Here is a 51937-nt window from a genome sequence, read left to right on the forward strand (position 1 = left end):
AAAGTGGATCATGGCCATACTCAAGCCATTCACTTTTTAAATAAGGATCTAAAGATACCGGTTGTGCCGATTGCCGTGAATACAGCAGCACCGCCGCTGCCTACAATGGACCGCTGTTTCCAAGTCGGAGAGGTTGTTCGTAAGGCAATTGAATCATGGGAAAGTGATAAAAAGGTAGCAATTGTCGCTTCAGGTGGGATCTCTCACTGGGTTCCCATTCCAAAGATCGATAGTGAAAAGCCTGAAGATCAAGAGCTAATTAAAGTCCTAACAAATGGCCGCCAAGAAATTGAGCAGCTTGACGAATATTTAGAAACAAGAAAAACACGTGTGACAAGTTTGAAATCTGGACCGGTTAATGAAAAATGGGATCGTGAATTTTTACGATTGATTATAGAAAAAGACTATCAGGCATTAAGACAATGGGGACCTGATTTTATCGAGAAAAATGGTGGCAATGGAGGTCAGGAAATTCATAACTGGCTTGTGCTGCTAGGAATTCTTAATGGATTTGAGCCAGAGGTTGCTTGTTATGAACCGATTCCAGAATGGGTGACAGGAATGGGCGTTGTGAAGTTTCATAGAGTATAAGATATGTTTCAACTAAACGAGGAGGATATTGTATGTCAATTTGGACAGGTTTAGCGGATATAGCATTTAAAAACTATTTTGTGGATGCAAATGGAATCAAAACAAGAGTACTAGAAGCAGGAACTGGGGAGCCGCTTATTTTGCTTCATGGAACTGGCGGCCACATTGAGGCATATGCTCGAAACATCAGAGGCTTGAGTGAGCATTTTCGCGTGATTTGCATTGATATGGTCGGTCATGGTTACACAGATAAGCCTGATCGCCCTTATGGAATTGATGTCTATAGCGACCATTTATTATGGGTGATTCAAGCATTAAATCTGAAGGAAGTCTATCTTTCTGGAGAATCTTTAGGAGGCTGGGTGGCAGCCTGGTTTGCAGCCCATCACCCTGGAATTGCTAAAGCACTCGTTTTAAATACTCCTGGGAATGTAAACAACAAGCCTGAAGTGATGGCGGCTCTAAAAGCATCTACAGTTAAGGCTGTTCTAGAAGCAAACTACGAAAATGTAAAAACAAGACTTGAATGGTTAATGTATGATAAAAGCCAAGTGACTGATGAACTAATTGAAGCGCGGTACAACATCTATACACAGCCATCTTATCAAGAAGCGGTTCATCACATTGTTTATCTTCAGGATATTGAAGCTAGAAAACAATATAGCTGGGACCCATCTTGGTGCGGAAAGATTGATGTTCCGACATTATTAGCCTGGACAGATCATGACCCAACCTCTACCGTTGAGGAAGCAAAACCTATCCAAGATATGATTCCAGGCAGTGAATTAACCGTCATTAAAGACGCAGGACACTGGCCGCAATGGGAAAAGGTTAATGAATTTAATGAAGTCATTATTGACTTTCTCAGTAAAGTTTCAGTGAAATAAGTAGGTTCATCCAACCTTGATCGTACAGGTGTAGAAACCTGTACGATCAAGGCTTTTTGCTTTTGGCTCTGCTGTTATAACTGAATGTTGATTTTACTGCGTTTGAAAAATAAACGGGAAAATTCCGTTTAAATTAGAAAATACTTATTTTTACCTTAATATAAAGGAGGTTTTTCCGTTTATATGATCCAAATCTTTGATTTTTGATTTATTTAGAGCAGTTAATCGGAATATCTCCGCGTATATCTGCTTCTTAAGCCCCCATTATATACATTAGGCGGAAATTCTTCGTCTATGAATTCTCATACCTACATAACACAGCCTTACTTTTAAAAGAAAGAAGTTTTTTCCTTGAGCACACAAAAGTGTTACGGTTAAAAACTCTCTTCTTATTTCGATAATCCTAAAATTAACTCTTTATAGATATCGAAGAATGCAAAGTAGTAATCTTTGTAGACATATTCATCTGTTTTGTGCGCCATTTTTGTTTCGCCTGGACCAAACATCATAAATGGAAATTCGTCATCTTTACCTCGTAATAGGTTTGATGCATCCGTCACGCCTGGCGAGCCCTTAACTGAAATCTCCAAACCTAACTGTTTTTTACCGAGTTCTTTAGCAAGATCAACCATCTTAGAATGTCCTGAAGTGAAAACACTTGGTAATGACATTGTCACTTCAACATCAATTTTAGAGCCTTCTTTATTATATTTATCAGCTGTTGACTTGAATAACTCAATCACTTCATCGTTATCAAATTCCGGAATCGTACGCACGTTTATTTCAGCTACTGCTTTTTCTGGAACTGAGTTTACCTGGTTCCCTGCATTAAAAATAGTTGTACTCATAACTAATTTATCTAGAACTTCATTTTTACGATCATCACCATTCAATTTTTTATCTAGTTCTAATAGATATTCCATCAATGGATTAATCGCGTTATAGCCTTGGTCAGGCATAGAGCTGTGTGCTGCTTCACCAATAGATGTTACACGAAAGTTAAGTGAGCCTTTGTGAGAGTATATAATGGTGTCATGAGAAGGTTCAGCTACCCATAGATAATCTACATCATCCATATAGCCTTCTTCGTATAATTTTTTTGAGCCTGCGCCACCGACTTCTTCACCAGTAGTTGCCATAAAACGGACAGTACCATTTTTAAATTCATTATTTTCTTTTAGTTCAATCATCACTAAAGCAAGGTTTACTAAACCTGCTTTCATGTCATTTGTTCCACGCCCGTATAATTTTCCGTCCCTTTCAGTCAATGTGAACGGATCTGAAGTCCAATCGCTTTCATCACCAGGAGAAACGACATCCATATGACCAGAAATGCCAATGATCGGACTCCCGCTTCCAATTTCAGCCACTAAATTTACACGAGTATCTGTAACTGGAACAATTTTCGATTCAATGCCGTATTGGGCAAATAACTCTTTCAAATAATTTGCCACTTCGATTTCGTTTTCATTAACAGATTTAATTCCTATTAGGTCAGATAAAATCTTTACCTTTTCTTCTTCTGTAAAATGCTTCATTCTAGAACCCTCCAACACTTCATCTGTCTATCCAATACAATTGTATTTTACCCAAAAGTCATAGAAGGTAATGGAGCATCAAAAAAAGGTTCAGTTTAACCATTAAGCAGGAGTAGGTAGGTTTCAAAAGATTAGAATTAGGATTTTCAGATATTTTCTATCAACTGGAGGTATGGGGGATAGGGAGGGAGAGTTTTAAAGGACTGATGCATCATTAATATTGATTGGATTGCTATAATAGATGGAAAGTACGTATAAGAGGAGAGTCCCTGTTAATACTCGGGTTATTAGACAAAGATATTTGATTTGGATCTGATTTAAATGATGTTGATTTTCCTATGAATGAAAAATAAACGGAAAAATTCCGATTAAAATAGGGAATACCCATATTTCCCTAAAAATAAAAGGAGTTTTTCCGTTTATATGATCAATTCTTCGGTTTTTATCTTATTTTAGAGAAGCTAATCGGAATATCTCCGCGTATATCTGCTTTTTTAGTCTCCACTTTATACATTAGACGGAAATTCTCCGCCTATAATTCTCATACTTACACGAAATTCAACTATGAAAAGTTGCGGTCGGTTATATCTGCTTTTTAACGTTTGATTTTCCCTGTTATTTCACTTGTGGTACTTGGTACCGCCGCTAAATCTTAAATTAGAACACCTTCGTAGTCCAATCCTCACAATTCCAAATATCAGTCGCAATTTCACGATAGAAATCAGGTTCGTGGGATACCATCAAGATACTTCCGCGATAGGCCTTTAACGCACGCTTTAATTCTTCTTTTGCGTCAACATCCAAGTGATTGGTAGGCTCGTCTAGAATTAATAAATTTGTTTCTGTGTTTAAAATTTTACACAAACGAACTTTGGCTTTTTCGCCACCAGAAAGGACTTCAATTTTACTTTCAATATGCTTCGTCGTTAATCCGCATTTTGCAAGAGCGGCACGGACTTCAGCCTGATTCATACTTGGGAACTCGCTCCAAATCTCCTCAATACAAGTATTGTAGTTGGACTGTTTCACTTCCTGCTCGAAGTAACCGATGTATTGATACTCACCACGTTCCACTTTACCCGAAATGGGATTAATCAACCCAAGAATACTTTTTAAAAGAGTAGACTTACCAATACCGTTTGCACCGACAAATGCAATTTTCTGTCCGCGTTCCATTTTTAAATTAAGCGGGCGAGAAAGGGGTTCGTTGTAACCAATAACAAGATCTTCCGTCTCGAAGATCCAGCGACTGGATGCACGAGCTTCTTTGAAATTAAACTCTGGCTTCGGTTTCTCTTTCCCCAATTCAATAACTTCCATTTTGTCGAGCTTCTTTTGACGAGACATCGCCATATTACGAGTCGCAACACTTGCCTTGTTACGAGCAACGAAATCCTTTAACTCAGCAATTTCTTGTTGTTGACGCTTATAAGCAGACTCTAGCTGCTGCTTCTTCATTTCATGTATTTTTAAGAAGTTATCATAATCACCAGCATAGCGATTTAACTCTTGGTTTTCCATGTGATAGATCAAGTTAACAACATTGTTCAAGAATGGAATATCATGCGAAATCAAGATAAATGCATTTTCATATTCCTGTAAATAGCGCTTCAACCATTCGATATGCTGTTCATCCAAATAGTTCGTAGGCTCGTCTAGTAATAGAATTTCAGGCTTTTCTAGCAAAAGCTTAGCTAGCAAAACCTTCGTACGCTGCCCACCACTAAGATCATCTACATCTCGATCGAGTCCAACATCGTCTAATCCTAGACCACGTGCAACTTCCTCAACCTTTGAATTAATTTGATAGAAATCATTACTATCTAACGTTTCTTGTAGCTCTCCAACCTCTGCAAGTAATGCATCAATATCTGCACCTTCATCGCCCATTTTTGCATAAAGTGCATTGATCTCTGCTTCCGCATCAAAAAGATATTGAAAAGCAGTACTCAAAGCGTCACGCATTGTAGTACCTTTTTGCAGTACAGCATGCTGATCTAAATAGCCAACACGAACCTTTCGTGACCACTCCACTTTCCCTTCGTCGGGCTGCAACTTTCCAGTAACAATATTCATGAAGGTAGACTTACCCTCACCATTTGCTCCAACGAGTCCAACGTGCTCTCCTTTTAAAAGTCGAAAAGACACATTATTAAAAATCGCACGGTCACCGAAACCGTGACTTAAATTTTGTACATTTAATACGCTCATTTTTTTAACTCCTTATCTAATGTCACATGAAGTTATCTTACTAGATTTTAGCTTCTTTTTCTATCTTGAAGTTATTTATGTGAAAAAATGTCATTCGATTTTTGGGCAGATATTGAAGTCTGCTGTTTCTTATTTAAATGAGGTGATGGAATTATAATTACATGGGGTTATTAAAATAGTTCAGAGTCTATTATACAACTGAACTAGGAGGTAAGATATGAGGTTTTCTCATGTGGAAATAGTTGTACAAAAAATGAAAGAATTGGCTGAGTGCTAAATTGTAATTTTTTATGTGCAGTCCATAGGCAATTTCGAAACCTAAATTTGTGTTTGAAAAAACCTCATTTACAATAGTTAAGGTGAACCATCTCGTAAATATTTATTATTAGAACGGTAATGGGTTTACTATATAATGAATGATCAAAATCTATGTTATTCAGTGTTATAATATCCCCAGTAATTACGGTAATGCTAAATCAATAAAAGAAAATCACTCCGGCTAAATTTCCAAACCAGATAATAGAATGATGAAAAAAGGAGTAGAAAATAGGATGAAATCACCTGGATTAAATTTTGGAGTATATCCATTAAGTGTGGCTGGAACACCTTTTGGGCTGGCTCAAGGCCCAGAGGATCATTATGAAAACATTCAAAGGGCAATACAGGATCTTAAAGGTGATTCAAAAAAGCTATTTTCAAGAAACTATCTTATTTATACAAAGAAATGGGAAGCAAAGATGCTTTCAAATGCAGAGCAGTATTTAGCTGCTGGTTTATTAGATGATGTGACCTTGGGGGTCGGTGATTGGACGGACGAACAGGAAACTGAAATCGATATTAGAAATTGGCTTGATTTTATTCGAAATGTGATAAACAAATATGGTTCTCGCTTGTCCTCTCTTCAAATAACAAATGAACCCAACCTTTCCTTCATGGAAGGATCAAAGCCGTATATCATGCAAGCCCTTGTGGAAGGTGTCATAACAGCAAAACAAGAAGCTAGGAAACTCAATCTACCGTTGAAGATAGGGTTCGGATCGGTGCCTGAAAGTCAGGCTTCGGTCCCTCATTTTTGGGAAAACCTTGCTAGGGAAGGGGGAGAATTATTTATCGACTCGGTGGATTTTGTTGGACATAATTTTTACGTAGATGTATTCGATGAACAGCCAATCGATTTAAAGGACATACCAGCTTCAGTAGAACGAACGCTACGCAGCCTAAGAGAAGTACATCTTCGTACGGCGGGGATTCCTGCTTCAGTTCCAATCCGAGTTACGGAAAATGGGTGGCCAACTGGGAAGAATCCTATTACAAATAGAGAGAGATCCTATGAACAGCAATCGAAGGTTCTTGAAGTCATCATCCAAACGATTTATCAATTGCGTGTGGAACTCAATATCTCTCATTATGAGCTCTTTGGACTCCGTGATGCAGATAGTACGAAGGAGGACTTATTCCATCAATATGGAGTTTTACGGGACGATTACTCCCAAAAACCGGCGTATTATACATTTAAAAAGCTAATAAAAGAGCTTGGAGAATAAAGAGAAGAGCTGATGATTAGGAAAATCATCAGCTCTTTTTTATATAAACTTGCTACTTTATAGAGATAATCACCAATAAGATCTTACTTACTTTGTACCACTAGAGCCAAATCCAGATGATCCACGGACGGTTTCAGATAACTCATTTACTTCTGTAACTTGAATGGTAGGAACGAGCTGAATGACCATTTGAGCGATACGCATAGATTTTTCAACAAGGAAGGGCTCTTTTCCGTGATTTATTAAAATAACGCCAATTTCTCCACGGTATCCTTCATCAATGGTTCCTGGACTATTCAACACTGTCAAACTATGCTTTAAAGCGAGTCCGCTTCTAGGACGAATTTGTGCTTCCGTTCCTTGTGGCAGCTCTATTTGTAATCCCGTTCTAATTAACTTTGCTTCACCTGATGGGATCATGATGTTGTCAATTGAATAAAGATCCATTCCGGCATCCCCTGTATTTGCTTGAAGGGGAAGCTTCGCATCAGGATGAATTCGTTTGATTTTTACTTCTAAGTTCATTTTGTGTTTCTCCTTATCGATTAAAATGAAAGGTTTCATCTGTAATAGGAGCTACCTTTGCCTTCGCATACGTAGAACCCTTTTGTGAAAAGAAATCATATGTGGAACCCTCATTGCGAATCCCATTCATCACAATGGGGTTCACTTCTTCCTCTGGAAACATCGCTTCGAAGCCGACATTCATTAGCGCTTTATTAGCATTATAGCGTATATACGCCTTTACCTCTGGTGATAATCCTGTTTCAGCATACACATCATCAGTATACTGTATTTCATTTTGGTACAGATCAAGCAATAGTTCATAGCCCCATACCTTCAGCTCATCCTGCTTTTCCTTTGGGAATTGCTTGAATATATTTTGAGCAAAAAATCCCACTGCTACACCGTGAATTGATTCATCACGCAAAATAAGTGAAATCACCTCTGCGCTATTACGAAGAAACCCTTGTCCTCCTAAATAGAGAGGATAGAAAAAGCCAGAGTAAAATAAGAAGGACTCAAGCATGACAGATGCAAACATCGCTTTCCAGAGGCTTTCTGAATTTCCTTCTTCAATATTGTTATAAATGTCGCCAATTTTATTTGCTTTATATTGAAGATATTCATTTTTTTTCACCCAAGCAAAAAGCTCATCAATTTCTGTGTTCGTACAAAGGGTGGTAAAAATATAAGAGTATGATTTCGCATGAATGGCTTCAAATGCTGCAAAAACAGTCAAAACAGCCTTTTCCTGTAAATCTGTGGTATAGGCAGCTATATGATTCATCCCAATATTGGTTTGAACTGTATCAAGTAACGTCAATCCAGCAAATACTTTTTTATATGTATCCTGATGCTCAAAACTTTGCCACTGTTTCACATCTTTACTGACTGCAATTTCTTCCGGAAACCAAATTTGCTTCCATTGCTGATCCCAAAATACTTGTGCCAGTTCACTCGTTGGCTTATTCCAATTGACCGCCTCATACGTTAAATTTGACATGCAACACACTCCTCTAATGTTTGTAATCGTTGACGTACATAGTAAACCGACTTAATTCCCTTCATCCAAGCATAGATATAGATTTTTGCTAGTCTTTCAGTTGTCCAATTGTCAGTGACATAAAGCGTCATCGAAATTCCTTGATCCACATGTTTTTGAGCAGCAGCATATAAATCTATTAAGTCATAAGGATTAACATCGTATGCCTCCACGTATAAATGAGTGTTCTCATTTGTTAAGTGCGGCATTGGATAAATGGTTCGGCTATCGGCATAATCACGCACCTCGACGCGCTCTGTACAAGGGGCTATTGAAGCTGTGCAGCTACGAATATAACTGATCGAGCCTGTCGGAGGAATGGCAAGGCGATAGGAATGGTATAAGCCGTATTGCATAACATCTTGCTTGAGTACTTTCCACATCTTTTGCGTGATAATAGGAATATTCCCTAATGTTTTTAATAAACGTGGTGATAGCTCGTTTTCTTCTTTATCCATATATTGATCAAAATAAATCCCTGAAGCGTAATCGCTATCCTCAAAGCGGTAGAATGTTTCGCCGCGTTCTTTTGCAATCTCCATCGATGATTTCAGAGAATAATAGTTCATCGCTTCCATAAAGCAATCGATAAAATCAATAGAATCCTTTGAACCATACATGATTCCCTGTGTGACAAGATGTCCGTGTAAATTCATTGCACCCAACCCGACAGAATGCATGACTTGATTTGCTTTAGCAACAGGCGGCACATTTTTAATATCTGTCATTAGGGAAACATTGGTTAACAGGCGCATAGCGGTATCAATTAATCTACCAAAATCATTTACCTGACTTGCTGCATGAATATCAATCGAGCCTAAATTGCACGATACATCCAACCCGTAATGGTTTGGTTCATCTTGGTCTGTAATTACACTCGATTGCTGTACCTGAAAAATTTCTGTGCATAGATTAGACATTTTTACACGACCAATATTTTTGAGCGGATGGGCCTCGTTCACATTATCATCAAAGATCTCAAATGGATAGCCTGATTCAAATTGGGCCTTTTTCACTTCTGTATATAGCTTTCGTGCGTTTAACCGTTTAATTTTACGGATATTTGGATTATCTAGTAACTCGTAATACATCTCTGTAATCGAAATCTCAGATAGACGTTTGCCGTATTCTTTAAAAATATCATACGGACTAAACAACACAATATCTTTATCCCGTTTCATTAGCTCAAAGAAAATACTCGGAATGATTACTCCAGTTGATAGTGTTGCAAGGCGGATTTTATCATCAGCATTTGGTTTTTTGGATGAGATAAAGTTTTCTATATCCCCATGAAAAATATTTAAGTAGGCCACACCAGAACCGTTTCGTTGTCCTAGCTGATTCGAGTAGCTGAATGAGTTTTCTAAAAGCTTTGCGACGGGGATGACTCCACTTGCACGGTTCATTATCCCCTTAATCGGATCTCCCAAAGGACGTAAATCTGTTAAATTAACCCCAACACCACCACCAAGACGTGATAATTCCAAACAATATCCAATATTTTCAGCAATACTATTCATCGAGTCATCCATCGATAATTTAAAACAGCTCACTAGCTCGCCACGGGCTTTCTTCCCGCTGTTTAATGCGGTTGGAGTGGCAGGTTGATAAGCCACCATCATTGCTTCCACTGCTCGTTCTGCTAGCTCGGTATCGCCTTGTGCTAAATACAGAGCAATGATCACAATACGGTCTTCATACTTTTCCAAAATTTCTTTCCCGTCACGGCTTTTCATGGCGTAGCTATCGTAAAACTTACTAGCACTCATAAAAGAGGGGAAACGAAAGTGATAATCATACGCTTTTTTATAGAGTCTTTTAATAAATTCCATATCGTACATGTCAATAAACTCTTTTTCATAATAGCCTTCATCCACTAAGTAACGAATTTTTTCTTCAATATCAATAAAGTAACGTAGACGTACATTGACATATTCTAAAAAGTAACGGCGCGTTGCATCAAGGTCTTTTTCCAATTCCAATTGTCCTGTTGTACTATAACGATTCAGGACATCATTATTTAGCTTTAAATACGTGTTCATCCCATCACCCTCATTTCATAAAACCTCTGAATGGCTTCATAATCAGCTTTGTGTCCTCGTAAATCTAGTTTGCGCACTAAGGGAATATGATAAGTAGCTGCAATTTTCTCACCAGCACCGCCAAATACCGTATGACCGAAGTTACTATTGCCACTAACAACTACACCTTTACAACACTTTGCATTATGTTTTAGAAAATGCGTAACTTTTGCAGGAATATCACCTAATCCATCCGTGTATGTAATTAATAGGTAAGGCTTATTCAGCAGTAATTCATCAGAAATCTCAATTCGCTCTGCTGTTAATTTGGATGCAATATAGCGTACGTTGCCCGTTCTACTGGCATAAACAATCATTGTGAAATCATCTCAATTTGAGAAATAACTTCCTTTACATCACCAATGAACCTTCCTTCCAGTTCAAGGACAGGAACGCTTAGAAAACCTGCGTCCATGATTCTTTGCTTTGCCTGTTCATCCTGATCGATATTGATAATGTCGACTTCAAGCCTCGCACGTTGTAATTCAGATTTTACCCAGAGACATTTAGGACAGATTGTTTTTGTATAAAGTTTCATAGGATCCCTCTTTTCGTAATATAAAAAGGCTATCTCTAAGAAGAGATAGCCTGAAATGGAAACGTTCGAAATGGAAATAGTTACGTCTCCACTTCTCAATCCCCGAAGAAATGATAAATCTGTTTTATATAGGCAGGTCTCCTGACTTAGCTTCATCCTCCGATTCCCTTCCCATGCGATTGCATAGTGGCATTGAATCATCGTCGGCATTACAGTTGCGGGGACAGCGTCGGAATTGCACCGAACTTCCCTATTAAACTACATTTAGTAGTACCTATATAAAATATATACCATATATTGTTTTTGGTAGTATTAAGTCTAGCATTCTTAAAAATAAAAGTAAATCTATTTGTAGAAATAAATTTTTCTAATTTGTATGAATTAGGAATCTATAAATAACGTTCGAAAAGTAAAGGGTGTCATCCCTACATTTTTTCTAAAACATTCAATAAAATGAGAGGGTGTAGAAAAACCGCAAGTAAAAGCAATATTTTCAATTGATTCTGTAGTATCCATTAAACTTTGTTTAGCAAATTTCAAACGTAAATTAATAATATATTGATGTGGACTGACAGATAATTCTTGCTTGAAAAGACGAGAAAAGTGATATCTACTCAAACCAACATGATTAGCAATGTCCTCTAGCGGGAGATTGCTTTTATAATTTTTTTCAATAAAATATTTTGCTTCTTTTATAGCTGGATTAATCACTCTGTCTTGTTTAGTTAATGAAGATAATATTGAAAGTAAGTAAGATGCTAGTTTATGATCGTTAGGAATTTCTTGCTCCAGTTCATTTAATACAGAAGAAAACAAATGCGATGATGCTCTAGATTGTTTAAAATGAGGCCCAACTTTTTTTACAAGTAAATTATAGTACACTTCAGCTAGATCACCACTAAAATGAATAAATTCAAATTGAACTTCAGAAGTTGTCCAGTATTGATTAGGAACCCCTGAATATAAAAATATTTTATCGCCTTCAGAAGCAACAAAATGCTCTCCTTCATAATTGAAGTTCATTTCTCCCTTTACAATATTAATGACAGAATAAATTCCTGTATAAGGATCTGTATTCTTACGAAGTAGTTCATACGGAGTACGACATGTTAAATTAGCACTCCAAAGAACATGGAGCAGGTGTTCTTTGGCAAATTCAGAAGGCATGTGTAGATAAACACCTCTTTTACTAATAATACCTTTATCGAAGTATCCTAATTTTTCCTTTAAAATTTGGTCCATTATTCTTAACCCTTTCTAAAGCAAGTTTTCGATATTTCTTAGCATAATTACATAATGTAATCGTTTTATTATTGTTTTATTATATTCACATAAGAAACGAACTCGTCAAGAGTACTGTATTCAAAAAATACAAAATTTTATGTCATTCATATTCTGCAGAGGCAACAGCTTTAATAAAAGGAAAATATTATGATTGTGAATTGAAAAACTAATGAAATTAAGGATATAAAAATAGGCAATATTTTTTTATAATATTAGAATTTAATACGAGTCCAAGTTTCTGAATTTTTAGAAATAGCAATTATTTTATATAGAGAGTTTTCTGCTCTAAATACCAAAATCATAAATAAAGGAGGAAACAAATGTTAAATAAAGATAGTGTTTATCTGGGAATTGCACCTATTGGCTGGACGAACGATGATATGCCGCATCTTGGTGAAGAAAATACCTTTGAGCAGTGCATTAGTGAAGCTGCCTTAGCAGGGTTTGAAGGAACAGAGATAGGCAATAAATATCCAACTGACCCAGTCGAATTAAAAGAAAAAATGGCACTGCGCGGATTAAGAGTTGCTAATCAATGGTTTTCAACAACACTTTGTACGGAAAGCTATGAAGAAAATGAAAAGGCCTTTATTAAACAACTGGATTTTCTAGAAAAAGCGGGTGCTAATCGAATTAATGTTTGCGAAATAAGCAGAAATATTATTGCCGAAGCGGTGCCAATGTTTGGTGAAATGAAACCAGTTGCAACAGATGAGGAATGGGATAAGTTATGTGATGGCTTGAATCGCTTAGGGAAAATCGCGACACAACGTGGTTTTAAACTTTGCTTCCACCACCATATGGCAACGGTTGTTCAAACAGTCGATGAAGTGAAACGTCTACTAGACAATACCAATCCAGAATTTATTTACCTATGTTATGACAGTGGTCATTTTACATTATCTGGTGAAGATCCGGTTGCAGCATGTCATTTATTTGTAGATCGTATTGGTCATGTTCACTTGAAAGATATTCGTAAACAAGAAATGGACGAAGCAATTGCCAAAGATTTGACCTTTAGACAAACCGTGTTAGCAAATTGCTTTACTGTACCAGGAGATGGATTTGTTGACTTTGTGGGGATTTTTGACTGTTTATCTGAAAATGACTATCAAGGATGGTTATTGGTGGAAGCAGAGCAAGATCCTGCGATATCTAATCCATTTGAATATGCAGTCAAAGCAAGAAAATATATCAAAGAGACAATCAATATTTAAATTGGGGGAAAAACAAAATGAACTTTGAACAAGCTGCATGTATTGAATCAATGTACACAGAGCTGCCATTCATGGAACGTTTCGGCGCAGCCAAAAAAGATGGATTCGAATATGTAGAATTCTGGAGTTGGGTAGATAAGGATTTAGATGCTATTGCTGAGATCTGTCAAGAAACAGGCATGAAAGTTCGCGCATTTAATGGTGATGCGGATTATTCTCTCGTCGATCCAACGCATAAAAAAGATTACTTAGAATTTTTAACTCGTTCAATTGAAGCAGCGAAAAAGGTCGGTGCACCATCATTGACGATTCATTCAAATGCACTAGGTGATTTAGGGGTTGTTGTTAATCACTACACAGAGCTTTCAGATACAATAAAAATTTGTTCGATGTATGACATGTTGCTAGAATGCGCGAAATTAGCAGAAGCAAATGACATTCTATTAAACTTAGAACCATTAAATATCTACGTTGACCATGTTGGGAACTACTTAGCAACGACACAAGCGGCATCAGAGATGATTGGGCTAATCAATTCCCCAAAATTGAAAGTGTTGTACGATGTGTACCACATGCAAATTAATGAAGGAAATTTAAGTGACAATATAAGAAAATACTGGGATCACATTGGACATATTCATGTAGCAGATACACCGGGACGCCACGAACCGGGAACGGGGGAAATCAACTATCATCATATCTTTAACTTATTAGCGGAATTGAATTACACAGGTTGTATCGGATATGAATTATTTCCAAAAAATTCAACAGAAGAAGCTGTTAAAGCGATTATGAGCTATAAGAAGAATCTATTAAAAATATAATCTATTAAAATTAAAAATCTATAAAAGAAGGATATTGGGGGAGAATAATCATGACTAAAGTAAAAATTGGATTAATTGGTGCTGGAAGAATGGGAAGTTTCCATGGAACAACTGCTGCAAAAAGATTGGATAACGCTGAATTGGTAGCGATTGCGGACCCATTTAAACCAAATGCTGAGCGCCTAGCAAATGAATTAGGTGTAAGTAAAGTTTATGAAAATCCAAAAGATTTATTAGCAGATGAAGAAGTAGAGGCAGTGATCATCGCAACACCTGCTCGAACCCATAGTTCTTGGGTAATTGCTGCAGCAGAAGCAGGCAAAGGTATTTTCTGTGAAAAACCAATGGCAGTGACTGCACAAGAAGCTGAAGATGCGATTGCCGCTGTTGCCAAAGCAGGCGTACAATTACAAATTGGTTTCAATCGTCGTTTTGTTGATGACTTTACACAAGCTGGTAAAGAAATTCGCGAAAACCGTATTGGTGAACCACAGCTATTACGTTCACTAACCCGTGACCCAGGTCTAAATAACGCAGAGAAAATTCCAGAATGGACCATTTTCTTAGAAACATTAATCCATGATTTTGATACATTAAACTTCTTGAATCCCAATGCAGACCCAGTTTCTGTCTATGCTTCTGCGGATGCCTTGATTCGACCTGACTTAAAAGACAATGGATTATTAGATACAGCCGTTGTAACCATTAAATACAGCAATGGAGCTATCGCAACTGCAGAAGCTAACTTCCAGGCAGTTTATGGTTACGATGTACGTGGTGAGGTATTCGGTACAGAAGGTATGTTGTCACTAGGAAATATTCGTATGAACAGTATGGTTCGTTATACAAAAGATGGCATCAGCCATGATACAAGCCGTCAAGATACAGATTTATTGTTTAATGCGTATGTTACAGAAATGAATCAATTCGCAAATTGTGTGAGATATGATACAACACCTACTCCATCTGGAAATGATGCGAAAAAAGCATTAGCAATTGCACTGGCTTGTATCGAATCAGTCAAAACAGGAGCAGTTGCGCCGGTAATCTTATAAAAAATACTTTAAAATCTGATTTTTTAAGGAGGATTTGTCATTGCAGAAACTAGAAAAAGTCAGTAAACAACCACGTAATTTACCTACTGCGTTTATATATTTTATTGGTGCATTAGGTGGTATGTTGTTTGGATATGATACCGGAGTAATATCGGGTGCGCTACTGTTCATCAGAAAAGATTTAGGTTTGACCCCTACACTTGAAGGATTAGTTGTTAGTGGTGTTATGATTGGTGCTATTGTCGGATCGCTTGTAAGCGGTCCCTTGGCTGACCGATTTGGCAGGAAAAAAGTTATTATTCTACTAAGCATACTGTTTATTCTAGGTACTTTAGGAACATCATGGCCACCAAATGTTACTGTGATGATTTTATTTCGTATTGTTTTAGGAGTTGCAGTTGGTGGAGCATCAGGGATGGTACCGATTTACTTAGCAGAAATTGCACCAACTGAAAAACGAGGAGCGATTACGGCAATTAATAGCGTAATGAATGCAATTGGTATGTTACTTGCCTATGTCATTAACTATGCTTTCTCTTTTTCAGGTGATTGGAACGCCATGTTAGGTCTAGCATTAATTCCATCAGCTATTCTGTTAATAGGAATGTTTTTTCTACCAGAAAGCCCCAAATGGTTAGCTGAACACCGTGGTATTCCTCAAGCGAAAAAAGTATTGATGATGACACACGATAATGAGGCAGAGGTAGATAAAGAATTATTTGTTTTGAATTCCATGTTAAAGAAAAACGAAAAAGGAAAACTTTCGGATGTTTTCAATCCATGGATTCGTCCCATTGTAATTGTTGGAATTATGTTGGCAATCCTACAACAAATTACTGGGGCAAATACAATTTTCTATTTTATGCCAACCGTACTATCCGATAGTGGCTTAGGAGATAATATCGCATTGGTAAGTCATATTGGTATAGGTATTATTAATTTAATTATGACAATCGCCGGTGTATTTCTAATCGATAAATGGGGAAGAAAAAAATTGTTAGCCTTAGGTAGTTTGGGAATGGGAGCCTCTTTATTAATCCTAAGTCTCGTTGAATATATTCATAGTGGCTCTACTTTATCAGGGGTAATTATGATTGCGACAATGTGTCTGTTCATGTTTGCTTATTCGACTACTTGGGGAATGGTAATGTGGGTATTGCTAGCGGAAATTTTTCCATTACGAATTAAAGGAACAGCGATGGCAATCTGTACATTCTTTTTATGGACTTCCAACAGTATCCTAGCATTCTTTTTCCCAATTGCTACGGAACATTACGGACCAGCAGTTACATTTGGTTTCTTTGCGATTATTTGTTTCTTGAGTTTTGGGTTTGTTAAGAAATATGTACCTGAAACAAAAGGAAAAACATTGGAAGAAATTGAATTAGATTTTCGTTTTGACAAAACCTTTAAAGAAAATGAAGATGATGTAGAAATTAAAAAGTTAAACGTGAAAAATTAAATCAATGGTGAATGGTAGAAAGGAAAGTAAAGCAACTCAATATGAAACAGTGTATAATTCTGCAATAAGAGAAGCAATTACAGAGGTTCCTTATCAACACTTGAAGATGTTGAACAAGCAGCACAGGTAGCATTTAAAACTAGGGAAAAGTTGCTGTTCATGGACGAGCACGTATCTTATTCAAATACCAACAATTATTATTTGACCATAAAGATGAACTGGTAAAACTCGTGACAATTGAAAACGGAAATTCATTCAGTGAGTCTTTAGGGGAAGTACAACGTGAAATTGAAAACGTGTTCAAGTATTGACAGGTGTGAAATACCAAACAATTGTTTTAAACGATACAGATTTAAATGAAAGCAATTACTAATGTTATTGGTGCTGCATTTGGTTCAGCAGGTGAACGTTGTATGGCAGCATCGGTTATCACTAGATGGAAATCTTCATTCTACGGTACATTACATGCGAACGGAAAAGCCGTAACCGCTCGTTACAATACTACAGAGTATAAGTAATAAAAGAGATTTCCCATAAGTGAATTACAAATCTTAGGATAAACTTCTTGCACCTGGCGTAACGCTGGTGCAAGAAGTAACCAGGGAAAATACTCACGTAGCAATCGTAGATGGACAGGTTGTGTAACTATTGGAGGAACCATGACTGTACCTGTACTAAGTTTGGAAAGGTTTGAAAAGGTGTTATTCCCTATTACAATTTCCATAATGCGAAGGGATTCTGGATTTTCAATAAAAAATTTATCTGTTTCTTCAAAATAGAGGCAGGAAATTTTCAGTTGTTCCTGATTATGTGGTTGATATGGAAAGCCACATGTGGTCCCCTTTCCCTATTTGTTCTACAGTCAAAGGTCTCCAAAGTACACTGTGCGGGGGATCTAAACTATAATCGAAGGATATAGTCTACTGAATATGAAATAACTCCACATATTTTCTTTCATACGTTTTGTAAATGGTTGATAAGAGCTATGAATACGGGCTTACTTAAAACCTTCCATATCTGGAATCTTTCTACTAGTGCAGTTTTAAGCGAATGGATGTTATAGTTATTCTCGTAGTGATGAACGAAACAAACATGAAATGGTGAGTAGTCGCGGCTCATGTGTACATGAGTTGAGGAAAGTCCAGGCTCGCCCGGTGCTGAGATGCCCGGAGTGTTCGTGCCATCTGTAAAGGTGGGCAGAGATTAATCTCTGACGGCGGAGAAATCAGCTAAGTCCTTATGGATATGCTGAGATTATCCTGAAAGTGCCACAGTAACGGAGTTCTTCTGGAAACGGAAGAAATGGAACGGGGTAAACCCCACGAGCGAGCAACCCAAACTTAGGTAGGGGCACCATCCCGCGGGAAGTGAACCAAAGGATGGATCGGTCAAATCGATCGATAGTTATATGACTACACCTGTCTGTGCAAGATTGGCATCGTTTGAGCACACAGGAACAGAACCTGGCTTACAGCCATTTCATGGGCCGAATCATCTACATCGTTTTGCATATAACATAAGGTATGGTTTTCATATACATACCGTGCTAGACGGGGAGTTAGCGGTGCCCTGTACCCGCAATCCGCTATAGCGGGGTTGAATGCCTATATGAGGTTTGAACATGTAAGGTCTGCCTTACAAAAGTGAGCGTTGACAATTGGGTCCTGCGCAATGGATACCTATGAAATTGGTCAGGTCCGGAAGGAAGCAGCCATAAGTAGTCTTCTCCATGTGCCGTAGGGTAGCCTAGTTCGAGTTACCTTTTGTAAGTAACGCTTGGTTGTTCCTGTCGAGAATAGGATGCACGGTTTACATATAAAAGGTCGGTACTTCTAATTGTTTTTATTAAGCAATTAGAAGTACCGACCTTTTTACTTATTATTAATATATTCAGTTTATGTAAAATAGAAACGAATAAGATATATATTGATCCAGAAAGCAACGAAATGGTGATTTACTTGGGGAATGGTAATGTGGGTATTGCTAGCGGAAATTTTTCCATTACGAATTAAAGGAACAGCGATGGCAATCTGTACATTCTTTTTATGGACTTCCAACAGTATCCTAGCATAAAACTTTAATGAAAATGAAGAAGATGTAGAAATTAATTCAATGGTGAGTAAATGAAAACGATTACTAAAATTATTGAAGAATGCATTTACGATGAATTAGCTTCCGCTGTCTAATAAAAATTATTATAACTACGAAGACCAGTTATCCTAACAGATGATTGGTCTATTTTTGTTTTCAAAGGAGGAATACCAGTATGTTTGATTTTAGACCTGTGCCTCAAATTTCCTCTTATTACCCAATTCTCTTTGCACTTTTTATTTGGTAATATTAAAATGTATAATGATTAAAATTGACTATTGCTTTATAACAAGAGCTTAAGCACGATATAAGTATAAATCTAAGCAGGGAAATCCTTGCTTTTTATTTTTGGGAACAAGAGCTTGCCGGGATATCCCATTATGAGAGGATTTGAATTTAAATATGATAGATAATTTTTGGCGTGATTTACCACGACCATTTTTTGTACTTGCACCAATGGAAGATGTGACGGATGTTGTTTTTCGTCACGTAGTAAGTAAAGCCGGTCGACCAGATGTATTTTTTACAGAGTTTACAAACTCGGATAGCTATTGTCATCCAGATGGCATAAAAAGTGTGCGTGGCCGCTTAACTTTCACAGAAGATGAGCAGCCAATGGTGGCGCATATTTGGGGGGATAATCCCGAATATTTCCGTCAAATGAGTATTGGCATGGCAGAGCTAGGATTTAAAGGCATCGATATTAATATGGGATGCCCTGTGCCGAATGTGGCATCAAGAGGGAAAGGTAGTGGCCTTATTCTGCGTCCGGATGTTGCGGCAGATCTTATTCAAGCAGCAAAGACGGGTGGACTACCTGTCAGCGTGAAAACAAGACTTGGCTATAAGAAGATAGAGGAATGGGAGGAATGGCTAACGCATATTTTAAAGCAGGATATTGCGAACCTTTCTATCCATTTGCGTACAAGAGAGGAAATGAGCCAAGTAGATGCGCATTGGGAGCTAATTCCAGAAATTAAAAAATTACGTGACCGTATCGCACCCAATACGCTGCTAACTATCAATGGAGATATTCCTGACCGTCAAACGGGGCTGCAGCTTGCTGAAAAATATGGGATTGATGGCATTATGATTGGACGAGGTATTTTTAAAAATCCATTTGCTTTTGAAAAAGAACCAAAAGAGCATACCAGTAAAGAATACCTTGATCTCTTAAGACTGCAGCTTGATTTACAAGATCAATATGCGGAAATACTGCCACGCTCAATCACAGGGCTTCATCGCTTTTTCAAGATTTATGTCAAAGGATTCCCTGGAGCTGCTGAATTAAGAAACCGATTGATGAACACGAAATCAACAGATGAAGTGCGTGCCATGCTCAATGACTTTGAGTGATGACAGGGAGAGTTACCAAAATAGTACATGAGTTTAATGCAGGTGGGGCAGTTGGTTCTTTAAAGCGATCTGGAACAATTGCTGTTCCCTCTGCATCCATAAAAAAAGTCGAGTGCCTAAGAAAAATTTATGCGACTCGTTAGCTAAAGAGTGGATAAATTTTCATAACAGCCCATACCGTAATGACGATCCAAATTAAGATAATGATTGAACCACCCACCCAATTCCTCGGTTTACCCTTTTGCATAAGCTCTTCTGCTTTCACTTCACAGTCAGATAATACACCCTTTGGTATCATCTTTAAGGCAAACATGATCCCTAACGGAAGAAGAATGACGTCATCTAAATAGCCTAGAATGGGTATGAAATCTGGTATTAGGTCAACCGGACTAAACGCATAGGCCACAATACAAGCAGTAAATACCTTTGCATACCATGGAACTCGCTCATCTTTACAAGCATAATAAAGGATAAATATCTGTCGTTTTAGACTCTTCGCCCACGCCTTCATTTTATTGAACATTTTTGCTCCTACTAATACTTAAGATTTTCCTATTATTATAACAAAGTTGCATGAGACACTCATACTAACGAGATCTCTTTTGATGTGCAAATGTGAAAAACCAGGTTACATAACATACTTTGAGTGGACAAATGAAACAGGTAAGTGAATTCATAGGCGGAGAATTTCCGGCTAATGTACGAGGGGCGGCCTTAAGAAGCAGATATAAACGGAGATATTCCGATACACTCCTCTAAATAAGACGAAATCCAAGGATTTGGATATAATAAACGGAAAAGTTCCCTCTATTTTGAGAGAAATATAGGTATTTCCCAAGATAAGCGAAATTTTTCCGTTTATTTTTCAATCACAGGAAATCAGAATGATTTAGCCATTTAATAATCAGATAGATACTGTTTTGCACCTTTTACGAGCACCCGTTTCACATATTGGGTGTCTTTTTTCATTTGATTCAGACTAAATATATGCATGTTTCACGTACCGTAAGTAGTTCAAGCCCTTCTATAAGGAAATTATCGATAAAAAAAGGTTATTCATTATTTTTTTGCTTTAACATTTGTTTTTCGCTCAACAATTTTTCCTTGTTAGGCTTGGTATCATCTAACAAAAAATTCGCCCAATCAAGTTCAAGTGTGTCAGTAGTTTCTTGCCAGTATTGCAAACGTTCATAATAGTAATTTATTTTTTCACTTACTGGTTCTGAAAAGTTATCATTTCCGTACTTTCTGACAATCGCTGTCAATTCATAGAAAGGCAATCCCAAAGCATGTGTTTCCACATGAACAGTAGCTCCTGCATGACCAATGGCATGACATAAATCTCCGTATTCACTGTCATCAATTTCCTTTGCCACGGTATGTGAACCTAAAATGGCCTGTTTTGCTTTTGGCATTTTGACTTTGCCTCTTGCCCAATCTTCACAAAGCTCTAAACAGGTTCTAGGTCTCCGTTCCTTAGGGTACTTTTCTTCAAATTGTTTTAAAGGCAATTTTGCACAATCTAAAGCCCACATCACAAGAGTTCGGTGAGTTTGCACTTGAATTAACTTGATCAATTCTTGCAAACAAAGACTGTCACGAGAAAATAGGATTTTATTTTTTTTCTTTATTTTGAGTTTGACATCCGAAAACATTTAACTCTCGCCTCATTTCATTTCCTGCCCGTTGAAGAACTGCATTTTCATCATCTGTATTTTACCACATAATGCCAAAAAACCATGGTTTTCCTTAAAACGGTTCAAAATTTAACGAAACAAAGTCTTCTTAGGCTGCTTTGAGAGCACCATTCCATTTAAGGTAATTTTAAGCTTTGTACTATAAATTTTGAGTATAGAAAATCACAAGAGCTTCCATAGGATAAGTCCAGCATAAATATGTTTTTCTAACTCTTTTAAGAAAGGGTCGGTTCAGTAATGAGAAAGTTTTTATCTAAACCTTACAGATGGGCTACTATTTACTCCATTATACTGACAGTCACCATTGCCTATACACTGCTAGATACCTTTGTTCTGCCAAAATCATTAGCAGATGCTCCTATTGTTTCAGCTTCAAAAGCAACACAGGAGGATTCTTCGGGTTCATCCTCCACAGAAACCTCAACAGAATCGCAGTCTCAGTCTGAGGCAGCTGTTACTGACAGCTCCTATGAGGATGAGAATATTAAAATTACGCTTGAAACGGTCCGCAAGTATGATTCAAACATCTATATTGCAGATATTCAGGTTTCCGAGCCATCCTACCTGAAAACAGCACTCGCCAATCATACGTATGGTCGAAATATAACCGCCACAACCTCTGACATGGCAGAGGAGAACAACGCAATTTTTGCCATAAACGGAGATTATTACGGATTTAGAGATGGCGGCTATGTGCTTCGTAACGGTGTTGCATACAGAGAGACAGCCAGGAGCGGAGAAAATGATGCATTAGTTATAGACAAGGATGGCAATCTATCCGTTGTTGCAGAAGGGGAGGTAAGCTTGGATTCATTAAGCGACCAGGGTGCGTGGCAGGTATTATCCTTCGGCCCGGGCCTTGTGGAAGATGGGGAAGTGGTTGTAAACAGCTCCAGTGAAGTAGGAAAGGCGATGTCAAGCAATCCTAGAACGGCCATCGGCCAGATTTCCGACCTTCATTATGTTGTCGTTGTATCCGATGGGCGTACGAGCGAGAGTGCGGGACTTTCTCTTCTGCAGCTTGCACAGGTACTCAAGGATAAAGGCTGCGCGGTAGCTTATAATCTGGACGGCGGTGGATCCTCAACCATGTATTTTAACGGTAAAGTGATCAATCAGCCTACCAGTGGAAGAGGAAATAGGGGAGAAAGAAAGGTGAGCGACATTGTCTATATTGGCTATTAATACGAGAAAAAATGAAAGCCAGCTAAGAAAAACAATTTTGACTTACTTGATTGTGTCAGCAGCGGCTGTCGTTTTTGATCAGGTGTATGGAGTTTTTAGCCATGGAGTAGATTCAGTGGCTATGACCTGGATGTTTTTATATCCGCTGCTTGGAGGTACGCTGTTTTATTTTATCGTTAGTAAGCTTTTTCCACATATCATTCATTTTGCTGGCTGCCGGGTATTTTCAAATATCCATAACTCAGGAATTGCGACACTGACCCTTGCCAGCCTGCTAAAGGGTGTATTTGAAATCGCCGGTACAAACTCGCCGCATTTAATCTATTACCATGTGGTTGGTTGGGGATTCCTTGCAGCAGGCTTGATTATTTTGATCGTTATGGCAGCTAATCAGAAGCACCTTACAAATGATTTAGCTTGAGAATATGTTCTTCATTTTAAATGAAAAGAAGGTGAATTTATGATCATTTTAATTCCGGCTTATGAACCGAATACTAGATTACTAAACTTGATCCATGATTTGAAAGATACATGCGACTGTGAGATTGTAGTTGTCAATGATGGAAGTGGACAGGACTATCAACATATTTTTGATACTGTTTCTACTCTTGGGTGTACGGTTTTAATCCATGAGAAAAATAGAGGAAAGGGAGCAGCTTTAAAAACGGGATTTCACTATATTCAGGAGACAAAGGAGAATACAGGGGTTGTTACGGCAGATTGTGATGGACAGCATCTACCGAAAGATATCCTCAATATTGCTGAGGCCGTCAAAAATCACAAAAATGCACTAGTGCTCGGTACCAGGAGATTTTCAGGAAAGGTTCCCTATCGCAGTAAGTTGGGAAACAGTGTAACAAGGACGGTATTCTCTTTTGTTAGTGGTGCTAAGGTGTATGATACACAAACAGGTCTTCGTGGATTTTCAATCGAGATGCTTCCTTGGCTTTGTGAGATTCCGGGTGAGAGATTTGAATATGAAATGAATATGCTATTAGAGGCAGTTCCAGCGGGCTATAGCTTTTATGAGATGGATATAGATACCGTGTATTTAGAACAAAACAAGTCATCCCATTTTCATTTTTTGAAGGATTCTTTTCTTGTATACTTACCTATCATAAAATTCAGTCTGTCTTCTCTTACATCTGCAGTGCTTGATTTTTTGCTTCTAGTGATCATTCAGCTCTTTACCTCCAATTTATTCCTCGCCGTAGTAGTGGCAAGGGTTTGCAGTGCGTCATTTAATTACACGGTAAATAGACATTATGTATTTTCAAAGCTTAAGGATCAATCGGTTATCAGTTCCCTGGCCAGATATATAATCCTTGCCATCGTTGTCATGTTTGCGAACTACGGCGTCATCGATTTTTATTATAGTATCATTGGGCTTTCCTTGGTGTTAGCTAAGATTTTTACTGAAACAACCATTTTTCTGTTTAGTTATTGGTTTCAGAGAAGGTTTGTTTTTGTTAGGTGACTATTTTCATAGAAATATGCTTGAGCAATGGCAAGCAGGTATCCATAATCAACATGTGGGATGTCCCTATACTTATTATTGAATTAAAATAGGATAGGGACGTATTTTCGTTTTGAAATTTATTCGAACTCAATAACTGCCTCGAATCAAACCTTTTACCTTTTCATTATAAAAATTTCGGAGTTTTTCTTGTTCTACCTTCGAAAAGGATGTAACGTCTAATGCTTGCAAATTGCTATCGATTTGCTGCACATCTTTGAAACCAGGAATCACACAGGAAACTTCCTTTTGATCTAGAATCCATCGCAGGGCAGCACTAGCCATTGATGGTCTTCCATCTGCTATCCATTTTAGTTGATCTGCTAGTTCAACTCCATTTTCAAATCCTAAACCGGCAAATGTCTCTCCTACATTAAAAGCCTCACCATTTTCATTAAAGCGGCGGTGATCATTATCCTCAAAAACGTGTTTTTTTGAATATTTTCCTGTAAGTAATCCGCTTGCTAGTGGAACCCTTGCTAAAATACCTACGCCTTTTTCATAAGCCCTAGGAAAAAGCGTTTCTAATGGTTTTTGCCGGAAAATATTAAAAATAACTTGTAATGTTTTCACATTAGGTTGTTCTAAGCAGATAAGACCTTCTTCTACAGATTCAACACTCACACCGTAGTTTCTTATCTTTCCTTCCCCCTGCAGACGATCCAAAACATGAAAGACTTCGCCATCTCTTAAAATCTCAGTTGCGGGACAATGAATTTGATATAAATCAATGGTATCCCGTTCTAAACGTTTCAGGCTGGCTTCACAATAAGAACGGACCGTTTCATAAGAATAATTACTTGGAGCATTGATGTCACCTTTGCGGCAAAATTTTGTGGCAATAAAAATCTTGTCTTTCATTCCCTTTGTTGCCTTTGCTAGCAATTCTTCACTATGTCCATTTCCATAAACATCTGCTGTATCAAAGAAATTAACGCCTTGATCCATTGCATAGTGAATAGATTGTAGGGCACTTTCGTCATTGATTGTCCCCCAATCTCCACCGATAGCCCATGTTCCAAAACTAACTTCACTTACCTTTAAACCGGTGTTACCTAATGTGCGATATTTCATATGCATTCCGTCTCCTTTTTCCTTACACCTTAACAATATCTAGAAAATTCTCAATTACGATGGAGGATGCTCCTAATGCTGGTGCATTTTTCCCCAATGAGGATACGATTAATTCATATTGATAATTAAGCTGAGGATATACTCTTGAAGATACGGTATTTTTAATTGAATTTAAAACAATTGGTTGAGTCTCAATGATATGATTTCTTAAAATAACCGCTTCTGTGTTAAATGTATTAAGAATGCTGGTCAAACCAATTCCTAAATTGAAGCCAAAATTTTGTAAGGAACTTAATGTGTCAACATCATTTTGCTGCACTAGATTCGTAATTTCTTGATAAGAAACTCTATGTTTTAAGGATTTAAACAATGCCTTTTCAGATGCATACAATTCCCAGCATCCACGGTTGCCACAGCTGCATTTTGGACCATTGAAGTCAATTGTCATATGACCCATTTCCCCAGAAAAACCATTAATCCCTTTGTATAACTCATTATTAATAATGATCCCAACGCCAATTCCCGTACTAATGCTGACATAGATTAGATTATTGAAGTTCGATGCACTGCCAAACTTTTTTTCACCGTAAGCCCCAGCGTTTGCCTCATTTTCAATAAAAATAGGTACATTAAATTCTTGTTGTAAAAGCGATTGTAATTCGAACTGGCTCCAGTAGGAATTGGGTGTAAAGACGATATGGTTATTATCTACAAGTCCAGGCACACAAACGCCGATACCAGTAAGGCCATATGGAGAATCAGGTAGTTGATTTAAAAAACCTTTAATAATTGAAAAGAGAATCTCCAGTGCCTTTTCGGGAGCAAGCTCATTTAAATCATGGTAACAGTCTTGAAGGATATTACCTTCTAAATCGGTTAAAATCCCATTAATATAATCTACTCCAAGATCCAAACCAATTGAATATCCAGCATTCTTGTTAAAAACGAGCATTACGGGTTTTCTTCCGCCTCTGGATTGTCCTTGGCCTATTTCAAAAATTAACTGTTTTTCTATTAACGTGTTAACCTGTGCAGAAACAGTAGATTTGTTTAATCCGGTTATTTCGGATAACTTGGCCCTTGAAATAGGTGAATGGCTCAAGATTTGATTCAATAGCAATTCTTGATTTATTTTTTTTACTAATGCTTGATCAGCAATATTCAAATTATTCACCTCGGTTTGTTTGTCCATTAAATTAAGTGTTAGCTACTGAAGAAACACATAATAATGCAATTAAATGATTGTACATAGGATTAGTATACAACAAAAATGCTTTTAATTGACAATAAATATTCAAAAATAGGTCTTGATAAATTCAAAGATATTTTATATTATGTAGTCAAGTTAGTTAGTTGCTCCAACCAACTAACTAATAAATAATTTTTTCATAAAAAAAGTAAAGCTCTTTTTGTTCAATCTTACTTCGTAATTTCCACAAAATATTAGGAGGAATTTGTTATGGTACAAACTCAAATTAGCGGTGTTAAATTTTTTGAAAACGCAACCAAGGTAAATTTTGAAGGAAAGAAGTCGATGAACCCTTTTGCATTTAAATATTATAATCCTGAAGAAATCATTGCAGGAAAAACAATGAAAGAGCATTTACGATTTTCAATTGCTTATTGGCACACTTTTACAGCTGATGGTACGGACCCATTCGGCGTCGGGACTATGCAAAGACCATGGGAACGATTCACTGGAATGGATTTAGCAAAAGCAAGAGTAGAAGCAGCGTTTGAACTATTTGAAATTCTTGGAGTTCCATATTTTGCCTTCCATGACCGCGACATTGCACCTGAAGGTAGTTCATTAAAAGAAACTAATCAAAACTTAGATAGTATTGTTGAAATGATTAAAGATCATATGAAAACGAGCAATGTGAAATTATTATGGAATACAGCGAATATGTTTACAAATCCACGCTTTGTACATGGTGCAGCTACTTCCTCTAATGCTGATGTGTTCGCATATGCAGCAGCACAGGTGAAAAAAGGATTAGAAACAGCCAAAGAGCTTGGAGCAGAGAACTATGTATTCTGGGGTGGTCGTGAAGGCTACGAAACATTGCTAAATACAGATTTAAAACTAGAACTTGATAATTTAGCGAGATTTATGCACATGGCAGTAGATTATGCGAAAGAAATTGGATTTACAGGTCAATTTTTAATTGAGCCAAAGCCAAAAGAACCAACAACACATCAATATGATACAGATGCAGCAACAACGATTTCTTTCTTAAGACAATATGGATTAGATAAAGATTTCAAATTAAATCTTGAAGCGAACCATGCAACATTGGCAGGACATACATTTGAACATGAGCTAAGCGTGGCAAGAGTTAATGGAATGCTAGGTTCTGTGGATGCAAACCAAGGTAATCCGCTTCTTGGCTGGGATACAGATGAATTCCCAACAGATTTGTATTCTACAACATTGGCTATGTACGAAATTCTTCAAAATGGAGGCTTAGGCAGTGGCGGATTAAACTTCGATGCCAAGGTAAGAAGAACCTCTTTTGAACCAGAAGATTTAATCTATGCACATATCGCTGGTATGGATGCATTCGCAAGAGGATTAAAGGTTGCGTATAAATTAAAAGAAGATCGTGTATTTGAAAATGTAATTGCAGAACGTTATCGCTCTTATAAAGAAGGAATTGGACTTGAAATTGTAGAAGGAAGAGCCAATTTCCACACATTAGAGCAGTATGCACTTAATAATTCTACAATTAAGAATGAATCTGGTAGAACAGAGCAATTAAAAGCAACATTAAATCAATATCTTTTAGAGGTAGAATAATCCTTCCTGATGGGCCCACTATTTAGATAATCATTGAAATTGTTTACAGTGGGTCCTTCATTTTTAACAAATACTAAAAAATGAAGGAGGATAAAGACAGGCTATTATGATATGTAAGCGCTATTATGCAGAGTCGTATCATAATAATCGTGGAACTGTCTTTCAATAAAACTATGGAACAACAGAAGAATTCTTTTTATCTTTTTGGAATTACACTTGTTGCTGCTATTGGAGGTCTGTTGTTTGGATATGATACTGCTGTCATTTCCGGAGCGGAGGAATCTATTAAAGAATATTTAGTTGATCCCTTAGGCTTGGGGGCTTTTGCACATGGGGCTACCATTTCGAGTGCTTTAATTGGCTGTATCATTGGTGGTTTCATTTCAGGATTTTTTGCTTCAAGATTTGGCCGGAAGAATTCCCTTCTAATTGCTGCATTACTCTTCTTAATTTCAGCTTTTGGAGCTGCCTATCCTGAGTTTTTGTTTTTTACAAAGGGAGAACCGACCATTGGGTTACTAATTGCCTTTAATCTTTATCGGATTATCGGTGGGATTGGTGTTGGTTTAGCTTCAGCTGTTTCTCCGATATATATTGGTGAAGTGGCACCAGCGCATATTAGAGGAAGACTCGTTTCGTTTAACCAATTTATGATTATTCTTGGAATGCTTGTTGCTTACTTTGTTAACTTTGCTATATCCAGTGGTGAAACGCAAGAATGGGTAAATGACATTGGCTGGAGATACATGTTTTTATCCTTAAGTGCACCCGCCCTAGTGTTTGGAATATTATTAATGATGGTACCTGAAACTCCACGTTATTTATCTCTAAAAAATCAGGATGATAAGGCATTAACGATTCTTACAAAAATTAACGGTACTAAAGTAGCGAAGGTGATCTTAGAAGAAATAAAACAAACAGTTGATGCTACTTCTGAGAAACTATTTACTTATGGAAAAACTGTAATCGTTATCGGGATTTTACTATCGGTATTCCAGCAATTTGTTGGAATCAACGTGGCCTTGTATTATGCTCCAAGAATTTTTGAGAGTATGGGGGCAGGAAAAGACGCCTCAATGCTACAAACGACTGTGATGGGATTAGTCAATGTTGTCTTTACGGTTGTAGCCATTATGACGGTAGACAAATGGGGACGAAAGCCTTTATTAATGATAGGTTCAATTGGTATGGCAATTGGTATGTTTGGAGTTGCCAGCATGGCTTATACCGGTGCGATTGGATTTGGAACATTAATTTTTATCGTTATCTATACGGCTTCCTTTATGATGTCATGGGGTCCAATATGCTGGGTGCTTATTTCGGAAATCTTTCCAATTAAAATTCGTGGGCGTGCGGTGGCAATTGCTGTAGCAGCTCAATGGGCGGCAAATTATTTTATTTCTTCTACTTATCCAGCAATGATGGAGTATAGCGGGACTTTAACCTATGGGTTTTACGGTTTAATGAGTGTACTTTCTGCTATCTTTGTTTGGAAATTTGTTCCGGAAACAAAGGGTAAGACGCTTGAAGAAATGGAAGATACATGGAGTAAACCGGCCTAGACTTCATCAAAAATGAAAAGGTAAGGGCAGCGTTTGATAAAAAAAGATTAGTGAGGGGAAACAATATGAAATATGTGGTTGGTGTTGATCTTGGGACAAGTTCTGTGAAAGTACTGCTCGTTGATCAATATGGAGAGGTCCATTATGCAGTTTCTAAAGACTATCCACTTATTCAGCAGAAACCGGGCTATAGTGAACAGAATCCCGAAGATTGGGTAGAACAAACCATTCAAGCGTTAAAACAATTAGTGAACGATGCAAATTTAAACAAACATGACATAGCGGGTATTAGTTTTTCCGGACAAATGCATGGTCTAGTCCTTCTTGATGAACAGAATCAGGTGATTCGGAACGCTATTTTATGGAACGATACAAGAACCACACCACAATGTAAGAAAATTGATCAACAATTAGGCGGCAAGCTACTTGAAATTACAAAGAATCCAGCACTGGAAGGCTTTACGCTTCCAAAAATTCTTTGGGTAAAAGAGAATGAACCGGAAATCTTTGAAAAGACAAGCGTATTTTTACTGCCAAAGGATTATCTCCGTTATCGTTTAACAGGAAAAATCAATATGGATTACTCGGATGCAGCTGGCACTCTCATTCTAGATGTTGTCAATAAATCATGGAGTAACGAAATTCTCCGCACCTTTGAAATCCCTTCTACTATTTGTCCGCCTTTAGTGGAAACAGAAGATTTTGTCGGGACATTGTTACCGGAGATTGCGGAGATTACGGGACTGTCATCAGATGTCAAAGTGTTTGCTGGTGGAGCAGATAATGCTTGTGGTGCAATTGGAGCTGGGATTTTATCAGAAGGCACAGCCCTTTGCAGTATTGGAACATCCGGTGTGTTCCTCTCTTATGAGAATGATAAAAATAAAAATTTCGGCGGAAAAGTACACCTATTTAATCATGGACAAAAGAATTCCTACTATACTATGGGTGTTACACTTGCTGCTGGATATAGCTTAACCTGGTTTAAAGAGACATTTGCTAAGGGGCAATCTTTTACAGCTTTATTAGAGGACGCAGCTTTATCTTCTATTGGAGCAAATGGACTAATCTTTACACCTTTCCTAGTTGGAGAACGTACGCCTTATGCTGATGCAAAAATAAGAGGAACCTTTACGGGGATTGATGGGTCTCATAGGATGGCTGATTTTACCCGCGCTGTTATCGAAGGGATTGTTTTTTCGATTAATGAAAGCGTGGAAATCTTTAGAAACCATGGCAAGAACATTGATAAAGTGATTTCAATTGGCGGGGGTGCCAAGAGTGAGCTGTGGTTGCAAATTCAAGCGGATGTGTTTAATGCAAAAGTGGTAAAATTGCAAAATGAACAAGGACCTGGAATGGGTGCAGCGATGATTGCTGCTGCTGGTCTAGGATGGTTTGAGTCACTTAAGGAATGTGCTCAAGTATTTATTAAAGAGGACAAAGTGTATGAACCAAAGCCTGAAAATGTAAAAAGATATAAGGAATTTTACCAGGTGTATAAAGATGTCTATCCACATACGGTTGCGATTAATCACCAGTTATTCGACCTGAGAAAAGGGATTGAGCTTGAGTGATGAGAGTAAGTGAATCAATCTTTGGTTATTTAGATAACAGGCCGGTGAAATCTTATACGGTCGAGACTGCAGGTGGGATGAAATTTACCTGCATAGAATACGGATGCATTATTACAGAAATAAATATTCCAGATCGTAACGGTATAAGGGAGAATGTGGTTCTTGGTTTTGATTCATTAGAAGAGTATATGAAATATTCACCTTATTTTGGATGCACGATTGGCAGAAACGCAGGGCGAATCAAAAATGCGTCCTTTCAACTAGATGACGTAGTGTATAAGCTGTCCCAAAACGATGGGCCGAACAATCTTCATAGTGGGCAGAATGGTTTTCATCATGTCATTTGGGAATCCTCCATAGAAATCAATGATCAAGAGGTCAAAATTAAGTTTCAATATATGAGTCAAGATGGGGAAGAAGGCTTTCCTGGAAATCTTCATACAGTAGTTACGTATACCTTTAATAATGCAAATGAGTTTGTCATTGAGTATAATGCTACTACTGATAAAAAAACGATCGTCAATTTAACCAACCATTCTTATTTTAATTTAAGTGGAAATTATAAAAGAAGCATACTAGATCATGAATTAGTTTTAAAAAGTAATCAGTTTTTAGAGCTTGATTCAGACCTTAATCCGACTGGACAGGTAGTATCTGTACAAGGAACTGCTTTTGATTTTCGCTTTGGTCAGAACATCGCACAGGGAATTGAAACAGGTCATCCACAAACGAAACTAGTAGGTTCAGGATATGACCATCCATTTCTTCTTAATCAGAATCATGATAAGGAAATTGTAGTGATGGATAAGGAGAGTGGACGGAAATTAGAAGTAGAAACAGACGAACCAAGTGTGGTTGTCTACACAGGAAATATGTTACCAAATGATTTTCAAATAAGAGGGAAACAGTCTGAAAAATATCTAGGACTTTGTCTTGAGACACAAAAGCCGCCTAATATGATGAACAATCCACAGTATTCTTCTTCATATATTTTAGAGCCAAACCATATTTATCATTCAAGAACCAAATACAGTTTCAAACTGATGGAGTAAAAAGTAGGGTTTCAAAGAAGAGGCAATCAAAATAGTTAAGTAAAAGCAGGAATCAAATTTGATTTCTGCTTTATTTATGTTTACTTGAAACATTCAAAATGTCTTTTCTCATTTTATAAATTTTATATGATAATAATAGTGGAGTTAAATACTTTCTCACATGTCTGTCCTGAAGAAATGGGATAGATTATCTACAAAGAAGCTGCAGAAATACAGGGATGTTAAAATGTTGACATATTCACACTCAAGGGCGGGGCATTAATATATGATATAATTTTGGTAGAGGTATATTTACTAAATATTACGATTTTACAATAAGACTACCAGGGCAGATTAACGGTATGACGCTTAATTCGGAAATTAAGAGTAGCTTTCATTTGATCGACACGATATGGCAAAACAGAATCAAGACTCCGGAAGAAATGAAAATCGGAACCGAAGGAAGATGATGATGATGCTTGAAATTCGATCGGCATATTGCAAATTATACTTGCATGACGGTATTATCCTATGGAAATAACGTTCTTGGATTTCATTTACGAATTAAGCATATATCCGGCATTAATCATCACTACCGTACTAACATTGGGAGTTATCATTGTCAATGGGTGGACGGACGCTCCCAATGCAATCGCAACCTGTGTTTCCACCCGTGCAATGCGACTGGGTTCAGCTATTTTCATGGCGGCAGTGTTCAATCTGTTTGGTGTAATTGCAATGACAATGGTCAATCAAAAGGTGGCAGAGACCATTTACAGTATGGTCGATTTCCACGGTAATGTAAATGATGCATTGGTCGCTTTATGTGCGGCATTGACAGCGATTGTGCTCTGGGCAACCGCAGCATGGGTATTTGGTATTCCAACAAGTGAGAGCCATGCATTAATTGCGGGGCTTTCGGGAGCAGCAATTGCCTTGCAGGGAGGATTTTCTGGAATTAATGGCGCCGAATGGATCAAGGTTCTCTATGGTTTAGTGCTTTCTACTGCACTTGGATTTGTACTAGGATTTGTGGTAGTAAAGCTAGTTGAACTTTTATTTAGAGATATAGATCGTCACAAAACGAGCGGTTTTTTTAGAAAAGCTCAAATTTTGTCCGCTGCAGGCATGGCTTTTATGCATGGTGCACAGGATGGTCAGAAATTCATTAGTGTATTTTTGCTTGGTATGTTTCTTGCGAAGGGTCAGACGCAAACAGCCGAAGTGATCATTCCAATATGGCTAATGGTATTTTGTGCTTCAGTTATGGGGCTTGGCACATCCATTGGTGGCTATCGCATTATCAAGTCTGTGGGCATGGATATAGTTAAGCTGGAAAAATATCAGGGATTTTCTGCAGATTTGGCAGGAGTTATGTGCTTATTTCTTTCAACGATCAGTGGAATACCGGTTTCGACAACACATACCAAAACAACTGCGATTATGGGCGTCGGTGCTGCAAGACATATCAGGAATGTCAATTTGGGCATCGTCCGAGAAATGGTACTAACCTGGGTGCTAACATTCCCCTGCTGTGGGTTGGTCGGGTACTTGATTGCCAAGCTGTTCATATTGATTTTTTAAATAGGGTTTGTACTTCTATGTATATTCTGATTTTATAGACTGCTTCAACATATTAAATATCCTCTTCTCATTCTGGATTTATTATATGATAATAATATTAAAGTTAACTATTCACCCACTTTACATAAGAGTCAAAACTATAAAACAAGGGATGAATCTGTAATGATACTTGAATTGTTAAGAAGAGACGGAAGTATTGTGGTAAACAAAAAATTGGCCCGTGCAATTGGAATGGATGCAGCTGTAATGTATGCTGAATTGGTGAGTAAACATCAATATTTTGCTAAAAAAGGTCAGTTAACGGAAGATGGCTATTTCTTCAATACCATGGAGAATTTGAAGGAAGACACCACATTATCAAAATATCAGCAGGCAACTGCGATTAAGCAATTAGTGAAACTGAATTTAATCCAGCATGAAAATAGAGGACTGCCGCAAAAGCGTTACTTTAAAATAAATGAGGATGAAATCGTCATTCTGACACTACTTGGAGCCAATCATTTAACTTTTAAAAGTAAAAAAAATGAACAAATTGAAGTAAAAGAACTCTCCAGTAATAATACTAAGGTTAACAATTCTAATAAAAGTAATAATAATCATATATACATCATTTCTAACGAAAATGACGTCTTTGCTTACTATGCTATGAAATTTAAAGGTAAATTAAATACCAATCATCCAACAATGAATAAAGAAAAAATGATCGAGCTTATTTCCCATTACGATCACTTAAGTGCTGAATTGGATATAGAGGAAGATAGGTGGTTTGAATTAGTGGATTATCACTTTGATCATTTATCGAAAAAGAACAACGGTAACATCTTGTCCTTTTTAGCACTTAATAATGGAAATGGCTGTGTTCATCGGTATTTAGATGATTTATGAGTTTTATTTTTCTACTATAATATAATTTTAAGTATGAGCATTGTTATTAAGCACAGATTGCGGTCATGAAGCAATGACAGGTAACGAAGCATTAGTGAGGGAAGAAAAACAACGATTTTTTTCTTCCCTCACTTTTGTTGTTCTCTACTAAAAAAGAAGATCGTTTATGCAAAAGGTTTTACTTTGCGCTCTGTTACCCATGTATGATTTGCTACTCTATCACCGCCAGTGGATGAAGCATAGGAATTTGCAATAGCTGTCAATATTAGAATCCGTACCAATTTAAACCTTCGTCATCTAAATCAATCCAGACATTTTTTGTTTCGGTATACATATCCATTGCTTGGACTCCAAGCTCTCTGCCAAATCCGCTTTGCTTTCTGCCGCCAAACGGAGCTGCACTGTCAAGCTTACTAAATGTATTGACGTAAACAGTGCCGGCTTTTAATCCTCGAGCCATTCGATGTGCACGTTTTAAATCATTTGTCCAAATTCCTGAAGCCAGTCCATACACCGTGTCGTTTGCTAATCTTAAAGCATCCTCTTCATCTTTAAAACGGATAATGGATAGGACAGGGCCAAAGATTTCTTCCCGGGCAATAGTCATTTCATTTGTTACATTTTCAAAAACAGTAGGGGTGAAGAAATAGCCGTTCCCTGCTTCGTTGTTTCTTTGGCCGCCTAGCACAAGATTTGCTCCTTCCTCAAGGCCAGTTGCTACATAATGCTGGATTCTTTCCAGTTGCTGCAATGACACTTGCGGTCCCATTTGGGTAGATGGATCTAAAGGGTTACCGACACGAATGGATTGCGCTTTATTAATGAGGGAATCGATGAATTTGTCGTAAATGCCTTCTTGGACAAAAAGTCTTGTACCTGATGCACAAACTTGTCCTTGGCCAAAGAAGATCCCAAACATAGATCCGTTTACAGCATTTTCAATATGGGCATCATCAAACACGATATTCGGTGACTTACCGCCTAATTCAAGACTAATAGGTTTTAAGTTTTTGCTTGCAGCCTGCATGATTAACCGACCAGTTGTCGTGGAACCTGTAAACGCAATTTTATCAACATCAGGATGCGAGGCAAGAGCATCACCAGCCGTCTTACCAAATCCAGGCACGACATTGATGACCCCATCTGGAATGCCAACTTCTTGAAAAAGTTTCACCATCTCAAGAATACTAACAGGTGTTTGTTCAGCTGGCTTGATGACAATGGTGTTTCCTGCCGCCAGAGCTGGCGCAAGTTTCCACATAGTAAGCATCAAAGGGAAATTCCAAGGTACAATGGCTCCAACAACGCCAACAGGTTCTTTTAATGTATAGTTAAATCGGTTGTGTGGTGAGGCAAGAGTGCTTCCTTGAACCTTATTGGCAAGACCCGCATAAAATTCCAAAACATCAATCATAGCGGGTATCGCGATATACTTCGTTTCGTTAATTGGCAACCCGTTATCTTTTGATTCCGTTTCAGCTAGGAAATCTGCTTTTTCCCAAAGTACTTGAGCAGCCTTATACAATAATCTGCCTCGATCACTTGGTGCCATATCTGACCAAGGACCTGATTCGAATGCATTACGGGCTGCCTTCACAGCTAAATCTACATCCTCACGATCCGCTTCGGCGACAATGGCATTGACTTCTTTCGTTGCTGGATTAATTGATTCAAATGTTTTTCCAGAAAGGGCATCAACCCATTTTCCGTTTATAAATAATTGATACTGTTTCATTCTAAATTCCCCCTCGTGCTTTTTAATAAAAATGCTAGTGCTTTATGTGTGATAGAAGGAAGGGGCTTGTCTTAAAAAGAAAGCCAGCCCCATATCCTTATTTTTGTTCTTCGGTATTTTTTTTCGGCAAATCAAGCGTTGGTGTCCGGTCAAAGAAATTCCATGGTTTTAACATGGCATGGACCCATTCTGTCGGCATCATTGGCCATTCCTCAGCTCGAGCAACATGTGTGGCACCCGTTGTCATCCAGACAACATTATCAGTATTGTCAATGGAACTATTATCAGCTGTAAATTGCTTTAATCCAGTATCTGTTTTGCTTCGATTTGGATATTTTCCTTCCGGATATCGCTCGTTTGGATCATAATTTGTCACCCAGATTTGTTTATCCATGAAGTTGACACGGTTTAAGAGCCAATCATCTTCACTGAATAGGGCACCCTTGGCAATTGGATGAGTTCCACCAGCAAATGGGATAATTTGATAAGAAACAGGATTACCTACTTTATTTTCTTTATTGTAGTTGCTCAACAAGCGAATCGTAGAAGGATCAAATTTTTGGATTGCTTCCTGTTCGGTTGTTATGGTTTTTTGCTCTGTCACCATAACACTTTTTCGAGGTCCACCCTCTGTATTGCTTTCGACTTTTGGATTAATTTCTGTCAACGTATTGTTTTCTCCGTCGACGTCTAAATCAAGTCGGAAATTATAAATATGCTGATGAGTCGTTCCAACGATGTTGTTATCGATTAATGTACCGTATTTGGTGTCATCCTTTGCTGTTTCATCATGCATGGTTTTCGATAAAACTCCTTTAACAGCTTCAATACCAGATGCGCCCACATCAATTTTGATCGTACCGTTTTGTGATAAAACCCAATCAAAAATATAATCATAGTTTCCAATTGTACTAATCCAACGTACAACTAATTCTCTGCGCTCGCGACTTTGGTTTTCCTCGGTAAAAGTGGCAAGATCAGCATGCTTATATTCAGGGCCTGCATATTGTTCGAAGATAGCAATAGCATTTTTAATGGTATAAGGATTTCCAGAGTTATCTGCAATGGTGGCGTCAAGAAGTACAGCATTCTCCGGTACATCGGTTCCTAATTCAAGCGGTGAGGTCAATTGGCCCATTCCATAATCTCCGGCATCTAGATAGGATTTGAAGTACCAGCCTACATCGGGATCACCATATGGAACAATCATTCCACCTAATGATCCTTCATACATAATTTTTCTTGGCTTATCCTTGTCTTTGAAAGTGACCGTTGATAACACTGGTCCAACACGTGTATCAAGGCGTAAATGGAAATCCCAATTGTTCCAGCTGATGTTATTTCCCTTTATTTCATAATTTTTTCCTTTCGGTTCTGTTATGTTCAATAGTTTGACATCGACCTTTTCAGAATAGTCTCTTCCGTCGTATGCATTTAACTGCATTGGAACCGGAATGACCCCTTCATCTTCGACCTTAATGACTTCCTTCTTTTCAAGATCAACGGTAGCGACTAGATTTTCAATTGGGTGGGCCCAGAAATTTCCGTCACCAGTATTTAGGTAGGATACTACCTTTAGGAGGCGTTTATCATGTTCAAGGCCGTCTTCGCCTTCAAAATAGCCAACGGTTAATGGTGTGCTGACAACTTTTTTAGGGTCATCTATATTTCGTTTTTTTAGTGCTTCAGCAAACTCGGCACTTGTTTCAATAGCATTTTGAACTGCGGCAAAATCATCTATGATGACCATACCATGGACACCTTCAATCTCATTCCAGGAATTAAGCTTCTTTGATGACAAGTCCACTTCACCTTCAATGACTTGCTTCCCGTCTAATGCGATGAACTCTGCTTTTCTGGCGAAGGTTTCTTTTTTCTTGCCTTCCATCTTCCAGGCCCATACTTTTTGTTTTTCTGGCAGTTTTAGAGTAATTTCTGTAAAACGGAGACTATCCTTGTATTTCCCTTCCTTTTTCAATACATTTACGGTTGTTTCAATTTCTTTAGATGTTAACGGATCAAGTGGATGTTCCCCTTTTTTTATTTGAAAAGTTTGCTTCGGTTCTGGGAAAACTTCATTGACAAAATCATGTGACACGTAGAGTTTGTCCTTTTTCTCAGTAACAGCCGTATCTAGTGTCACTTCTTCTTCATTCACTTTTGCTATGTTGGAATTAGGTTTAATCTTGATGACCGTATTGTCTTTTTCGATGGTGACTGTGTCTGTGAATAGACTCCAAAAATTAGATTTTATTTTGGCGTCAGTTGATTCCAAAGCCGTTTCTAACTGTACTAATTCTGGCTCTCCGCCGTGAGCTGATGCCTTATGGCTCCCCGTTAACGGAAAAAGATTACAGGTAAGAAACATAGCTGCAGTAATGATAGAATATCTTTTAAATCCTTTCTGCATTGTCCAACACAACTCCCTTCCTTGTTATAATTTAAAAATTTAATAAATGTATCATATAAAATTAATTTTAAGAATTATTGTAAAAATCAGAACATTAAAGATGGATTAAGGAAAATAATAAAGACCCATATCTTTGAAGAGATATAGGCCTTTTTATGTGGTTGATATAGTTTTTAATCCCATATTTGTTCGTTTCCTAGGGGACATCTATGAGAATTAATTTTGATAATTAGTGGCATTTTTGATCTGGTTGTCTATCTATAAGGTTACATGATTAAGAGACAGAAAATAGGCATTAAAGATAGGGAATATGAAAAAGATCACACACGTAAGTCATATTCCTTTTAATAATTGTTTTGGTGTAATATTCCCGATTTTTTTCCATTCATTGATGAGATGTGCTTGATCATAATAACCAGTCTGTCTAATAACATCCATTAAAGAGTGATTGTTTAATAGCATAAATAAAGAATACTGATATCTAGTAATTCGGCTGAATAATTTAGGTGAAAGACCAACATGCTGGTCAAACTGTTTATGTAAATACCTTGGAGAATAACCGATTTCTTCCGCTAGATTATTGATATTAATATTTCCTTTTGTAGAATAGATTCTATTGATTGCATATCGAACTACTCTTTGAGTAGAGCTATCGGATAGAAGCTTACTCCCGATTAATTCTTTGTACAATTTTATACGCTCATAAAAGTTTTTTTCTCTAATAATTAGTTCAATAATATTAGGATCTAAATTAAGTAAATCTACTAAACAAATGTCTTTACTAGTAATTTCTTTCATGGAAAAATAAAAATTCTTTGCATCATGATTAGGAATAAACCGTATTCCGAAATATTCTTGCCCTGATTGTAATTGAAAAGGTCTTTTTTCTAGAAAGCTTCCATAGACGGTGGCTTGAGGTTTTGTGTCATTGCAGCTGAACATGATGTCGATGCAGCCATCTGGTTCAATCATAACTGGTTTGTTTGAATCGTTCTTTAATTGCAGCTGATAATATAAGACAACGGTATGATTCAGAATATCAACTTCCTTTTTTTCAAAATAATAGGCTGAGTATTCTTCTAATCCAGGCTGGATGGGGATGAACTGGTTTTCTAATTTAGTCATCATTGTCTTGGATGCTCCTTTTGCTGTTATATGTTTGTATGATTCATTTTTCCGTATTAGTTAGTAAGTTTTTGACACTAGTTTATATGAGTAATATTAATTAGTCAATATATTCTGAAAATTAAATATTTTGTTCTTTCGTGAAAAAAGTGTAATACATATAATCAAGAGATTTCAGAAGGTAACAAAAAATTTCAATAGATTTTTTGTTTAAATACAGTAAAAAATATTATTACGATATAGTATATTTTATAATTAGGGCTTTAATTAAAAAAGGAATTGTAAATAAAAGTATTTTAGATTAAATAATAATTAATAGGTTATGCTTGTTTATTCTGACAACGACCAATATATTCATAGGTATTATCAATTCGAGAAGTCCTTATTAATAAAAAATATAACAAATAATTTTTGGTTATAAATTTATTTGTTATATTTATATTCCGGATATTTCAAAAATAAGAATATTAATGTGAGAGGAGAGAAAAAATGATTATTCATAATGAGGAGAATTATTCACGAAAGGAAATGGAAACGCATCGTTTAAAACCATAATATAAAATTAATCTTTATATACATACTTCAACATCAATAAGATTAGAGTTTGAGCATAACAAGCCACCAGTTAATAGTTTATTAGCATTCTCTTTATATTATATTGGTCATGAAAAATACATATCTTTTCAATGATATCTGCATATTTGTTTGAGATTATCCTCTTAACAGGAATTTGAAAGGATGATCTTAAGTGAATATAAAGAAGGTTTTATTGATGGGTGGGGCTATTGCTATTATTCTTTTTTTCGGATGGTTTTATATAGGACAGCTAGGTTCAACCGAATCAGCAGCCAAGGAAAAAACAACTGTTAATCAGATAAAAGATTCAGAGCAAGTAAATGCAAAAGCTGATGAAGGGACAGAGTCGACTTTAACTAGAATCGATTCGCAGGGTGCTGTCGGGATTGAAGTTACTCCATTGCCTGAAAAGAGTTCATCAGATGAGTTGGTATTTGAAATTGTTATGAATACACACTCGGTAGATTTACTTCAATATCAACTAAACGAGTTAGCGGAGTTGTCATTTGGAGCAACGAACACTACTGCAGGAGAATTTGAATGGGAATTATCAAGCAAAGATTCTCATCATTTGGTTGGGTATTTAAAATGGATGGGTCCAGTAATGGAGGATAACGTGACTCTAGAAATTAAAAATATTGATAATATCCCTTCAAGGGTATTTGAATGGGAGAAATTAAAGTAAAACATTGCAATTGGCAAGAGGCAGCTAATTAACTAGCTGCCTCTTTCTTATAAACTTACTACTCAGGTTTATTATTAGCGTTTGGGTTAACTGTAAAGTTTGGTTGGAAACCGTCATATTTGATTATATCAACCATACCTGCTGTGGCATGGTGAAGATCATGACAGTGGAACAACCAATTGCCCGGATTATTCGCTTCAAAAGCCACGATGTATTCATCACCAGGCTCTAAATTAATGGTATCCTTGACAACGGGGGAGCCCTGAAGCGGCTGACCATTTTTACTCAATACTTGGAATGAGTGACCATGTAAATGCATGGGGTGATTTACTCCTGTTGGCGAATGATTAACCAATTTTACCTTTACCAAATCACCTTCATTAATAGTAAGACCGTCAATGCTTGGGAATGACTTTCCATTGATGGACCAAACATTATCCATATTGTTCCCGTTAAGATCCATTGTGTATTCCACGTCATACTCTTGATCAAGAGAGAATCCTGTATTTTGCGAACTGCCATAGTTCGTATAATTGAAGCGTGGTAAAGTTTCATCCTGATTGGATTGATCTTCTGAATCCTTACTTCCTTCATATTGAATTATTGTCTTCATACCCTCTTTGCCTTCCATATCGCTGTGGCACTCAAGATACCATTTTCCGGGATTATCTGCTGTAAACTCAATGTCATAACGCTCACCAGGTGCAATGGAAATCAATTGATCCATGATTTCCTGAGGTTCACTCAAATCCTGTCCATCTATCGCTACCACTTTAAAATTATGACCATGCAGATGTATGTTGTGAGAAAGGTAGCCAATATTAGCTAAGCGTATCCTTACAGTTTCACCTTCTTTTACTTTTAACGGTTCAATTGCATCTCCACTTTTACCGTTTATTGTAAAAATGTCATAGTTACTCATGTCATGGCTCATGCTGTTGCTATTTTCTTGAGTTTCCGAGCCATTGTTAGAATCTGTTGCAGTCATATTACTATGATCCATACCAGCCATATTACTATGATCCATGCCCTCCATATTGCTCATCGTTTCTTCTGGATTACTCATCCATTCATCTAACATAAGAGTATAATCACGATCATATGTTTTCTCTTTTGGCTCAACAATGAAAGAACCGTAAAGCCCTTTATCCATTTGGTTTACAGCGTTTTGATGGGTATGGTACATATAAGTTCCCGGTACAGATGCAGTAAATTCATATGTAAAGCTTTCTCCTGGTTGAACGGCATTTTGTGTTACACCGGGAATTCCGTCCATTGCATTCGGTACTGTAATGCCATGCCAGTGAATGGATGTGGCTTCAGGTAATTCATTTTTAAAATGGATTGTAACCTTTTCACCCTCGGTCACACGGATTTGTGAGCCGGGTACAGAACCGTTAAATGTATATGCATCTACTGTAACTTCGCTGTTTAATTGATGTCTAGCTTCCTTTGCTACAAGTGTAAATTCATTGCCTGTCAATATTTCAGTACTAGTTGTTTGAATTCCGTCTACGTTTGTTGCTTTTTCAGTAGCTTCGGTTTTTTCTTGCTTAGATTCCTCTTTTTTAATTTCCTTACTTTCATTTGAGGAACAGGCGGTCAATAAAAGAATCATAAATAAGAATAATGCTGTGAGCTTGAGATTCATTAAAATACCCCCAAATATTATTTTCAAAAATCATTATAGTTGGCAAATTTGCAGAATTGATGGATTTTGTGACGAAATTAATAAAATATATGATTAATATCACTTAGCCTGAATAAAAAGAGTTGATTCACAGTGAGATCAAAAATTGTTAGTTAGCAGTGGATGTATTTTGAAATTTAATAAAGGAAACGATAACTATGATATATCTAACGAAAAAACATCTATTCTAATAGTTAGTTATGCAGTTTTTAAGGATTTTCACAGAATCTTCCTAAGTGATTATTCTATTTTTACAGATGTGAAGTAGTTCACACTTATAAGTCACCCGAGTCCTTATGATTAGAATTAATATTAAAAGGAGGAAACAATAAATGAATAAAATTAAATTACATTTAGTTACTATAATTCTCATACTAGCGGTATTTCTAGTCGGTTGTAGTGCTGGTTCAAACCAGGACTCTGAATCAAACGAAAGTAAAAAAGAGAATAATCCTTCGACAGAGGCAACAGAGGATAAATCATCAGAGGGTCCAAGTAATCAATATTATTTCACTGCTAATGAGGGAGGAAGCATCTCGAAAATCGATGCAGCCTCTAATGAGGTAGTGGATCAGATTGCCGCCGAAGGAGCCGTTCATAATGTTCAGGTTTCCTCAAATGGAGAAATCCTTGGTGCAACCGTTGTTCCGGAAATGAATCATGGTGGTGGTTCGATGGAAATGAACGGACTGACATTGTTCTATGACACGAATTCGAATGAACTGTTAAAAAAGGTTGAAGTGGGTAATCATCCAGCACATATCGTATTTACAGAGGATGGGAAATATGCCTTGGTCACAAATAATGAAGATAATAATGTTTCTGTTATCGATACAGAAAGCTTTAGAGTAATTCAAACCATTAATACAGGAAATGGACCACATGGTTTTAGAATTTCTGCGGATAGTCAAAAGGCCTATATTGCCAATATGGGTGAAGATACTGTTAGTGTACTGGATCTAAAAACAATGAAGGAAGAAAAGAAAATAACCGTTGGTTCTACTCCAGTTACTACAGGCATAACTTCAGATGGTAAAACACTAGTTGTAACGCTTAATGAGGAAAATATGCTTGCTATAGTTGACCTTGAGACAGAAAAGGTAGTGAAGGTGCCAGTCGGTAATGGACCTGCTCAAGTATATATTGATTCTACTAATCATTTTGCCTTTGTAGCGAATCAGGGCACTAAAGACGCACCATCCCATTCAGTTTCAGTTGTTGAGCTTGCTTCGAAAAAGGTAACCTCCACAATTGAAACAGGAAAAGGTTCACATGGAGTGGTGACAAGTTCTGATAACAAAAGGTTATATGTAACAAACATGTTTGAGAATACAGTATCTGTGATTGATAATGCACAAATGAAAGTAATTGATACAATCGAAGTTGGGGAAATACCAAATGGGATTACCATTATGAAAAATAATAAATAATTAGAATCTCCATAAAATCTCCTTTTTTTCTCAGTATGATAAAGAAAATAATAAGGAGTGATATTCTTGGAATGGTTAAAATATTTACTTATATTGGTATGTCCGTTGATGATGATATTCTGTATGAAAGGACATGGACACGGTCATAAGCATCAGAATCATGAATCGCATTGTTCAAAGGGAATGGATACGAAAATATCCAATTTAGAGATTGAGAATGCTAAGCTGAGACAAGAAATAGAAGCACTTGCATCAATGGTGAAAAAAGGTTCATAAAACAAAAAATCCGTTGCCTAATAGGAAGGCAGCGGTTTTTGTTTAATAAGATACGGTGTAATTAAGAAAAATCTATAAAATCTATTTAATTCTGCATAAAATCTCGATATTAATGATGTAAGTTATTGTTAAACTTATTTTTTGAAAAATGTACAGAGGTGAACGAATTGTATGGGAACTATACAGCCATTGGATAGAATAGCCATTGAATTGGGCCCATTCACCATATACTGGTACGGGATTATTATTGGAATGGGAATATTAGTAGGTTGGCTGCTAGCGACAAAGGAGTCAAAGAAATTAGGTCTTCCTCAGGATATTATTTCTGATATGTTACTTTGGGCTATCCCCATTTCAATTATTAGTGCTAGAACATATTATGTCATTTTTGAGTGGGATTATTATTCTCAATATCCAGGAGAAATTATTGCAATCTGGGAAGGCGGAATTGCCATACATGGTGCATTAATTGGAGCAACCCTAACAGCAGTAATATTTGCAAAAAGGAGGGGGATATCGTTTTGGAAGCTGGCTGATATTGTGGCACCAAGTATTATTCTTGGACAAGCGATTGGCCGTTGGGGAAACTTCATGAATCAGGAAGCTCATGGAACGGAGGTCACAAGATCCTTTTTAGAAAATCTAAATCTACCAAAGTTTATTATCAATGAAATGTATATAGATGGAGCTTATTACCACCCTACATTCTTATATGAATCACTTTGGAATATAGCAGGGTTTGTTATTTTGATTATTCTACGAAAATTCCAGCCAAAACGGGGAGAATTATTTCTTTTATATGTAATCTGGTATTCTATCGGAAGATTCTTTGTAGAAGGGTTAAGAACGGATAGTTTAATGCTGACAGATTCGTTGAGAATAGCGCAAGTTATATCACTAGTATTAATTGGTGTTTCAATTTTTCTAATTTGGTTTAGACGTTCAAAAGACTACGCAAAGTATCGATATGCAGAAGGTTAATTGAATAGTATTTTCTTAGCTTATTATTATTTATGATTCTAGGGAGTGAATGTAATGGAATGGTTATTGACGCTAATCTGCCCTCTTATGATGATTTTTATGATGTTTGGCATGAGGGGACATGGACATAAGGATTCAAATGCATCAAAAGGTATGGATTCGAAGGTTTCCAATTTGGAGCTAGAAAATAAAAAACTAAGAAATGAATTAGATACTCTGTCAGCTTTGGTAAAAAAAGAATCGTAAAATCAAAAGCCATTTCCTTTAGTTTGGTAATGGCTTTTAACTTTTGAAATGTAATTTCTCCCATCTGCATAACTTTTCCCTATTCGAGTTTTAAAATAAATAGTAATATTAACAAAATTAGGCGCTAATGAAATCAAAGGAGTCATAAAAATGTATCAATTTCTTAGCCAAATGAGCAATTTCCTAAGTCAGCCATTCTTAAATATGGTCAGCAGAGTGGATGGGATACCAATTTTATTTGCCTTATTGCTAGGCGTTATTGGAGCATTGGCACCTTGCCAATTCACGGGAAATTTAGGTGCCTTTATGGTATATGGAAATAAGTCGGTCCAGAAACAAATGGCGTGGACTGAAATATTATTTTTCATACTAGGAAAAATCGTTGTTTTTTCTTTATTGGGTATTATTGTTTGGATAGTAGGAAGTGAAGTAAAGTCTGTTCTAACACAATATTTTCCGTGGATTAGAAAAATTGTAGGACCAATATTAGTCATCATTGGCCTTTTTATGTTGAATGTCATCAAATTCTATAAATCAATCTCCTTTGGAAGCATACCAGAAAAGCTTTTTAAAAAAGGAAATTTAGGTGCATTTCTTATGGGTGTAAGTTTTACACTAGGATTCTGTCCTACCATGTTTGTTTTGTTTTTCATTACCCTTATGCCAATTTCTTTGTCTGTTTCCTATGGAGCGGTTCTTCCGGCAGTTTTTGCAATCGGGACGTCTTTACCTTTACTGATAGCCATTAGTCTTATTTGGTATTTCGAACTTAACGGAAAGTTGATGAAAAAGAAGGGGAGAAAGACTGGGGCTATCGTTCAAAAAATAGCCGGATTGATTATGGTTATTCTAGGAATTTTAGACACAATCACTTACTGGGGTATTTGAAGAGTTTGTGTTTTTGGTAAATATATAGGATTATAAGAAGTTAAAGGGGATCATGCATAGAATATCTCATATTAAGTGTTATGCCACGTCATGAACAAACGAATTAAAATAATTGTGAGGTGCCGTTGTGTGTATTTCTAATAATTTCATTGAACAACAGGCCTATCGGATTAGTGAGGAGATACGAAAAAACTCAGTATATAGAGTGGTAGGAGTAGATGCTTCGGGAGTAAGTGACTTAAGCGTTAATCAACAAAATGATCATTGGAATGGGAAGGATTTAATTACTAAAGTCATTCTTGAGGATAAGGACGGCAGACTTTATTATGTAAAGCCTGATGATAATGGGTTAATGTTTTCAAAAGGAGAAATTACTTATAAAGAATATGGTAAAAGACAAAAGAAAGAGGATTTAAAGGGAATTAGTTATTTTTTTGTGAGCATTGGTTTTATCTTTATCTTGATGATTACATTGCTCAAATTTTTATCCTAACTACTATGTTGTCAACAACGGATTAATTTTCCCCAATTTCAACGGCTGAATAATCCCCATTATCATCACTTTACTCCTAATGGTTGAATCCCAGCTTTTTGTTTTTCCCTTAATCGATAAGATTCTCCTTTCATATTAAAAGTAGTGGAGTGATGAAGCAGCCGATCTAAAACAGCGGTTGCCAGAACATCATCTCCAAAGATTTTCCCCCACTCTAAGTAAGATTTGTTTGATGTAATAATAATAGAGCCTTCCTCATATCTCTTCGAGATGATTTGGAAGAGGAGGTTTGCACTTAATTCATCGAAGGGGAAGTATCCCATCTCATCCAAAATTAGTACGTTGGATTTTGATAATTTATTGACTAATCTATTTATGGTTCCTCTTTCTTCGGCTCGTTTACACATAGTAATAAAATCATCACATCGCGTATAGTATGCTGTGTATCCCTGGTTCAGAGCTTCTAGAGCTAATCCAATCGCAATATGAGTTTTTCCTACTCCCGGTGGACCCAGGAGTAGAATATTATCCCCATTATTAATAAATCTACAAGTCATTATCTCTTTAATTCTCTTTTCACTAACACTAGTTTGGAAGGAAAAGTCAAAGTCCTCAATTCTCTTGTGATAAGGTAATTTGGCTTTATTAATTCGCCTTTCTAAAGCATTGCTTTCTAATAGATGAATTTCTTGTTTTAAAATAGTGTCTAGAAACTCAGAATATGGTACATTATCTTTAGAGGCATCTTCTAATATTGCTTCAATTTGTTGAGCAGTAATAGTAAAGCCTACTTGGAGTAAACGTTCAGTTAAGAGCTCGTTATTCAATTGTTTTCACCTGCTTTTGACTGTTCTTCATAAACTTGAAGGGAACGATGTTCCACTTTAGGTGCTAGGAGAGGATTGTGACTGGTCGCCAAACCGTTTGTAGTCACGATTTTCTCCTTTTTTTCTTTTTCTCTATAATGATCCATTTGTGTTAATGATTTCGCTTTTCCGGTAATAAGAGGATAGGAAGCTATACATTCTAAATCACTATATATCTCGATATGGTGATTTAAAGTTTGCTTTATCTTTACTCTTTGTCCCTTAAACCTCATTGGAACTGAATATTGCTTCTCATCGTAATCTATTAACCCTTGTAAACTGACCGTTGTCTCAGTCCACTTATTTATTGGGAAGATTGGGCGTTCGTTCCAATTTAGAAGATGCTCTTGTTCAGTATGGAACCTTTCAAATGGAGCTTCTTTAGTTGTCTGATTGGGCTTCTTATTAGCCACAGTATCTAACCAAATCTGTAAGCTTTCATTCATTTTTACTAATGAAGGTTCTAGTTTCCTCTGCATAAAATTCTTCTTTAAATAGCCAACTGCACTTTCAACCTTACCTTTTGTTTGTGGCCTAGCTGGCTTACAAGCTTTTGGAACAATTCCATAATAGGCTAGAAATTCCTCGAACTTCCTGTTAAATCGGATCTCTGCAGGAGAGTGTTTTGTAACCACTGTTTTCATGTTGTCATATAGTATTTGCTTGGGCACACCATTGAAATAAGCAAAAGCGTTCATATGGCACTTCATAAGTTGTTCTAAGTCCATACTCGTTGTGATCTCCATATATTTCATACGTGAAAATCCAAGTACCATGACAAAGACATAAAGCTTCTGTAATTTATCGTCAATGGTGCGTTCTCCTAGCTCACCCCAATCCATTTGTGCTTGAACACCTGGAGGTGTCTCAAACCGTATACTAGATTGTTTATTTGGTTTATGTCTGTATTCCCTAATAAAGTCTCTAAGAATGGTCATTTTTCCTTCATAGCCCATAGACGTAATCTCTTCAAGAAGTACCACACAGTTTGTAGTACCTTCCTTTAACCTTTGGAGTAAATAATCCTCGTAATCTTCTAATTTTCCTTTTGTATCTTTTCGCTTTCGTTTTTGATATTCAGGCAAGGTGGACTGGTTTATGTATTTTCGAATAGTCTTACGATCAAAGCCTGTCTCTTCAGAGATTGCGCTAATTGTCCATCCTTTTTGGTAAAGTTCTTTAATCATAAAAAATTCCCCTATCTCAATCATCTAATGTCTCTCCACTCAAAAAAGTTATAGTATCGAGACAATTATCCGTTATTTTTGGGGAATTTTTAACCGTTTATATTGGGGATTTTATCACCGTTGTTAACAATGTTAAATAATAAGGATAACTGTCATCAAAAATTAATGTTTTGGTATAGAAAAAAGAAGAGGACAACTCGCAAGAAGTTAAGTGAGCATAACCTCTTCTTTTTTTACGTAAAAAGTGATTCTCTCGAGATATTCTCTACTGTTGTTTCCTAAAGGGAATGAGCTAGTAAGTTTTAGGGAAATAGAATCATTTTTTGAAGCTGGTCGCATTATTGATCAGCCTTTTTTCTTTGGTTGAGTTAAGGAAAAACTGAAATCATTAAAATTATACTAAATGAAACAGGAATAAAATTATTTTGTAATAAAATTGAAATGAAAAACGCTAAATTTCTCGATATTTAAACACTATTCTAATAAAGTAAAAAGTTAATAGAGAAGCTATATCAATCTCAAATAAAATAATAATCTACATAGTATATTAGGAGGATTCATATTTTGAACAGCAAGAAAAAGTTTTTTTCTATTGTAGCAAGTTTTTCAATGGCATCGTTCATGTTTGGGGCCGGTATAACGGAAGCAGCTTCCTACACAGTACAAAAAGGGGACTCTTTGTGGTCTATCTCGCAAAAGTATGGTACATCAGTTGAGGACATAAAAAATGCAAATAATTTAACTAATACTATTATTTATCCGAATCAAGTGCTTGAAGTGGCTTCCATTTCACCAATTACTTCTGGCACAAAAACTTCAACCTCATACACGATCAAAGCTGGTGATACGTTGTTTTCAATTTCTCGGCAATTTAACGTAACGGTTGCTGATCTAATGGCCTGGAACAACTTAAATACAGGATTAATTTATGCAGGCAGCACATTGAATGTTAGTGGTGCACCTGTTTCTAATAGTAGTAATTCTTCTCCTATTATAACTAATGTAGCACCAACAACTTATGCTGGTTATGATGTGAATAAAGTAATTAGTATTGCCAAAGGTTTAATTGGTACACCGTATACATGGGGCGGTACCACGCCTGCAGGATTTGATTGCAGCGGCTTTGTTTCCTATGTATATAAACAAGCAGGTATGAATATCGTTCGTCTAGATGCAGTAGGTTTTTATAATCGTTCCAAGAATGTAAACAGTCCTCAAGCGGGTGATCTCATATTCTTTGAAAATACCTATAAATCTGGTGTTTCTGATGTAGGGATTTACTTAGGAAACAATCAATTTATCTCTGCATCAGACAATGGTGTCTCAATTAAAAGCTTAGATAATTCCTATTGGAAGTCACATTTTAATAGCATTAAAAGAGTATTTTAATTAAGATTGTCAGAATGGAATCTATTAATAAATTCAAATAAAAATAGCCAGCAGTAGTTTTAAAATCTTCTTGTAGCTTAGCTTCTGAAACGTATTTATTAATACATAAGAGACCTTGGATAAAATCCAAGGTTTTTTGATTTAAGTAGATGTGCAAGACTTATTAAGTCTTGCGACCTTTAATGTGGAAGAAGAAAATGGTGAAGTTGGTATTGTCTAAAAAAAATTTACCTTCAAACCTGTTAAATGGGTAATTCCAGGTACCTCAGTAGCTATTCTAGCCTTTGGACTAGTTTGGTTTATTGAGAGAGCTTTTTAACTAGACCAAGGGGACGGGTTCCTCGGTTCCATTCACCTATGAACACTGGGAGAACCAGGGGGACGGGTTCCTCAATCCTTCATTCACTTATGAACACTTGGACGAAACCTTTTCCCGAAGTTCCTGCCATTTGTTTATCAATTTTATTGGCACAAAAGAACCCAATCGATTTTGTTAGGTGAAGGTAGATTAGGTGTGTAAACTTCGGACAAGGGAGAGCAGAAAAAAGCAAGATTTAGTCTGAAGCCGAGTCATCTTCGGACAAGAAAGAGCAAAAAAGCAAGATTTAGTCTGAAGCCGAGTCATCTTCGGACAAGAAAGAGCAAAAAAACAAGATTGGGTTCGAAGTCGAGTGAACTTCGGACAAGAAAGAGCAAAAAAAGCAAGATTGAGTCCGAAGTCGAGTGAACTTCGGACAAGAAAGAGCAAAAAAAACAAGATTGGGTTCGAAGTCGAGTGAACTTCGGACAAGAAAGAGCAAAAAAAGCAAGATTGAGTCCGAAGT

Annotated in this window: 45 protein-coding genes, 2 other RNA genes, 3 pseudogenes and 1 riboswitch (1 of these 51 running past the window's edge); of the genes and pseudogenes, 32 read left to right on the forward strand and 18 right to left on the reverse strand. The window is 36.9% G+C overall.

Annotation, left to right across the window (positions count from 1 at the left end; translation table 11 throughout):
* Together ACHUFV_RS15800 and ACHUFV_RS15805 are read left to right on the forward strand one after the other, a co-directional pair.
* On the forward strand, positions 1 to 591 hold the 3' portion of the coding sequence (locus ACHUFV_RS15800; RefSeq protein ID WP_394235778.1) for a DODA-type extradiol aromatic ring-opening family dioxygenase. Its footprint begins 345 nt before the window's first position; the window shows 591 of its 936 coding nt (coding positions 346–936); its start codon lies beyond the left edge, outside the window; the stop codon is at positions 589 to 591.
* 32 nt (positions 592 to 623) lie between these two features.
* Complete coding sequence (locus ACHUFV_RS15805; protein WP_394235779.1) at positions 624 to 1478, forward strand: alpha/beta fold hydrolase; 855 nt, start codon at positions 624 to 626, stop codon at positions 1476 to 1478.
* Between the two features lie 389 nt (positions 1479 to 1867).
* Here ACHUFV_RS15805 and ACHUFV_RS15810 read toward each other — a convergent pair whose 3' ends face one another.
* Together ACHUFV_RS15810 and ACHUFV_RS15815 are read right to left on the reverse strand one after the other, a co-directional pair.
* Positions 1868 to 3016, reverse strand: coding sequence for an ArgE/DapE family deacylase (locus ACHUFV_RS15810; protein ID WP_394235781.1), 1149 nt, complete (start codon positions 3014 to 3016; stop codon positions 1868 to 1870).
* A gap of 657 nt (positions 3017 to 3673) precedes the next feature.
* Entirely contained in the window at positions 3674 to 5227 is a 1554-nt protein-coding gene (locus tag ACHUFV_RS15815; protein WP_394235783.1) for an ABC-F family ATP-binding cassette domain-containing protein, read from the reverse strand.
* 551 nt (positions 5228 to 5778) lie between these two features.
* Here ACHUFV_RS15815 and ACHUFV_RS15820 point away from each other — a divergent pair.
* A complete protein-coding gene (locus tag ACHUFV_RS15820; RefSeq protein ID WP_394235785.1) occupies positions 5779 to 6771 on the forward strand; it encodes a hypothetical protein in 993 nt (330 codons plus the stop codon).
* A gap of 87 nt (positions 6772 to 6858) precedes the next feature.
* Here ACHUFV_RS15820 and dut read toward each other — a convergent pair whose 3' ends face one another.
* The 6 genes from dut to ACHUFV_RS15850 all read right to left on the reverse strand — a co-directional run bounded on the left by dut (position 6859) and on the right by ACHUFV_RS15850 (position 12178).
* Positions 6859 to 7296: a dUTP diphosphatase gene (gene dut, locus ACHUFV_RS15825; protein ID WP_394235787.1), complete on the reverse strand. Its 438-nt coding sequence runs from the start codon at positions 7294 to 7296 to the stop codon at positions 6859 to 6861.
* A gap of 13 nt (positions 7297 to 7309) precedes the next feature.
* Positions 7310 to 8278, reverse strand: coding sequence for a class 1b ribonucleoside-diphosphate reductase subunit beta (gene nrdF / locus ACHUFV_RS15830; protein ID WP_394235789.1), 969 nt, complete (start codon positions 8276 to 8278; stop codon positions 7310 to 7312).
* Positions 8266 to 10359 (reverse strand): class 1b ribonucleoside-diphosphate reductase subunit alpha, encoded by a 2094-nt coding sequence (gene nrdE / locus ACHUFV_RS15835; protein WP_394235791.1) that lies wholly within the window; start codon positions 10357 to 10359, stop codon positions 8266 to 8268. The genes nrdF and nrdE overlap by 13 nt, the downstream gene beginning before the upstream one ends.
* Entirely contained in the window at positions 10356 to 10715 is a 360-nt protein-coding gene (nrdI, locus tag ACHUFV_RS15840; protein ID WP_394235793.1) for a class Ib ribonucleoside-diphosphate reductase assembly flavoprotein NrdI, read from the reverse strand. Before nrdI ends, nrdE begins: the two co-directional genes overlap by 4 nt.
* Entirely contained in the window at positions 10712 to 10936 is a 225-nt protein-coding gene (locus tag ACHUFV_RS15845) for a glutaredoxin family protein (protein ID WP_394235795.1), read from the reverse strand. Before ACHUFV_RS15845 ends, nrdI begins: the two co-directional genes overlap by 4 nt.
* Positions 10937 to 11050: 114 nt before the next feature.
* Positions 11051 to 11229: riboswitch (cobalamin riboswitch) on the reverse strand.
* 88 nt (positions 11230 to 11317) lie between these two features.
* Positions 11318 to 12178, reverse strand: a complete 861-nt coding sequence (locus ACHUFV_RS15850; RefSeq protein WP_394235797.1) for a helix-turn-helix domain-containing protein — start codon at positions 12176 to 12178, stop codon at positions 11318 to 11320.
* 362 nt (positions 12179 to 12540) lie between these two features.
* Between ACHUFV_RS15850 and iolE the strand changes: the two genes are divergently transcribed.
* The 12 genes and pseudogenes from iolE to ACHUFV_RS15905 all read left to right on the forward strand — a co-directional run bounded on the left by iolE (position 12541) and on the right by ACHUFV_RS15905 (position 20368).
* Positions 12541 to 13437 carry a myo-inosose-2 dehydratase gene (gene iolE / locus ACHUFV_RS15855; protein ID WP_394235799.1) on the forward strand — a complete coding sequence of 299 codons (897 nt, stop codon included), beginning with the start codon at positions 12541 to 12543 and terminating at the stop codon, positions 13435 to 13437.
* A 17-nt stretch (positions 13438 to 13454) separates the two neighbouring features.
* Entirely contained in the window at positions 13455 to 14261 is an 807-nt protein-coding gene (locus ACHUFV_RS15860) for a hydroxypyruvate isomerase family protein (RefSeq protein WP_394235801.1), read from the forward strand.
* Positions 14262 to 14311: 50 nt separating this feature from the next.
* Positions 14312 to 15316, forward strand: a complete 1005-nt coding sequence (locus tag ACHUFV_RS15865; protein WP_394235803.1) for a Gfo/Idh/MocA family oxidoreductase — start codon at positions 14312 to 14314, stop codon at positions 15314 to 15316.
* 40 nt (positions 15317 to 15356) lie between these two features.
* Positions 15357 to 16778: a sugar porter family MFS transporter gene (locus tag ACHUFV_RS15870; RefSeq protein ID WP_394235805.1), complete on the forward strand. Its 1422-nt coding sequence runs from the start codon at positions 15357 to 15359 to the stop codon at positions 16776 to 16778.
* Positions 16779 to 16782: 4 nt separating this feature from the next.
* A pseudogene (locus tag ACHUFV_RS15875) lies at positions 16783 to 17077 on the forward strand (aldehyde dehydrogenase family protein); the annotation flags it as partial.
* A pseudogene (locus ACHUFV_RS27435) lies at positions 17071 to 17212 on the forward strand (aldehyde dehydrogenase family protein); the annotation flags it as partial. The pseudogenes ACHUFV_RS15875 and ACHUFV_RS27435, both read left to right, overlap by 7 nt.
* A gap of 390 nt (positions 17213 to 17602) precedes the next feature.
* Positions 17603 to 17841, forward strand: a pseudogene (locus ACHUFV_RS15880) (tyrosine-type recombinase/integrase); the annotation flags it as partial.
* A gap of 33 nt (positions 17842 to 17874) precedes the next feature.
* An RNA gene (gene rnpB / locus ACHUFV_RS15885) (RNase P RNA component class B) lies at positions 17875 to 18254 on the forward strand.
* Between the two features lie 65 nt (positions 18255 to 18319).
* Positions 18320 to 18586, forward strand: an RNA gene (gene ffs, locus ACHUFV_RS15890) — signal recognition particle sRNA large type.
* 157 nt (positions 18587 to 18743) lie between these two features.
* A complete protein-coding gene (locus ACHUFV_RS15895) occupies positions 18744 to 18851 on the forward strand; it encodes an MFS transporter (protein ID WP_394235807.1) in 108 nt (35 codons plus the stop codon).
* Positions 18852 to 19271: 420 nt separating this feature from the next.
* Positions 19272 to 20225 (forward strand): tRNA dihydrouridine synthase, encoded by a 954-nt coding sequence (locus ACHUFV_RS15900; RefSeq protein WP_394235809.1) that lies wholly within the window; start codon positions 19272 to 19274, stop codon positions 20223 to 20225.
* Complete coding sequence (locus ACHUFV_RS15905) at positions 20222 to 20368, forward strand: hypothetical protein (protein WP_394235811.1); 147 nt, start codon at positions 20222 to 20224, stop codon at positions 20366 to 20368. The genes ACHUFV_RS15900 and ACHUFV_RS15905 overlap by 4 nt, the downstream gene beginning before the upstream one ends.
* Here ACHUFV_RS15905 and ACHUFV_RS15910 read toward each other — a convergent pair.
* Both ACHUFV_RS15910 and ACHUFV_RS15915 read right to left on the reverse strand, forming a co-directional pair.
* Entirely contained in the window at positions 20365 to 20748 is a 384-nt protein-coding gene (locus tag ACHUFV_RS15910; RefSeq protein ID WP_394235813.1) for a YkvA family protein, read from the reverse strand. The genes ACHUFV_RS15905 and ACHUFV_RS15910 overlap by 4 nt on opposite strands.
* A gap of 529 nt (positions 20749 to 21277) precedes the next feature.
* Complete coding sequence (locus ACHUFV_RS15915) at positions 21278 to 21880, reverse strand: putative immunity protein (protein WP_394235815.1); 603 nt, start codon at positions 21878 to 21880, stop codon at positions 21278 to 21280.
* A 279-nt stretch (positions 21881 to 22159) separates the two neighbouring features.
* Between ACHUFV_RS15915 and ACHUFV_RS15920 the strand changes: the two genes are divergently transcribed.
* Genes ACHUFV_RS15920 through ACHUFV_RS15930 form a run of 3 tightly spaced genes read left to right on the forward strand, consistent with a single transcriptional unit; the run spans position 22160 to position 24584 of the window.
* Complete coding sequence (locus ACHUFV_RS15920) at positions 22160 to 23107, forward strand: phosphodiester glycosidase family protein (RefSeq protein ID WP_394235817.1); 948 nt, start codon at positions 22160 to 22162, stop codon at positions 23105 to 23107.
* On the forward strand, positions 23097 to 23528 hold the full coding sequence (locus ACHUFV_RS15925) for a hypothetical protein (protein ID WP_394235818.1): 432 nt from the start codon (positions 23097 to 23099) through the stop codon (positions 23526 to 23528). The genes ACHUFV_RS15920 and ACHUFV_RS15925 overlap by 11 nt, the downstream gene beginning before the upstream one ends.
* Positions 23529 to 23567: 39 nt before the next feature.
* The gene (locus tag ACHUFV_RS15930) at positions 23568 to 24584 is read left to right on the forward strand and encodes a glycosyltransferase (RefSeq protein WP_394235820.1); all 1017 of its coding nucleotides are present in this window, start codon (positions 23568 to 23570) and stop codon (positions 24582 to 24584) included.
* A 129-nt stretch (positions 24585 to 24713) separates the two neighbouring features.
* Here the strand turns inward: ACHUFV_RS15930 and ACHUFV_RS15935 are convergent, their stop codons facing one another.
* Both ACHUFV_RS15935 and xylR read right to left on the reverse strand, forming a co-directional pair.
* The gene (locus ACHUFV_RS15935; protein WP_394235822.1) at positions 24714 to 25697 is read right to left on the reverse strand and encodes an aldo/keto reductase; all 984 of its coding nucleotides are present in this window, start codon (positions 25695 to 25697) and stop codon (positions 24714 to 24716) included.
* A 22-nt stretch (positions 25698 to 25719) separates the two neighbouring features.
* Positions 25720 to 26862 (reverse strand): transcriptional repressor XylR, encoded by a 1143-nt coding sequence (gene xylR / locus ACHUFV_RS15940; RefSeq protein ID WP_394236134.1) that lies wholly within the window; start codon positions 26860 to 26862, stop codon positions 25720 to 25722.
* A 294-nt stretch (positions 26863 to 27156) separates the two neighbouring features.
* Here xylR and xylA point away from each other — a divergent pair, with 294 nt between their 5' ends.
* The 6 genes from xylA to ACHUFV_RS15970 all read left to right on the forward strand — a co-directional run bounded on the left by xylA (position 27157) and on the right by ACHUFV_RS15970 (position 35136).
* A complete protein-coding gene (xylA, locus tag ACHUFV_RS15945; RefSeq protein ID WP_394235824.1) occupies positions 27157 to 28497 on the forward strand; it encodes a xylose isomerase in 1341 nt (446 codons plus the stop codon).
* Positions 28498 to 28670: 173 nt separating this feature from the next.
* Entirely contained in the window at positions 28671 to 30059 is a 1389-nt protein-coding gene (gene xylE / locus ACHUFV_RS15950) for a D-xylose transporter XylE (RefSeq protein ID WP_394235826.1), read from the forward strand.
* Between the two features lie 65 nt (positions 30060 to 30124).
* On the forward strand, positions 30125 to 31636 hold the full coding sequence (xylB, locus tag ACHUFV_RS15955; protein WP_394235828.1) for a xylulokinase: 1512 nt from the start codon (positions 30125 to 30127) through the stop codon (positions 31634 to 31636).
* Positions 31636 to 32688, forward strand: a complete 1053-nt coding sequence (locus tag ACHUFV_RS15960) for an aldose epimerase family protein (RefSeq protein ID WP_394236136.1) — start codon at positions 31636 to 31638, stop codon at positions 32686 to 32688. The genes xylB and ACHUFV_RS15960 overlap by 1 nt, the downstream gene beginning before the upstream one ends.
* A 510-nt stretch (positions 32689 to 33198) precedes the next feature.
* Entirely contained in the window at positions 33199 to 34251 is a 1053-nt protein-coding gene (locus tag ACHUFV_RS15965) for an inorganic phosphate transporter (RefSeq protein WP_394235829.1), read from the forward strand.
* 162 nt (positions 34252 to 34413) lie between these two features.
* On the forward strand, positions 34414 to 35136 hold the full coding sequence (locus ACHUFV_RS15970; protein WP_394235830.1) for a hypothetical protein: 723 nt from the start codon (positions 34414 to 34416) through the stop codon (positions 35134 to 35136).
* Positions 35137 to 35401: 265 nt separating this feature from the next.
* Here the strand turns inward: ACHUFV_RS15970 and ACHUFV_RS15975 are convergent, their stop codons facing one another.
* The 3 genes from ACHUFV_RS15975 to ACHUFV_RS15985 all read right to left on the reverse strand — a co-directional run bounded on the left by ACHUFV_RS15975 (position 35402) and on the right by ACHUFV_RS15985 (position 40409).
* The gene (locus ACHUFV_RS15975) at positions 35402 to 36871 is read right to left on the reverse strand and encodes an aldehyde dehydrogenase family protein (protein WP_394235832.1); all 1470 of its coding nucleotides are present in this window, start codon (positions 36869 to 36871) and stop codon (positions 35402 to 35404) included.
* A 97-nt stretch (positions 36872 to 36968) separates the two neighbouring features.
* Positions 36969 to 39281 (reverse strand): copper amine oxidase, encoded by a 2313-nt coding sequence (locus ACHUFV_RS15980; RefSeq protein WP_394235834.1) that lies wholly within the window; start codon positions 39279 to 39281, stop codon positions 36969 to 36971.
* 333 nt (positions 39282 to 39614) lie between these two features.
* Positions 39615 to 40409, reverse strand: coding sequence for an AraC family transcriptional regulator (locus ACHUFV_RS15985; RefSeq protein WP_394235836.1), 795 nt, complete (start codon positions 40407 to 40409; stop codon positions 39615 to 39617).
* Positions 40410 to 41154: 745 nt separating this feature from the next.
* On the opposite strand from ACHUFV_RS15985, the gene ACHUFV_RS15990 reads away from it, so the two are divergent.
* Complete coding sequence (locus ACHUFV_RS15990) at positions 41155 to 41667, forward strand: hypothetical protein (RefSeq protein ID WP_394235838.1); 513 nt, start codon at positions 41155 to 41157, stop codon at positions 41665 to 41667.
* A gap of 58 nt (positions 41668 to 41725) precedes the next feature.
* Here the strand turns inward: ACHUFV_RS15990 and ACHUFV_RS15995 are convergent, their stop codons facing one another.
* The gene (locus ACHUFV_RS15995) at positions 41726 to 43318 is read right to left on the reverse strand and encodes a multicopper oxidase family protein (RefSeq protein ID WP_394235840.1); all 1593 of its coding nucleotides are present in this window, start codon (positions 43316 to 43318) and stop codon (positions 41726 to 41728) included.
* Between the two features lie 371 nt (positions 43319 to 43689).
* On the opposite strand from ACHUFV_RS15995, the gene ACHUFV_RS16000 reads away from it, so the two are divergent.
* The 6 genes from ACHUFV_RS16000 to ACHUFV_RS16025 all read left to right on the forward strand — a co-directional run bounded on the left by ACHUFV_RS16000 (position 43690) and on the right by ACHUFV_RS16025 (position 47671).
* Entirely contained in the window at positions 43690 to 44787 is a 1098-nt protein-coding gene (locus ACHUFV_RS16000; protein WP_394235842.1) for a YncE family protein, read from the forward strand.
* 57 nt (positions 44788 to 44844) lie between these two features.
* On the forward strand, positions 44845 to 45063 hold the full coding sequence (locus ACHUFV_RS16005) for a DUF2933 domain-containing protein (RefSeq protein ID WP_394235844.1): 219 nt from the start codon (positions 44845 to 44847) through the stop codon (positions 45061 to 45063).
* Between the two features lie 171 nt (positions 45064 to 45234).
* Positions 45235 to 46044 carry a prolipoprotein diacylglyceryl transferase gene (gene lgt, locus ACHUFV_RS16010; protein WP_394235846.1) on the forward strand — a complete coding sequence of 270 codons (810 nt, stop codon included), beginning with the start codon at positions 45235 to 45237 and terminating at the stop codon, positions 46042 to 46044.
* A gap of 54 nt (positions 46045 to 46098) precedes the next feature.
* Positions 46099 to 46290, forward strand: a complete 192-nt coding sequence (locus tag ACHUFV_RS16015; RefSeq protein ID WP_394235848.1) for a DUF2933 domain-containing protein — start codon at positions 46099 to 46101, stop codon at positions 46288 to 46290.
* A 150-nt stretch (positions 46291 to 46440) separates the two neighbouring features.
* On the forward strand, positions 46441 to 47178 hold the full coding sequence (locus ACHUFV_RS16020) for an urease accessory protein UreH domain-containing protein (protein ID WP_394235850.1): 738 nt from the start codon (positions 46441 to 46443) through the stop codon (positions 47176 to 47178).
* A gap of 127 nt (positions 47179 to 47305) precedes the next feature.
* Entirely contained in the window at positions 47306 to 47671 is a 366-nt protein-coding gene (locus tag ACHUFV_RS16025) for a hypothetical protein (protein WP_394235851.1), read from the forward strand.
* A gap of 65 nt (positions 47672 to 47736) precedes the next feature.
* Here the strand turns inward: ACHUFV_RS16025 and istB are convergent, their stop codons facing one another.
* Together istB and istA are read right to left on the reverse strand one after the other, a co-directional pair.
* Positions 47737 to 48498 carry an IS21-like element helper ATPase IstB gene (istB, locus tag ACHUFV_RS16030; protein ID WP_394235853.1) on the reverse strand — a complete coding sequence of 254 codons (762 nt, stop codon included), beginning with the start codon at positions 48496 to 48498 and terminating at the stop codon, positions 47737 to 47739.
* The gene (gene istA / locus ACHUFV_RS16035) at positions 48495 to 49748 is read right to left on the reverse strand and encodes an IS21 family transposase (RefSeq protein ID WP_394235855.1); all 1254 of its coding nucleotides are present in this window, start codon (positions 49746 to 49748) and stop codon (positions 48495 to 48497) included. The genes istB and istA overlap by 4 nt, the downstream gene beginning before the upstream one ends.
* Before the next feature lie 540 nt (positions 49749 to 50288).
* On the opposite strand from istA, the gene ACHUFV_RS16040 reads away from it, so the two are divergent.
* Entirely contained in the window at positions 50289 to 51113 is an 825-nt protein-coding gene (locus tag ACHUFV_RS16040; protein WP_394235857.1) for a C40 family peptidase, read from the forward strand.
* The last annotated feature ends 824 nt before the right edge of the window (positions 51114 to 51937 follow it).

The sequence above is a fragment of the Niallia oryzisoli genome (assembly GCF_043641075.1).
Taxonomy (GTDB): Bacteria; Bacillota; Bacilli; order Bacillales; family Cytobacillaceae; genus Bacillus_BD; species Bacillus_BD oryzisoli_A.

Bases quoted from the DNA above. Each gene is read 5' to 3' on its own strand.
- ACHUFV_RS15805 (WP_394235779.1), top strand. From the start codon at position 624: ATGTCAATTTGGACAGGTTTAGCGGATATAGCATTTAAAAACTATTTT.
- ACHUFV_RS15810 (WP_394235781.1), bottom strand. From the start codon at position 3,016: ATGAAGCATTTTACAGAAGAAGAAAAGGTAAAGATTTTATCTGACCTA.
- ACHUFV_RS15815 (WP_394235783.1), bottom strand. From the start codon at position 5,227: ATGAGCGTATTAAATGTACAAAATTTAAGTCACGGTTTCGGTGACCGT.
- ACHUFV_RS15820 (WP_394235785.1), top strand. From the start codon at position 5,779: ATGAAATCACCTGGATTAAATTTTGGAGTATATCCATTAAGTGTGGCT.
- dut (WP_394235787.1), bottom strand. From the start codon at position 7,296: ATGAACTTAGAAGTAAAAATCAAACGAATTCATCCTGATGCGAAGCTT.
- nrdF (WP_394235789.1), bottom strand. From the start codon at position 8,278: ATGTCAAATTTAACGTATGAGGCGGTCAATTGGAATAAGCCAACGAGT.
- nrdE (WP_394235791.1), bottom strand. From the start codon at position 10,359: ATGAACACGTATTTAAAGCTAAATAATGATGTCCTGAATCGTTATAGT.
- nrdI (WP_394235793.1), bottom strand. From the start codon at position 10,715: ATGATTGTTTATGCCAGTAGAACGGGCAACGTACGCTATATTGCATCC.
- ACHUFV_RS15845 (WP_394235795.1), bottom strand. From the start codon at position 10,936: ATGAAACTTTATACAAAAACAATCTGTCCTAAATGTCTCTGGGTAAAA.
- ACHUFV_RS15850 (WP_394235797.1), bottom strand. From the start codon at position 12,178: ATGGACCAAATTTTAAAGGAAAAATTAGGATACTTCGATAAAGGTATT.
- iolE (WP_394235799.1), top strand. From the start codon at position 12,541: ATGTTAAATAAAGATAGTGTTTATCTGGGAATTGCACCTATTGGCTGG.
- ACHUFV_RS15860 (WP_394235801.1), top strand. From the start codon at position 13,455: ATGAACTTTGAACAAGCTGCATGTATTGAATCAATGTACACAGAGCTG.
- ACHUFV_RS15865 (WP_394235803.1), top strand. From the start codon at position 14,312: ATGACTAAAGTAAAAATTGGATTAATTGGTGCTGGAAGAATGGGAAGT.
- ACHUFV_RS15895 (WP_394235807.1), top strand. From the start codon at position 18,744: ATGGTAATGTGGGTATTGCTAGCGGAAATTTTTCCATTACGAATTAAA.
- ACHUFV_RS15900 (WP_394235809.1), top strand. From the start codon at position 19,272: ATGATAGATAATTTTTGGCGTGATTTACCACGACCATTTTTTGTACTT.
- ACHUFV_RS15910 (WP_394235813.1), bottom strand. From the start codon at position 20,748: ATGTTCAATAAAATGAAGGCGTGGGCGAAGAGTCTAAAACGACAGATA.
- ACHUFV_RS15915 (WP_394235815.1), bottom strand. From the start codon at position 21,880: ATGTTTTCGGATGTCAAACTCAAAATAAAGAAAAAAAATAAAATCCTA.
- ACHUFV_RS15920 (WP_394235817.1), top strand. From the start codon at position 22,160: ATGAGAAAGTTTTTATCTAAACCTTACAGATGGGCTACTATTTACTCC.
- ACHUFV_RS15930 (WP_394235820.1), top strand. From the start codon at position 23,568: ATGATCATTTTAATTCCGGCTTATGAACCGAATACTAGATTACTAAAC.
- ACHUFV_RS15935 (WP_394235822.1), bottom strand. From the start codon at position 25,697: ATGAAATATCGCACATTAGGTAACACCGGTTTAAAGGTAAGTGAAGTT.
- xylA (WP_394235824.1), top strand. From the start codon at position 27,157: ATGGTACAAACTCAAATTAGCGGTGTTAAATTTTTTGAAAACGCAACC.
- xylE (WP_394235826.1), top strand. From the start codon at position 28,671: ATGGAACAACAGAAGAATTCTTTTTATCTTTTTGGAATTACACTTGTT.
- xylB (WP_394235828.1), top strand. From the start codon at position 30,125: ATGAAATATGTGGTTGGTGTTGATCTTGGGACAAGTTCTGTGAAAGTA.
- ACHUFV_RS15960 (WP_394236136.1), top strand. From the start codon at position 31,636: ATGAGAGTAAGTGAATCAATCTTTGGTTATTTAGATAACAGGCCGGTG.
- ACHUFV_RS15965 (WP_394235829.1), top strand. From the start codon at position 33,199: ATGGAAATAACGTTCTTGGATTTCATTTACGAATTAAGCATATATCCG.
- ACHUFV_RS15970 (WP_394235830.1), top strand. From the start codon at position 34,414: ATGATACTTGAATTGTTAAGAAGAGACGGAAGTATTGTGGTAAACAAA.
- ACHUFV_RS15975 (WP_394235832.1), bottom strand. From the start codon at position 36,871: ATGAAACAGTATCAATTATTTATAAACGGAAAATGGGTTGATGCCCTT.
- ACHUFV_RS15980 (WP_394235834.1), bottom strand. From the start codon at position 39,281: ATGCAGAAAGGATTTAAAAGATATTCTATCATTACTGCAGCTATGTTT.
- ACHUFV_RS15985 (WP_394235836.1), bottom strand. From the start codon at position 40,409: ATGATGACTAAATTAGAAAACCAGTTCATCCCCATCCAGCCTGGATTA.
- ACHUFV_RS15995 (WP_394235840.1), bottom strand. From the start codon at position 43,318: ATGAATCTCAAGCTCACAGCATTATTCTTATTTATGATTCTTTTATTG.
- ACHUFV_RS16000 (WP_394235842.1), top strand. From the start codon at position 43,690: ATGAATAAAATTAAATTACATTTAGTTACTATAATTCTCATACTAGCG.
- lgt (WP_394235846.1), top strand. From the start codon at position 45,235: ATGGGAACTATACAGCCATTGGATAGAATAGCCATTGAATTGGGCCCA.
- ACHUFV_RS16015 (WP_394235848.1), top strand. From the start codon at position 46,099: ATGGAATGGTTATTGACGCTAATCTGCCCTCTTATGATGATTTTTATG.
- ACHUFV_RS16020 (WP_394235850.1), top strand. From the start codon at position 46,441: ATGTATCAATTTCTTAGCCAAATGAGCAATTTCCTAAGTCAGCCATTC.
- istA (WP_394235855.1), bottom strand. From the start codon at position 49,748: ATGATTGAGATAGGGGAATTTTTTATGATTAAAGAACTTTACCAAAAA.